56 protein-coding genes (2 of these 56 running past the window's edge) are annotated in these 57,671 nt (G+C 48.4%); 19 read left to right on the forward strand and 37 right to left on the reverse strand.

All coding sequences use genetic code 11. The features are described from left to right. On the reverse strand, positions 1-921 hold the 5' portion of the coding sequence (locus JIG40_RS16820; RefSeq protein WP_199465687.1) for an NnrS family protein. Its footprint begins 264 nt before the window's first position; only the first 921 of its 1,185 coding nucleotides appear in the window; it begins with the start codon at positions 919-921; the stop codon falls past the left edge of the window. A gap of 173 nt (positions 922-1,094) precedes the next feature. Further along, complete coding sequence (locus JIG40_RS16825) at positions 1,095-2,192, reverse strand: GNAT family N-acetyltransferase/peptidase C39 family protein (RefSeq protein ID WP_032081751.1); 1,098 nt, start codon at positions 2,190-2,192, stop codon at positions 1,095-1,097. A gap of 206 nt (positions 2,193-2,398) precedes the next feature. On the opposite strand from JIG40_RS16825, the gene JIG40_RS16830 reads away from it, so the two are divergent. The 3 genes from JIG40_RS16830 (at position 2,399) to JIG40_RS16840 (ending at position 5,497) form a co-directional block, all read left to right on the forward strand. Further along, positions 2,399-3,850: a RimK family protein gene (locus JIG40_RS16830; RefSeq protein ID WP_020330581.1), complete on the forward strand. Its 1,452-nt coding sequence runs from the start codon at positions 2,399-2,401 to the stop codon at positions 3,848-3,850. Positions 3,851-3,898: 48 nt separating this feature from the next. Beyond that, positions 3,899-4,840 (forward strand): zinc transporter ZntB, encoded by a 942-nt coding sequence (locus JIG40_RS16835; RefSeq protein WP_199465688.1) that lies wholly within the window; start codon positions 3,899-3,901, stop codon positions 4,838-4,840. 105 nt (positions 4,841-4,945) lie between these two features. Further along, entirely contained in the window at positions 4,946-5,497 is a 552-nt protein-coding gene (locus JIG40_RS16840; RefSeq protein WP_199465689.1) for a gamma-glutamylcyclotransferase family protein, read from the forward strand. Here the strand turns inward: JIG40_RS16840 and JIG40_RS16845 are convergent. Continuing rightward, positions 5,494-5,838, reverse strand: coding sequence for a tRNA-binding protein (locus JIG40_RS16845; protein WP_020429823.1), 345 nt, complete (start codon positions 5,836-5,838; stop codon positions 5,494-5,496). The genes JIG40_RS16840 and JIG40_RS16845 overlap by 4 nt on opposite strands. A gap of 150 nt (positions 5,839-5,988) precedes the next feature. After that, positions 5,989-7,035 (reverse strand): galactose-1-epimerase, encoded by a 1,047-nt coding sequence (galM, locus tag JIG40_RS16850; RefSeq protein ID WP_199465738.1) that lies wholly within the window; start codon positions 7,033-7,035, stop codon positions 5,989-5,991. A gap of 336 nt (positions 7,036-7,371) precedes the next feature. Here galM and JIG40_RS16855 point away from each other — a divergent pair, with 336 nt between their 5' ends. The 3 genes from JIG40_RS16855 (at position 7,372) to JIG40_RS16865 (ending at position 10,977) form a co-directional block, all read left to right on the forward strand. Further along, positions 7,372-8,463: a phosphatase PAP2 family protein gene (locus JIG40_RS16855; protein ID WP_199465690.1), complete on the forward strand. Its 1,092-nt coding sequence runs from the start codon at positions 7,372-7,374 to the stop codon at positions 8,461-8,463. Between the two features lie 103 nt (positions 8,464-8,566). Further along, positions 8,567-9,712, forward strand: a complete 1,146-nt coding sequence (gene chrA / locus JIG40_RS16860) for a chromate efflux transporter (RefSeq protein WP_199465691.1) — start codon at positions 8,567-8,569, stop codon at positions 9,710-9,712. A gap of 104 nt (positions 9,713-9,816) precedes the next feature. Next, positions 9,817-10,977, forward strand: coding sequence for an HD domain-containing phosphohydrolase (locus JIG40_RS16865; RefSeq protein ID WP_199465692.1), 1,161 nt, complete (start codon positions 9,817-9,819; stop codon positions 10,975-10,977). Here the strand turns inward: JIG40_RS16865 and JIG40_RS16870 are convergent. From JIG40_RS16870 to JIG40_RS16935, 14 genes are read right to left on the reverse strand one after another with little or no spacing between them, the layout of a single operon-like run. Further along, the gene (locus JIG40_RS16870; protein WP_199465693.1) at positions 10,971-11,993 is read right to left on the reverse strand and encodes a tetratricopeptide repeat protein; all 1,023 of its coding nucleotides are present in this window, start codon (positions 11,991-11,993) and stop codon (positions 10,971-10,973) included. The genes JIG40_RS16865 and JIG40_RS16870 overlap by 7 nt on opposite strands. A 7-nt stretch (positions 11,994-12,000) precedes the next feature. Continuing rightward, positions 12,001-12,957 (reverse strand): type II secretion system F family protein, encoded by a 957-nt coding sequence (locus JIG40_RS16875; protein WP_024373264.1) that lies wholly within the window; start codon positions 12,955-12,957, stop codon positions 12,001-12,003. 1 nt (position 12,958) lies between these two features. Beyond that, positions 12,959-13,924, reverse strand: a complete 966-nt coding sequence (locus tag JIG40_RS16880; RefSeq protein ID WP_047457804.1) for a type II secretion system F family protein — start codon at positions 13,922-13,924, stop codon at positions 12,959-12,961. Between the two features lie 9 nt (positions 13,925-13,933). Beyond that, the gene (locus tag JIG40_RS16885) at positions 13,934-15,394 is read right to left on the reverse strand and encodes a CpaF family protein (protein WP_024373265.1); all 1,461 of its coding nucleotides are present in this window, start codon (positions 15,392-15,394) and stop codon (positions 13,934-13,936) included. A 17-nt stretch (positions 15,395-15,411) separates the two neighbouring features. After that, on the reverse strand, positions 15,412-16,635 hold the full coding sequence (locus tag JIG40_RS16890; protein ID WP_195714784.1) for an AAA family ATPase: 1,224 nt from the start codon (positions 16,633-16,635) through the stop codon (positions 15,412-15,414). Between the two features lie 11 nt (positions 16,636-16,646). Beyond that, positions 16,647-17,135, reverse strand: coding sequence for a TadE family protein (locus JIG40_RS16895; RefSeq protein WP_024373267.1), 489 nt, complete (start codon positions 17,133-17,135; stop codon positions 16,647-16,649). Further along, positions 17,132-17,560, reverse strand: coding sequence for a TadE family protein (locus JIG40_RS16900; protein WP_024373268.1), 429 nt, complete (start codon positions 17,558-17,560; stop codon positions 17,132-17,134). Before JIG40_RS16900 ends, JIG40_RS16895 begins: the two co-directional genes overlap by 4 nt. 1 nt (position 17,561) lies before the next feature. Then, positions 17,562-18,785 (reverse strand): pilus assembly protein TadG-related protein, encoded by a 1,224-nt coding sequence (locus JIG40_RS16905; RefSeq protein ID WP_158151466.1) that lies wholly within the window; start codon positions 18,783-18,785, stop codon positions 17,562-17,564. A gap of 11 nt (positions 18,786-18,796) precedes the next feature. Further along, a complete protein-coding gene (locus JIG40_RS16910; RefSeq protein ID WP_154184716.1) occupies positions 18,797-19,072 on the reverse strand; it encodes a hypothetical protein in 276 nt (91 codons plus the stop codon). Positions 19,073-19,082: 10 nt separating this feature from the next. Continuing rightward, positions 19,083-20,537, reverse strand: a complete 1,455-nt coding sequence (locus JIG40_RS16915; RefSeq protein ID WP_047457811.1) for a type II and III secretion system protein family protein — start codon at positions 20,535-20,537, stop codon at positions 19,083-19,085. Positions 20,538-20,545: 8 nt separating this feature from the next. Then, positions 20,546-21,292 (reverse strand): Flp pilus assembly protein CpaB, encoded by a 747-nt coding sequence (gene cpaB, locus JIG40_RS16920; RefSeq protein ID WP_154184717.1) that lies wholly within the window; start codon positions 21,290-21,292, stop codon positions 20,546-20,548. Further along, positions 21,289-22,638: an AAA family ATPase gene (locus JIG40_RS16925; protein ID WP_199465694.1), complete on the reverse strand. Its 1,350-nt coding sequence runs from the start codon at positions 22,636-22,638 to the stop codon at positions 21,289-21,291. Before JIG40_RS16925 ends, cpaB begins: the two co-directional genes overlap by 4 nt. 25 nt (positions 22,639-22,663) lie before the next feature. After that, entirely contained in the window at positions 22,664-23,194 is a 531-nt protein-coding gene (locus JIG40_RS16930) for an A24 family peptidase (RefSeq protein ID WP_081987339.1), read from the reverse strand. A 30-nt stretch (positions 23,195-23,224) separates the two neighbouring features. Further along, complete coding sequence (locus tag JIG40_RS16935; RefSeq protein WP_104966092.1) at positions 23,225-23,389, reverse strand: fimbrial protein; 165 nt, start codon at positions 23,387-23,389, stop codon at positions 23,225-23,227. Between the two features lie 467 nt (positions 23,390-23,856). On the opposite strand from JIG40_RS16935, the gene JIG40_RS16940 reads away from it, so the two are divergent. Together JIG40_RS16940 and JIG40_RS16945 are read left to right on the forward strand one after the other, a co-directional pair. Continuing rightward, on the forward strand, positions 23,857-24,594 hold the full coding sequence (locus tag JIG40_RS16940; RefSeq protein ID WP_038128384.1) for an AraC family transcriptional regulator: 738 nt from the start codon (positions 23,857-23,859) through the stop codon (positions 24,592-24,594). Positions 24,595-24,709: 115 nt separating this feature from the next. Next, positions 24,710-26,395, forward strand: coding sequence for an AMP-binding protein (locus JIG40_RS16945; protein ID WP_199465695.1), 1,686 nt, complete (start codon positions 24,710-24,712; stop codon positions 26,393-26,395). Positions 26,396-26,431: 36 nt separating this feature from the next. On the opposite strand, the gene JIG40_RS16950 is transcribed toward JIG40_RS16945, so the two are convergent. Further along, positions 26,432-26,623 (reverse strand): hypothetical protein, encoded by a 192-nt coding sequence (locus JIG40_RS16950; protein ID WP_154184720.1) that lies wholly within the window; start codon positions 26,621-26,623, stop codon positions 26,432-26,434. Positions 26,624-26,722: 99 nt separating this feature from the next. Here JIG40_RS16950 and JIG40_RS16955 point away from each other — a divergent pair, with 99 nt between their 5' ends. After that, a complete protein-coding gene (locus JIG40_RS16955; protein ID WP_199465696.1) occupies positions 26,723-27,628 on the forward strand; it encodes a LysR substrate-binding domain-containing protein in 906 nt (301 codons plus the stop codon). Here JIG40_RS16955 and JIG40_RS16960 read toward each other — a convergent pair. Beyond that, positions 27,625-27,750, reverse strand: coding sequence for a DUF1127 domain-containing protein (locus JIG40_RS16960; RefSeq protein WP_020330551.1), 126 nt, complete (start codon positions 27,748-27,750; stop codon positions 27,625-27,627). The two genes, JIG40_RS16955 and JIG40_RS16960, sit on opposite strands and share 4 nt — an antisense overlap. A gap of 179 nt (positions 27,751-27,929) precedes the next feature. Here JIG40_RS16960 and JIG40_RS16965 point away from each other — a divergent pair, with 179 nt between their 5' ends. Then, complete coding sequence (locus JIG40_RS16965; RefSeq protein WP_199465697.1) at positions 27,930-28,862, forward strand: LysR substrate-binding domain-containing protein; 933 nt, start codon at positions 27,930-27,932, stop codon at positions 28,860-28,862. Positions 28,863-28,967: 105 nt separating this feature from the next. On the opposite strand, the gene fusA is transcribed toward JIG40_RS16965, so the two are convergent. Together fusA and radA are read right to left on the reverse strand one after the other, a co-directional pair. Further along, positions 28,968-31,055, reverse strand: coding sequence for an elongation factor G (gene fusA / locus JIG40_RS16970; protein ID WP_154184723.1), 2,088 nt, complete (start codon positions 31,053-31,055; stop codon positions 28,968-28,970). A gap of 191 nt (positions 31,056-31,246) precedes the next feature. Further along, the gene (radA, locus tag JIG40_RS16975) at positions 31,247-32,626 is read right to left on the reverse strand and encodes a DNA repair protein RadA (RefSeq protein WP_020330548.1); all 1,380 of its coding nucleotides are present in this window, start codon (positions 32,624-32,626) and stop codon (positions 31,247-31,249) included. A gap of 132 nt (positions 32,627-32,758) precedes the next feature. Here radA and JIG40_RS16980 point away from each other — a divergent pair, with 132 nt between their 5' ends. Further along, on the forward strand, positions 32,759-35,107 hold the full coding sequence (locus JIG40_RS16980; RefSeq protein WP_199465698.1) for a PilZ domain-containing protein: 2,349 nt from the start codon (positions 32,759-32,761) through the stop codon (positions 35,105-35,107). A 44-nt stretch (positions 35,108-35,151) separates the two neighbouring features. Here JIG40_RS16980 and serB read toward each other — a convergent pair whose 3' ends face one another. After that, positions 35,152-36,132 carry a phosphoserine phosphatase gene (gene serB, locus JIG40_RS16985; RefSeq protein WP_020429789.1) on the reverse strand — a complete coding sequence of 327 codons (981 nt, stop codon included), beginning with the start codon at positions 36,130-36,132 and terminating at the stop codon, positions 35,152-35,154. Positions 36,133-36,235: 103 nt separating this feature from the next. On the opposite strand from serB, the gene JIG40_RS16990 reads away from it, so the two are divergent. After that, positions 36,236-36,841 (forward strand): YtjB family periplasmic protein, encoded by a 606-nt coding sequence (locus JIG40_RS16990; protein WP_024373282.1) that lies wholly within the window; start codon positions 36,236-36,238, stop codon positions 36,839-36,841. 68 nt (positions 36,842-36,909) lie between these two features. On the opposite strand, the gene deoD is transcribed toward JIG40_RS16990, so the two are convergent. The 5 genes from deoD to JIG40_RS17015 all read right to left on the reverse strand — a co-directional run bounded on the left by deoD (position 36,910) and on the right by JIG40_RS17015 (position 43,134). Continuing rightward, positions 36,910-37,635 (reverse strand): purine-nucleoside phosphorylase, encoded by a 726-nt coding sequence (gene deoD, locus JIG40_RS16995; RefSeq protein WP_199465699.1) that lies wholly within the window; start codon positions 37,633-37,635, stop codon positions 36,910-36,912. Positions 37,636-37,780: 145 nt separating this feature from the next. After that, positions 37,781-39,001 (reverse strand): phosphopentomutase, encoded by a 1,221-nt coding sequence (deoB, locus tag JIG40_RS17000; RefSeq protein WP_199465700.1) that lies wholly within the window; start codon positions 38,999-39,001, stop codon positions 37,781-37,783. Positions 39,002-39,020: 19 nt separating this feature from the next. Then, entirely contained in the window at positions 39,021-40,349 is a 1,329-nt protein-coding gene (gene deoA / locus JIG40_RS17005) for a thymidine phosphorylase (protein WP_199465701.1), read from the reverse strand. A gap of 92 nt (positions 40,350-40,441) precedes the next feature. Continuing rightward, positions 40,442-41,221: a deoxyribose-phosphate aldolase gene (deoC, locus tag JIG40_RS17010; protein WP_020330541.1), complete on the reverse strand. Its 780-nt coding sequence runs from the start codon at positions 41,219-41,221 to the stop codon at positions 40,442-40,444. Between the two features lie 647 nt (positions 41,222-41,868). Next, positions 41,869-43,134 carry a NupC/NupG family nucleoside CNT transporter gene (locus JIG40_RS17015; protein ID WP_020330540.1) on the reverse strand — a complete coding sequence of 422 codons (1,266 nt, stop codon included), beginning with the start codon at positions 43,132-43,134 and terminating at the stop codon, positions 41,869-41,871. 808 nt (positions 43,135-43,942) lie between these two features. On the opposite strand from JIG40_RS17015, the gene JIG40_RS17020 reads away from it, so the two are divergent. The 4 genes from JIG40_RS17020 to JIG40_RS17035 all read left to right on the forward strand — a co-directional run bounded on the left by JIG40_RS17020 (position 43,943) and on the right by JIG40_RS17035 (position 48,749). Beyond that, complete coding sequence (locus JIG40_RS17020) at positions 43,943-44,938, forward strand: BMP family ABC transporter substrate-binding protein (RefSeq protein WP_199465702.1); 996 nt, start codon at positions 43,943-43,945, stop codon at positions 44,936-44,938. Between the two features lie 170 nt (positions 44,939-45,108). Further along, on the forward strand, positions 45,109-46,671 hold the full coding sequence (locus tag JIG40_RS17025) for an ABC transporter ATP-binding protein (protein ID WP_199465703.1): 1,563 nt from the start codon (positions 45,109-45,111) through the stop codon (positions 46,669-46,671). Further along, positions 46,668-47,780 carry an ABC transporter permease gene (locus JIG40_RS17030; RefSeq protein ID WP_199465704.1) on the forward strand — a complete coding sequence of 371 codons (1,113 nt, stop codon included), beginning with the start codon at positions 46,668-46,670 and terminating at the stop codon, positions 47,778-47,780. The genes JIG40_RS17025 and JIG40_RS17030 overlap by 4 nt, the downstream gene beginning before the upstream one ends. Positions 47,781-47,783: 3 nt before the next feature. Continuing rightward, positions 47,784-48,749 carry an ABC transporter permease gene (locus JIG40_RS17035; protein WP_158146835.1) on the forward strand — a complete coding sequence of 322 codons (966 nt, stop codon included), beginning with the start codon at positions 47,784-47,786 and terminating at the stop codon, positions 48,747-48,749. 63 nt (positions 48,750-48,812) lie between these two features. On the opposite strand, the gene JIG40_RS17040 is transcribed toward JIG40_RS17035, so the two are convergent. The 4 genes from JIG40_RS17040 to JIG40_RS17055 all read right to left on the reverse strand — a co-directional run bounded on the left by JIG40_RS17040 (position 48,813) and on the right by JIG40_RS17055 (position 52,063). Then, positions 48,813-49,610 carry a TatD family hydrolase gene (locus JIG40_RS17040; protein WP_199465705.1) on the reverse strand — a complete coding sequence of 266 codons (798 nt, stop codon included), beginning with the start codon at positions 49,608-49,610 and terminating at the stop codon, positions 48,813-48,815. Then, positions 49,594-49,731 (reverse strand): hypothetical protein, encoded by a 138-nt coding sequence (locus tag JIG40_RS17045; protein ID WP_020330534.1) that lies wholly within the window; start codon positions 49,729-49,731, stop codon positions 49,594-49,596. Before JIG40_RS17045 ends, JIG40_RS17040 begins: the two co-directional genes overlap by 17 nt. Positions 49,732-49,755: 24 nt before the next feature. After that, the gene (yaaA, locus tag JIG40_RS17050) at positions 49,756-50,529 is read right to left on the reverse strand and encodes a peroxide stress protein YaaA (protein WP_199465706.1); all 774 of its coding nucleotides are present in this window, start codon (positions 50,527-50,529) and stop codon (positions 49,756-49,758) included. A gap of 103 nt (positions 50,530-50,632) precedes the next feature. Further along, positions 50,633-52,063, reverse strand: a complete 1,431-nt coding sequence (locus tag JIG40_RS17055; protein ID WP_032081785.1) for a sodium:alanine symporter family protein — start codon at positions 52,061-52,063, stop codon at positions 50,633-50,635. A gap of 694 nt (positions 52,064-52,757) precedes the next feature. Here JIG40_RS17055 and JIG40_RS17060 point away from each other — a divergent pair. Next, positions 52,758-52,937 (forward strand): DUF3545 family protein, encoded by a 180-nt coding sequence (locus tag JIG40_RS17060; protein ID WP_020330530.1) that lies wholly within the window; start codon positions 52,758-52,760, stop codon positions 52,935-52,937. A gap of 50 nt (positions 52,938-52,987) precedes the next feature. Here the strand turns inward: JIG40_RS17060 and JIG40_RS17065 are convergent, their stop codons facing one another. Both JIG40_RS17065 and ung read right to left on the reverse strand, forming a co-directional pair. Beyond that, positions 52,988-53,539 carry a hemerythrin domain-containing protein gene (locus tag JIG40_RS17065; protein ID WP_020330529.1) on the reverse strand — a complete coding sequence of 184 codons (552 nt, stop codon included), beginning with the start codon at positions 53,537-53,539 and terminating at the stop codon, positions 52,988-52,990. A 91-nt stretch (positions 53,540-53,630) separates the two neighbouring features. Beyond that, complete coding sequence (gene ung / locus JIG40_RS17070; RefSeq protein WP_044362114.1) at positions 53,631-54,308, reverse strand: uracil-DNA glycosylase; 678 nt, start codon at positions 54,306-54,308, stop codon at positions 53,631-53,633. 16 nt (positions 54,309-54,324) lie between these two features. Between ung and JIG40_RS17075 the strand changes: the two genes are divergently transcribed. Continuing rightward, the gene (locus JIG40_RS17075; protein WP_020330527.1) at positions 54,325-54,513 is read left to right on the forward strand and encodes a hypothetical protein; all 189 of its coding nucleotides are present in this window, start codon (positions 54,325-54,327) and stop codon (positions 54,511-54,513) included. A 103-nt stretch (positions 54,514-54,616) separates the two neighbouring features. Here JIG40_RS17075 and nfo read toward each other — a convergent pair whose 3' ends face one another. Continuing rightward, positions 54,617-55,495, reverse strand: a complete 879-nt coding sequence (gene nfo / locus JIG40_RS17080) for a deoxyribonuclease IV (protein WP_199465707.1) — start codon at positions 55,493-55,495, stop codon at positions 54,617-54,619. 324 nt (positions 55,496-55,819) lie between these two features. Here nfo and grcA point away from each other — a divergent pair, with 324 nt between their 5' ends. Further along, a complete protein-coding gene (gene grcA, locus JIG40_RS17085) occupies positions 55,820-56,197 on the forward strand; it encodes an autonomous glycyl radical cofactor GrcA (protein ID WP_024373292.1) in 378 nt (125 codons plus the stop codon). A 113-nt stretch (positions 56,198-56,310) separates the two neighbouring features. Here the strand turns inward: grcA and thrC are convergent, their stop codons facing one another. Beyond that, positions 56,311-57,594 carry a threonine synthase gene (thrC, locus tag JIG40_RS17090; RefSeq protein ID WP_020330524.1) on the reverse strand — a complete coding sequence of 428 codons (1,284 nt, stop codon included), beginning with the start codon at positions 57,592-57,594 and terminating at the stop codon, positions 56,311-56,313. Next, positions 57,591-57,671: the 3' portion of a homoserine kinase gene (gene thrB / locus JIG40_RS17095; protein ID WP_199465739.1), read on the reverse strand. Its footprint extends 876 nt past the window's final position; only the last 81 of its 957 coding nucleotides appear in the window; its start codon lies off the right edge, out of view; it ends in the stop codon at positions 57,591-57,593. The genes thrC and thrB overlap by 4 nt, the downstream gene beginning before the upstream one ends.

The raw sequence follows: 57,671 nt of genomic DNA on the forward strand, positions 1-57,671 counted from the left end.
CAGCGCGCCAATCGCAAACAGATGCAGCATATTGTGCGAAACGAAATGATTGCTGACAAAGCCACGCACCAACAAGCTGAGCGGAATACAGGCGTAAGCTGTATGCAGTGACCACACTAAGGGTTCACTGAGCGTGCGCCACGGCTGCCAACGCAGCCAGCGAACCAGTTGCGCTACTCCTGCCAGCAGCATCAGCGGCTGGCCTAATTGCGCTTCAGCGAGCGGGAAGAAACTGATCACAAACAGCGCAACCAACGGGCCGTTGGCCAGCACATCCAACCACAATTTAGAGCCTGCTTTGTCAAACTGAAAACGGCGCGCAGTGAAAAAGGGAATCACCCGCCCGCCCATTACTGACAACAGCAATGTAAACCACCACAACATCGCCTGCCACACCGCAGAGGAAGAAAACGGCGGCATGCCTTTGATGGTGGCATAACTGGCAAAGTTGGCCGCAATCGCAAGAACAAACAGCGGGACAAAAAACAGATTACGCCAGCCTTTGGCTTTCACCACACGAATGCCAATTTCGTACGCCGTCAGCACCAGAAACAGCGCTTCAATGCTCGACGTCAGCCACAGAGGAATCGGCGTCCAAAACAGCACGCGTACCAGCAACCACAGCGCTACCAACAGTGCTAAGCGCGTGCTTTTGGTACCGGGAATGCCGGTCCAGTTTTGTACGGCCGTGAGCAGAAATCCGGCCACGATCGCCATAGCAAAACCAAACAGCATCTCATGTACGTGCCACCACAACGCGGGCACACGCAGCGCGTCCGGCTGACCATGTTGAAACATCCACACCCAGGCCACCACGGCTATCACCGCGTACACGCTGCCCAATAAAAAGAATGGCCGGAAACCCAAGCGCAACCAAGCTGGAATACGTTCTTCAACCCGCTTATCGACGATATTTAACACTCTGACTCCTTATCCCCAGTTCAGGTTGTTTTACTTACCTAGGCATAAACCGAGCCAGAAAATTAATCATTAAATATCAATAAATTAAAAACAATCCTTTCGTTTTCGAGTCAAATAAACACAACAAAAAAGGAGTCATTAAGACTCCTTTAGTTATTTATGACTCACTAGAACTATTGTGAATCACGACGGCTGATCACCACACAGGCAATTTGCTTTTGCTTGCCAAAACCGAGGATCTGCGACAGCGCTTTTTTGCCCACCGGCACATAGGCCGACGCCACCGCATGATCTTCCGATTCGGCGTGCGGATCATGGAAAAAGAAGAACTTGTCGCTCATACCGCTGAGTACGATCCAGTGCGGCTCTTTCTTGCCGTCAAAGCGGTAGGTACTGATCAGCAGCAGCACGCACGATCCCTGAGCGACCCACTCTTCGAGCTGAGCCTGACTTGGCGGCGCATCGATCATTTCTACATCTTCGTCGGTCAGTTGACGGCAAAAATCCTGATGCACCAGCTCAATGACCGCCTTTTTATTCGGATCGCGCACACTGTCGATAAACGGCGTACTGCGCGACTGGTTCCACAGCTCAACATGAAAACCCCGGCGTGCCGCAGCAAGCGCCAAGCCTTGACCACTGCAACCACCATGGCCGGCCGCCATGAAAATGGTGGTCGCTTCACGCCACAGTTGCAGCTCCTGCGTCCGGCTCGGTTCATAGCTTTCATCCAGATATGAAAAGCTCATCATCAGACACGCGGCACCACAGGTAAATGGTGTGGTTTGCACGTACAGCGGCATCGGTAGCTGAACTTTTTGACCATGGGGTGTTAAACGTTTCTGCATGCGACGGCCATCACATAAATCATCATAGTAATGGATGAGCAGCTTCAAAGTTTTATAGCCCATTTTTTCATATAAATTTATGGCTGCTATATTGTCTTCACGTACTTCTAGCCGTAATGTAGTAGAGCCTTGATCAAGAGCGGCACGCTCGCATTGCTCGACTAATGTCTGAGCAATCCTCCGTCCTCTGAAATCGGGTTTAACGGCAATCGAATACAACCTTGATAGCTGTGTACCTTGATGAAATAGTAGCAATGCATATCCAGCCAGTTCCTCACCGGCGTCTGCCACGAAAACAATCGCCTGGTTGGAGTGTAAAAAACGCTTCATTTGACGCGGGGAAATTTTATCCCCATCAAAAAGCTGTTGTTCTAACGCATTAAGCGCAGTGAGATCAGCACCTTTCGCAAGACGAAAGTCCATACGATGTCCTTACTGGGTTTACAGGATAGTGGTTGGCAAGATTGCGACTCAATTTACCCAAAGTACTTGGCGTTGCAGCCAGATGAACAGCGAGTGAGTTCCCATGAGCATAGCTCACTATGTGATGGGGCAGACAAGCGCAGTCGACAATGCGGCTTCAAGTCAGAGGGTTATAATACACCTATTGTGATAGGAAAAAATTAACTATGGCAAACCTTTTAATCGTGACAGACCAGGCCAGTGACTGGCAGCAATATTTCCCATCAGAACAAGTCATCAGTGTCGATCAGTACCTGGATGCCGATTGGAAAAACAATCACCGCAGTCTGCAAGTGGTGAACCTGTGTCGCGATTACGACTACATGAGTACCGGCTATTACTGTTCTTTAATGGCGGAAGCTCGTGGTCACCGTGTTATTCCTCGTGTGATGGCGATTAATGACATCAACCAGCCGTTTTTACTGTCCAGCGGTCTGGTTAAACTCAACAAACTGTGCAAACACACCGAGTCGATTCACTGCAAAATATACTTTGGCCGCACTCCGGAGCCAGGGCTGGAAAAACTCGCTCGTCGTCTGTTTGAACAGTTCATGGTGCCCGTGATTGAACTGGCGATGACCAAGTTCCAAGGTCACTGGCAGATCAGCAAAATCGCACCTTTCCCATTTCAGGATTTGGCCGATCAAGAACAGGATTTCTTCATCGAATCGCTGGAACAGTTCTCGAACAAAATCTGGCGTAAACCGAAGCAAGAGAAGAAATACCGTTACGACATCGCCATGCTGGTGGATGAAGAAGAGAAAATGCCGCCGTCAGATGCTTCTGCCCTGAAGCGTTTTCGCCGTGCAGCCAACCGCTTGGGTATGAACCTAGAAACCATCTCACCAGACGATTTGTCACGTTTGGGCGAATTCGATGGCTTGTTCATTCGTGCCACCACCAACATCAGTAACTTCACCTACCGTTTTGCCAAAACGGCCGAGAAGATGGGCCTGGTGGTGATGGATGATTCCGAGTCAATCATGAAGTGCACCAACAAAGTCTTTCTGACCGAGTTGTTGCAACGCAACAATGTTCCAGCGCCTAACAGCGTCATCGTACAAGGCTATGATCCCAACTGGAAAACGTACCTGATGGAACACCTCGAGTTTCCAATGGTGTTGAAGATTCCGGATGGCGCCTTCTCGCGCGGAGTGGTGAAAGTGCGCAACGAACAGGAGTTGGAAAAAGAAGCCACCGCGCTGTTTGAAAAAAGCGTGCTGATCCTGGCGCAAGCCTTTATGCCGACCGATTTCGACTGGCGTATTGGTGTACTCAACCACCAGCCGATTTTCGCCTGCAAGTACATGATGAGCCGTGGTCACTGGCAGATCTATCAGCACCACAGCAGTGGCCGGGTTTCCTCCGGTGGTTTCGAAACGCTGGATTTGAAACAGGTGCCGAAGCAAGTCGTCGATGTGGCGGTCAAAGCGGCCAACCTCATCGGAGGTGGTCTGTATGGTGTTGACTTAAAAGAGATTGACGGTCAAGTTTATGTTATCGAAGTCAATGATAACCCGAGCATTGACCACCATGTCGAAGACGCCTTCCTTGGCGATCTGCTTTACGACCGGGTGATGACCGAGTTTTTACGCCGCATTCAGATGCGTGGATTCTAAAATTAAAAGCCAGGGTAACCCCTGGCTTTTTAGCATAAGAGGATAGTTATGGATTTTCTCATCGATCACTGGCGTTTTAGTGAAGATCAAGCCGTTCAGCCTGAGGGTAAACCACAAAACATTGAGCCCGGCCACTGGTATCATTGCCAACGTGACGCCGCCGGTGTGCGCGAATGGCTGGTCAGTAACGCCATTCCGGCTTCGATTGTCGATAGCTTGCTGGCCGAAGATACTCGCCCGTTGTTTGAACAGTACGATGATCAGAACTTCTTGCTGATCCTGCGTGGCGTCAACCTGAACGAAAATGCCGACCCGGCCGACATGCTCAGTGTGCGTATTCTGTATTACAACGGCGCACTGATTTCGAGCCGCAAAATTCCATCCAAAACCATTAATACGCTACGCAATGCGCTACTCGAAGGCAACGGTCCTAAGAGTCTGGCGGAACTGGTACTGGGTATCGTCGATGGCCTCAACCGCAATATCGACAGCTATCTGGATCTGGTGGAAGACAAGATCACGGCATTCGATGACGAAACTGAGCTCAGCGAAGAGCTGATGAATACGCACAAAGCGCTGCTCAAAATCAAACGCTTCATTAAGCCGCAGCAATACGCCATCGATGATTACCAGAATTCCAGTGTGCCGCTGGCCAGCAACAAACATTTACGCCTGCGTCACAGCGTCAACACCATCACGCGCATCAACGAAACGCTGGACTTTTACCTAAGTGAGCTGGAGATCATCAAAGGCGAGCTGCGCCAGTATCATGCCGAGAAAATGAACCAGAACACCTATCTGTTCTCGGTCATTGCGGCGATTTTCCTGCCCACCAGCTTTTTAACCGGCCTGCTTGGTGTTAACGTGGGAGGCATTCCCGGCACAGAATCACCGGTCGCATTTGGCGTATTCTGTTTAGGCCTGGTGGCAATTTTTGGATTGGAATTCTGGATTCTGCGCCATTTGCAGTTTTTCAGCAAACAACCATAGCGAGAAAAGTGCGGCAAGCCTTTTATTTCGCGAACAAAGACACAAACAACCGCGCCATTTGCAGACTCAAACTGCAACTGGCGCACAAGAGGTAATGGAGTCAACATGTACATTTTTGGCTATGGAAGCCTGATGAATTCCGCATCCCGTCAGCTTACTGGTAACACGGGAAAAGCTCTGCCCGCCACCGTACACGGTTTGATACGCTACTGGGGCAAAATCGATGACAGCTATGTCATTTCACCGCTCGTGGTGAATCCGGGTGAGGGCCAGGTCAATGGTGTATTACTGGAAATTGATGAGGCCGCATTGGCAGAGTTTGACCGCCGCGAGCGCGGCTATCAACGCATCGCGCTGACAGCGGAACAAATTGAAACGGAAGCGGAATTTGACCGCGAGCGGGAGATCTGGGTTTACGTGACCGAGCAGCACCAACCGCCGTGCGAGCGTAGCCCGATAGTGCAAACATATGTCGATACGGTTCTGGCTGGCTGCCTGGAAGTGTCCGAAGCATTTGCTCGTCACTTTGTCGAACATACCGTCGGCTGGCATCATCCACTGGAAAACGATCGCCATGCGCCGAAATATGGCAATCTGGCTGGGGTTTCACCCGCGCACCATTCAGTCATTGATGACCTGATTGCCAACGTACGTTAAACAATACGAACCCCCGAGGCAATCGGACGCTCAGGGGTTAACAGCACACTCTCTTCACCATCAACAGTTTCTGCGCACAGCAGCATGCACTCAGAAATCTCACCGCGCATGGTCACTGGCTCCAAATTACACAACACAACAACCTGGCGATCCATCAGCTCTTCCGCACGATAATACGGCACCAGACTGGTCACGGTTTGCAATGTCTGCTCCCCGACTTCAATCTGCACAATATAAAGTTTGTCTGCGTTGTCGTGCCTTTTAACGTCCCGAATTATACCCACTCGCAAATCGAGCTTGGCAAATGCGTCGTAACCGACGGTGTGAAAGGTTGAGTCCATAGCTGAGTTCCGGAAAGCAAATAATCGCTCACACTAGCAAGCCCGCACAAAAGCACAAGCGCCTTTGAACGGAACTATGAAGACTCGCACGTCGTTGACGTGGTAAGACCTCCCCCATGACAGAGGCCAATCACGCTTTACCGTGTGGTCTTAGTGGCTCTCATCCGTCAGCAGAAACTGATACACCGTGGTATAGGCGTATTCTTGTTCAGGAAGCAGCATACAACTCTCCTGCTGCCATTCTGGATGGTTAGGTGAGTCGGGCAAGAACTGGGTTTCCAGCGCGAGTCCTTGGTAATCGCTATACTCTGTCCCGTTGCGTCCCGGCGTGCCCTGCAACCAGTTCCCGCTATACAGCTGCATCGCTGGTTTATCGGTAAAGACCTTGAGCGTGACCTTTTCGTCATCGGATACCAGTGTCGCTGCACAAGCCCCCAGCCGGCACTCTTCATTCAACCAGTAGCTGTGATCATAACCCTTGGCGAGAGCCTGCTGCTCGTCGCTCATCAGATCCTGGCCAACGGTTTTCATGTAGCGAAAATCAAATCCCGTATTCCTCACACTCTGCAACCCGCCAAGCGGAATCGCCGTTTCATCTGTCGGCAGGTAACACTCCGCATTGATGGACAGCTTATGCTCAAGCACATTCGCCCCTGACTCCGCCCCCATCAAGTTGAAATACGCATGATTGGTCAGGTTAATCGGGGTCGCTTTGTCGCTGTTCGCCAGATAGCGAATGCAGACTTCGTTAGCGTCAGTCAATTCATACGTCACTGACGCGGTCACATTGCCGGGGAAACCTTGTTCGCCATCTGCAGAATAAAGAGAAAACACCGCTGTCCGCTCTGACTTGCTGACCAGAGTCCAGCGGCGATGGCTCCAGCCCAATTTACCTCCGTGCAAGCAGTTGGCTCCTTGGCTGGCGACCAGTTGCACAGTTTGCCCGTCATACTCATATTGAGCCTGAGCGATTCGATTGGCGTAGCGTCCGACCGTCGCGCCAAGAAATGCACCTTGAGATTCAAACGCAGCCATGCTGTCCACGCCCAGCACGACTTCACGCTCTTGTTCGCCAAGCGGCAACCGACAACTTAACCACGTGGCACCGATATCCATCAAGACAATACGCATTCCATGCACATTGCTTAACTCAACGAGCTGGGCAACACGCCCATCTTGAAAACTCTCGCGAGTCATCGACTCAAACAACGGGTTAGCCACGATAAACCTCCGAATATTTGATCATCGATTTCACTCCCCTAACACAGACTTCCAACCGCCATTTCATGCGCCAACATCCAGAATCAACAAAGATTAATGAACGAAGTTTAGCAACTTGCCATAGCAATATGCTGTGACTCCCTTGGCATTAATGAAAACGTTTCACCGATATTATAACCATGTATAAACACGCGCCAGACTAAAGGCTAAACTTATAAGTGAGTGAGTTGACAATGAAAAATTAGCAAACTGAACAAAGCCGGTCGCAATCTGCACTAAACTGATATGACAAATGGATAGCAGAGTGGCTCAATGGAATTTCGAATCACAAGCCCAAATTGGCATGAAGAGTGGCAGAGCCTGAAACTGACTCTTGCCGAAGATAAGATCATCTATCTCTATGTGTTGATTCTGATTCTTTGCATCTATGGCGCAATCTCGTTCGGTGGTATTGAGACCAAACTGCATTACCGACTTACGACCTATCTGGGGTCGATGGTACACACAACCAGTATGACGTTTGTGCTCTGGTGTACATACTTCTATTGTCACATGCTCAAAAACCGTATCGCACACCCAACAGTTCATCTGCTTAAAACCGTACTTGCCTTCTTTTCACCACTCTCGCGCCCGTTGGCATGCCTGTTAACCCTGTTGTGTGTCAGTGTGGTGCTATCCAGTTATACCTACATGAAATCCATCATTCCGGATATTCAGTTTTATCAGTACGATGCGTTGTTTTATCAGTTGGACAAAGTACTGCACGCTGGCTTATCACCATGGGAAATCACCCACGCTATTTTTGCTCACCCGCTGGCGACCTTAATACTCAACTTTTTCTATAATCTGTGGTTTTTCGTGATTTGGGGGGTACTGGTGTTCTTCATTTTGTATCGACAAAATCAGGCGATAAGGTTACGTTTTTTTCTGTCCTTCATCACATGCTGGTTAGTGCTTGGTTGTGTGCTAGCCACCCTACTTTCGTCAGCAGGCCCTTGTTACACAGAACTCCTCAATTCCTCTTACAACTACTACACTCCGTTGATGCTGCGCCTTCAGGAGCAAAACCAGTGGCTACAGCAAAACCATCTTCCCGAGATCTGGGCATTGAACATTCAGGATGTGCTCTGGCATCAATTTGAAGCACGTGATCAAGGCATAGGTTCAGGTATATCTGCGATGCCCAGTATGCACGTGTCTATGGCGGTATTGCTCGCCCTTGCGGTTTCGGCATTGCATCGCAGATGGGGGTATCTGGCATGGGGCTATGCCTTGATGATCCAAATTGGTTCGGTTCATTTAGCTTGGCATTACGCTGTCGATGGTTATGTCAGCACATTGCTGACTGTCATAATTTGGCGTTCAATGGGCTGGCTGACTCAAAAGTCTGATATCCCACGCTAATGTCATAAAACTGCTGTATTTTCTTACAACTTTCTAGTTGAGCCTGAGAATCACACCTTCTACATTGCCGATCAGGATACAAGCGACATGCAAGCAGGATAAGATGTTAGACATATTCAGAACCTTTTTCACTTTAGGCTGGGTCAGCTTTGGCGGACCAGCCGCGCATATCGGCTACTTTCGCCAAGCGTTTGTTCAAAAGCGAGGCTGGCTCACTGATGACGAATACGCTCAGATTGTTGCGCTCAGTCAGTTTCTGCCGGGCCCAGGCTCAAGCCAGGTTGGATTTGCAATCGGATACCAGCGTGCGGGCCTGTTTGGTGCGTGTGCAGCCTTTTTAGGTTTTACTCTGCCATCCGTCATATTAATGCTGCTGATTGCGTTATTGAGCAGCCAGCTACTCAATCAGCCGCTGTTTTTGCATATTGTTCATGGTTTGAAATTGCTGGCCGTGCTGGTTGTCGCTGATGCGGCTTGGGGTATGTATCAGAACTTCTGCCGCCAGAAACTTACCATTTTGCTCTGCTTAGTGACCGCTATCGTATTGCTCTGCGTACCGACTCTCACCACCCAAATGCTGGTATTGATTGTTGCCGCACTGGTTGGTGCATCACAGCTCAAAGGAGCTCCCCCCAAAGAAGCGACCAAGGGCTATTCGCTTTCATGGGTGCCTCTGGCGCTGTTTGCGCTCCTCTTTTTCGGTCTGCCTCTCGTCAGCTCGTATTCTTCACTGCTCAGTGTGTTCGACCACTTTTATCAGGCTGGCAGCTTAGTATTTGGTGGTGGGCACGTTGTGCTTCCACTGTTGCAAAATACGCTGGGAGATCAAATAACTTCAGATATATTCTTAACGGGTTACGCCGCGGCTCAGGCGGTTCCCGGCCCCATGTTTACTTTTGCGACTTATTTGGGTTATGCGCTAGATCCAGACTCTCCAATCACTTCAGCTCTTATCGCGACAGTGGCTATTTTTCTACCCGGTTTTCTGTTGCTTCTGGGTGTGATTAAGCATTGGCGTGCTTTAGCTGCTATCCCTGCCATTAACGGAGCGCTGGCGGGGGTGAATGCTTCTGTTGTCGGCTTACTGATCGCTGCGTTATATCAACCGGTATTCAGCAGTGCTGTATCGACAACCTTTGATATTGCCGCCATTCTGCTTGGCTTTGTGCTGATGAAAATACTTCGTTTGCCCATTCTGTTGATGGTGATTTATTTTGCGCTTGCGGGTATTTCTTTGAGCTTAATTTAAGTCAAGTTTGGGTGGATTTTGTTGGTGTTCTGTTAGCCGTTTCATCTGTGCATGGCCTAAACTTAAGTACTGGGGAACGGAAGCGCAGGCATGGAGGCTAAAACATGAACACCCACAGCAAATCTGGTGATCACAGTTACTTTCCGACGGCGGGTACACTGAACAACCAACTGGCCGATATCCACCATCGATTGTTAGTCACTGAACCAGAAATTGATCGCATCTCTTTCGCTCTGTATGACAAAGAGAATGATTTGCTGAAAACCTATGCCGACAGTACCTTCCACGGTTTTGAACTGATGCATTACGAGTTCCCGTTAGCCGAATTGCCTGCGTTGAAATTATGCGCCCAATCTGGCGAATGTCGCTATGTGAATGACATCCCCTTGGAGTTAAAGCCCAACTACCCACACACCAAGTGGCTTATCGATCAGGGGTTTCGCTCATCGCTGGCAATCCCGGTTTATCACGATAGCGAGTTCATTGGTTTTATTTTCCTGAACTCCTGCCAAAGCCATTTCTTCAGCGAAGTGAAAAATTTCATGCTCAAACCCTATATTGAGATTTTGCGTTTCGTGGTCACTTCGGAATACGACCTTGTCCATACGTTATTGGAATCGGCCAATCATGTAAACGCCAATTCTCCCGAGCATTTACAAGAGTCTCGGGAGCACAGAGAGCGCATCAGTCGTTATGCAAAAGTCATCGCGCTGGAGGTCGCTCCAATCTACGATCTCGATGATGAGGCAATTGAGAATATCAGTCAGTTTTCCAAATGCCACGATATCGGCAAATTGGCTGTCCCCGCCAGTGTTCTGACCAAACCTTGTGAGTTAGAAGCCGATGAGCGTGAACAGTTAAACGGGCATGTGGAAAAAGGGGTGGAAATCATCAATCACATTATCGATGACATGGGAGCACCCAATCACCCTTGTGTGTCTGTGTTGAAGGAAATTGTGGCGTACCATCATGAGTTTCTTGATGGCAGCGGTTACCCGTATGGCCTGACTCAAGATCAGATTCCGGTATCCGCACGCATCATTGCGGTTGCCAATGTGTTTGATGCCTTAACCAGTCATCGCCCTTACAAACAAGCTTGGTCCGTCCCATTTGCATTGCTGGAACTGGAGAAGATGGTTTTGGCTGGCAAACTGGACAGACATTGTGTCAATGCCCTGCGCTACCATCAGGAATTTCTGAAGAAAGTCATCGAAGCCTATCCGGAGCCGGATCCTTCAGACAGGCTTACACCTCCGCATCACTGAACTGTGGTCGCAGTGCCTTTCTCAGCCGCGTTTGCCCGTACCTCTAACAACGCTCGCTCAAGGTTCTCATTCGCCACTTTGTAGTAAGATGGCTTTTTGTCGATCGCTTGCTGCAAGTAAGGAATCGCTCTTTCCGGTTTTCCTTGTAACATCAGGAAATAGCCCACGTTATTAAGCGCTTCCGGTGCGTCCATAAACTTCATAAACACATTCAGCGCACGCTGTTCTTCGCCACTGGCCAAGTAAATCAGAGCGAGATTATTCTGAGCCCGCTGGTTGTTTTGGTCCTGCTCAAGCGCAGACATCGTATAGCGCTTCGCATTGTCGTAATCCCCACTCATGTAGTAGGAATACCCCATGTTCATTAGTGCCTTGCTGGATTTCGGCTCGATTCTTAGTGCATGCTTGTAGAGAGCCTTCGCAACATCATGCTGGGCTTTAACATCATACAAAATGCCTAACCCCATATACGCCAATGCCGGAGACTGATTATCACTACTGAGTTTGTCGATGCTGGCAATGGAAATGCTATTGAGGGCAATGGTTTCACGGCTCGCTAAACGAAGTTGGTCTGCGTTAATCGCGCGAATAAAATAGCTCTCCCCTTGCTCCACATCCCCTTGTTTGGTGTAGTTTGAACCGAGTTGCTCAAGCACTTTGATGTTATTTGGATTGGCTTCCAACGCCATCAGGTACGCTTTCTCTGAAAGTGCTAAATTGCCTCTCGCCTGATGGATGCGTCCGATGGTGTACAGGGTTTTGTCTTTATATTGAGCGTTAGGGAAATCCAGCGAGCGCACATACTCATACAGCGCCAGATCGGTATTGTTACCTTTGAGGGCATAATCGCCGCGTTTAATCGCCTCCACTTCTGTCATTGGTGCCGCTTCAGCATCAAACGTTTCGACTGGCCGACCATCGTAAAGCTCGTTTTCAAAAGGTTTGGGAGTATTCTGGGAGGAAGCACACCCCACCAATATCATCAGCATGATGAAAATAGTACTGCGTCTTATCATAATCACCTCAGCGTCCAAAATGTGCAGTCAAAGACAGGATTGAAGGCCCCACTGCGACGATGAAAAAGCAAGGCCAGACGAACAATAGCAATGGAAAAATCATTTTAGTTGGAATTTTTGCCGCAATTTCTTCAACTTCTTGATTGCGTTTATCTCGAAAGTCTTCAGTGTAATCACGCAACGTTTGAGAAATACTGCCACCGATACGAGAAGCATGGGCGAGCATACTGACAAGGCCACTGATCTCTATCAGGCCAGTGCGTTCTACCAGTTGTGCCATCGCTTCTGACATTTCAACCCCAGCTTTAATTTTGGCACACACAGTATCAAGCTCATCAGCCAAATCTGGATGAGAAATCATCAATTCATCGGCGACGCGGCGCAGTGCAGCATTAAAACCTAAGCCAGATTCCGTACATACCACCAACAAATCCAGCGCGTCAGGAATGCCGCCTTTGATGCGGGATTTGCGTTTTTTCACCATTCTATCCAACAGAAAATTGGGCAAAAACAATCCCATCGCCACACTGAAAATCACAACCAACTTCAGATTTTTCATATCTGGATACAGGAAATACAGCAGAGCACTGAGCGCCACACCAGCTAAAGTCGACAACACTTTTAATGCGTAAAAGGTCGTGAGTGCGCTGGCATCGTGATAACCAGCATGCATCAGTCTATGACGAACACTCTCCCGTTCCTTAATATTCTTGGGCGACATAATGGGCGCGATAGATTCTAATGTGTTATGAATTCGGTCGCGTTTTTTTGCGAGATGACCACCTGATTTAACCGAACTCTCTTTGCGGATTTCTTCTAATTGACGTTTGATAGGCGCTTTGGTGCCAACAAAAATAAGGGCAACCGACATAATCAACAACACAGTGGCGATTAAAATTAATCCGAGAAAGACATTCTGTTCGGTCAGTTGAAATGAGGATAATGCAGTCAGTAAATCGTCCATATTACACCTCGAAATTTATAATTTTTCTCATCCATAACGAGCCAATAAATAGGCTCACAACCCCATAGCTAATCAGCCCCATGCCTCGAGGGTCTTCGTACAGGGGTGCCACGTAATCCGGACGCAGAAAGGACATCACCACAAACAGAACAAAAGGTGATAACACCAGAATCCAAGCAGACATACGACTTTCTGCGGAAATGGTTTTGATTTTTCGGGCCAATTTAAATCGGGCTCGTAAAACTTTAGACACTTTGTCGAGGTTCTCGGACAAGTTACCGCCAGTCTCCTTTTGCAACAAAACTGCACTTGAAAATGCCAGCATCGATACGGTAGGTGTTCGATCTGCCATCTGCATGATAGCCAGACGCATGTCATAGCCATAATTCAACAGGTTAAACGTATTTTTAAATTCGATACCAATCGGTGCAGGCATCTCATTACCGACTTCATTGAATGCCTGAGTGATTGGCTGGCCTGCCTGTAACATGCGACGAATAATATCCAGTGCATCTGGTAACTGCTCTTCAAATTTGGACAAGCGATCAGAGATTTTTTTTTGCAGTATCATGTGCAGACATACCCACACGAAAGCGACGGCAGCAAGACACAGATACCAAAGCTGTCCGAGAATGAGCAAAAGTAGCCCTACACCTAAGCTCAGAATCGTTGTTACACCCAGCGTTTGTGACAAAGACCAATCAAACCCCGACAGTTCAATTGTTTTTTTCAACGAAGCAAAGGCTTTAACCTGCACCAATCTGCGATCCAGTGGTGTCAGGCTTTTCAGATAGTGCTCTTGCAACAAAGAACGGCTTTCTTCGTCAAGATTGGATTGTGTTTCTTTGAGACGATTAGCCAGTTCTTTGTGCTTCGCCTTGCTCCCCGCAGCGGGCAGAATCAGTGCCTGAGAAATGAACACAACTGCAAAAAACAGCAACACAAAAAACATCGTGATATCTTGCATAGAGACCTCCTATTGGTACGTCTCATTAAAAATTTCGTACGGTAGATGGAAGCCCCGTTTAGATAGCGATTCATGGCATTGAGGAATAACACCTGTTGCCGTGTAGTAACCAACGACATTTCCTTCATCATCCATGCCCTGACGCTGGAATTTAAAAATTTCCGACATCGTAATGATGTCGCCTTCCATGCCGTTGATTTCAGATACGCTCACCATGCGGCGTTTACCGTCTTCCTGACGTTCCATCTGAACGACCAGATGAATGGCCGAAGCGATCTGCGCACGCAGGTTTTTGGTCGAGATATTCCAGCCCGCCATCGCGAACATATTCTCAACCCGGCTGAGCGCATCACGTGGAGTGTTGGCGTGAATGGTTGCTAATGAACCATCATGACCGGTGTTCATGGCCGCTAACATGTCGACTGCTTCACTGCCGCGCACCTCACCAAGAACGATTCGATCTGGTCGCATACGCAGTGAGTTTTTGACCAAATCACGCTGAGTAATTTCACCTTTGCCTTCGAGGTTTGCCGGACGCGTTTCCAAACGCACGACGTGAGGTTGTTGCAATTGCAACTCCGCCGAGTCTTCAATGGTGATAATGCGATCTTCTTTGGGGATAAAGCCAGAAAAGATATTGAGCGTGGTCGTTTTCCCTGAACCCGTCCCTCCGGAAATCAGTATGTTCAGCTCTCCCTTGACGGCAGCTTCTACAAATTTAGCCATTTGTTCAGATAATGAATTGAACGACAAAAGGTTATCCATCGTCAGTTTATCTACAGCAAATCGGCGAATCGACACTGAAGGCCCGTCAAGAGCCAACGGTGGAATGATGGCATTCACCCGTGAGCCATCGGCCAAGCGAGCATCTACCATCGGAGAGGCCTCATCAATACGTCGACCAACTTGGCTAACAATGCGGTCAATAATATTGCGTAGGTGGCGATCATCGAGGAATGTATAAGGCGTGCGTTCCAGTTTACCGCGGCGTTCCACGTAAACACTCTTAGGCCCATTAACCAGAATATCGGAAACCGTTGAATCGTGTAGCAGCGGTTCCAATGGCCCCAAACCAAACACTTCATCTTCGATCTGTTTGATCACACGCTTACGGCCTTCAGCACTCAACGCATGCGTTTGGTCATCAGCCATTAGTTGCACAATGGCATCATGCAGATCTTTTCTTGCGCGGTCTTTTTCCAGACTGGAAAGCAGTGCCAAGTCTAACGTTTCCAACAAGCGCTGGTGGTAATAATGTTTGACCGCCAGTTCTTGCTCCAACTGCTTACGAGCATCATCGATTTCTCGATTTTTGGTTTCAGACTCTCGTAATTTCTTCTCCAAAGGACTTTCATCCTGCTTGGGTCTGGACTCCGAAAATGCTGATTTAGACTCAACATTAGGAAGATCATCAACTTTTAGCACCTGGTCTTGAAACTCGGCATTGATGTTTTTTCTTTTGAAGAACATGCAACCCTCCTAATCCATCAGGAAAATAAACGCTTAATCCAACCTTTTTTCTCTTTCACTTCAGGCGCTAACGTTTGTGATAACTCAATTACCGATTTGGTAATTGAACTGTTTTTCTTTGATTCCACCACGGGTTTACCTAAATTGGCACTCTCAATGGCGGCTTTAAAATCATTGGGAATCATGTGAACTTGAACACCAGTAATTGTCTGCTCAATATCCTTCAGTTTGATTTGCTGGCGCTTTTCATATCGGTTCACAATGATTTCTATCTGTTCTTTAGAGATGCCGTATTCGAGCATCAACGACTTCGCTATACGCGATGTATTTTTAATGCCCACCAAGTTTTGTTGCGTAACAAGAAAAACCTTCGACGAATGAGATAAAACTGGCGAAAACATTCGATCGACACCTATCGAGAGATCTACAAAAATATAGGGGTAGTATTCCATCAATGTCGGTAACAATTTCCCTAGTTGCATGGCTTTATCAAAATTCTCATTGTGGTTTTCATGTTTAAAGCTTAGTACATGTAATCCCGATGAGTGCTTCGAAACCAAACTGTGCAGCGAAATTTCATCTAAGTCAGCGACATTCGCGATAGCGTCATTGATACTGTAGACCGGATTGATATTGAGATAATCCATGATCACTCCGAAATGAATATCAAGGTCAAGCAACAACACTTTATTTTTATGCTGCAGCGCGACTTCAACCGCGGTATTTAGCGCAATCGTCGTCGCTCCCGAGCCACCTTTGGTATTGAGAAATACAAACAATTGACCGAGTTTTCTGGCCGCAATTTTTTCTTCAGCAGCATTTTTCAACAGCGGAATAAGATCTTCTAACGAGGACCTGTCAGAAACGAAATCAGCGGCTCCGATTCTTAAAGCAATTTTTAATGCACCATTATCGCTTTCATCACCGAATACAATTAAAGAGGTATTCACGTCATCTTCTTCTACCTCGGGACTTTCATAATTCTGCAACTCAATCACTTTTTGCGCCCAATTTGGTCCAGTTTCAACAAAGATCAAATCTGGCGGCGAAAAATGTTTGAAGCTCTCAGACATCACACCGTGAAGAGAAATTACCTCATAACTAATACTGTGGCATTTCGATAACTCACTCATCATGTGAAGTTTAAATCGGTCACTAGAATAGAGTACCCACACCGATAAACTGGTTTTAAGTCTGATATTACTGCTGTCACCTCGCGATAACTTCACGGCTTCTCCCATATCAATCCCTCTCAGCAATCGGTTTTATCGTCAGGATCTGAAGAGTCTGGACGTAAAATACCTAACGACTCCGAAGGTAAAGTGGTCTCAAAATCCGGTACTGATACGACGCCACTGTTACCTAAAAAACTTAACAACCCAGAAAACTGGTAGCTGTATCCCGTCACTCGTGCCCTGACGTAATAAATATCTGCATAGTGAGATGCTGGTGGTTCAGCAACTTTTGCACCATCAGATCCCAAGTATTCAATAACCAAATTTGATGATGTAAAACCATCTGGCGCTCCATCATTAAGTGCAAGTGATGGTATGTCCGGATCTGACACCACGCATACTGTCGCGAAACGGGCCGCTTTTCTTGTAATGTTATTGATTGTCTGAATTGAGTACACATACATGCCTATTTCCATAATAGCGAACAGAATAAGCAACAATACAGACGCCAAAAAAGTAAACTCAACCAGGGTCATACCCCGCTGTATACGGCGAACAACTTTCATAATGTCGTCCTCATAACAGCCGATGCACTAAGTACAATATTATTCATAAGCGAAGCGGGCAGAATATTGACAAGGGGTACGTAGGTGTAGCTGGCCGATACAACCACGTACTTGTCTGCGTGAGTCACGGTAACGTTCGCAGTAGTCAGCGTCGTTAATAATGCAGTTCCCGTCCCGGCTTTATTTCCATACACCACCATATTCTTAATGTCCGCGACCTCAGCAATGGAGTCGGACGATGCTGTACCATAAATATCAGTCACCGCAAATCGACAACCATTCTGTACTAGCTTGCTCAGCGTGTTGTAACGCACGAAAGCATTGCCAAACTCTATAATTCCGCCGAGCAGAACGAGTAATAGCGGAACGGTGATGATGAATTCAACCGCAGCTAAGCCTTTTTGTTTTTTAACGAACCTTTTCATGTCACGATTCCTCACTATTCGGGTCCTTGTAGAGGACGATTCGATGAGGACCATTTGATGTATTGGTTCCATTATTGCGTGTGTTTTTCACCGTACAATCTTCGATGAATTCACCAAAGATAGAGGTATGCCCGCCATTCGAATTGGGCGCTTTTTGCAGTAAAAAGAAGCACCCTATTGCCGTTACGGAAAAACTATTGGTTCCCCCTGTTGCCCCGCTACAATCCACAATCGGGATAGCAAGAATTCGCCGTTCTGCATCACCATTAGCTTTACAATTTGTCGTATCCCCAGGACACACCCCACCAGCTAGATCGGATTGATAATCATCGTATCCCCATGCTGGTGTGCTGCCTACATCAGAGTCAGTTAACGTAGGAGAGGTTTGTTTAACATATAGGTCTGGCGGATAATCAGTGGCACTGAGACCGCCTCCAGAATAATCACCAAACCGAGTATTCAGCCCTTGCCCGACAGGACCGACAGTGTTGCCCGGTTTAGTATCAACTGTCTCTCCAGCATCCAAATCAACACAACCTTCGTATCCTCCAGCCAATGCATCACGTACGGTACTGGCACCTGAGCCAAAATCAAGCAATTGGAAGTTACCCGAGCCCATGGTGGGATCACTTTGATCAGCAATTTTCAGCGCATAAACTACGCCAGCGTCATACCCATTTGTCCCAGCATCATCCCCTTCACAAACGGCCATGGGAACAATATTACAAGCATTACCACCAGGGCTAGGTCCAGCCACGGCACTGGCCGACAAGCGCTTGGTCACTCCCATCACTTTTGCAAAGAAGAAACTCTCTAAGTCCAACTCATTAACAACCACTCGAACATAGCGATCAGCGTCAGGAGAACTTGAGTATGTTGACGCCGGAAATATGATCGGGTCATTCGAAAACTGAACTTGAATGTTTGCTGTATCAGATACGTCAAACACAAGTTCAGAGTTGCCTGCCGACGTAGACATTTTAGTTAATGTCGCTCGAGCCATTGCATCAGCCTGAGCTTCAGTACCATCTTTGTCCAACACGACAGCGGCAGCTAAAGCGGCTGCATCCACGCTATTTTGCAACTTGGTACGGTTCATCAGTGCGTGGTTGATATCAATAGCAAATGCAGCGACTGCAATCAGTAGCAACAATGCAATGGTAACAATCACAACAACCAGACCTCGCTGCTTACGTATTCCACGAAGTGGGCGTTGTGTTTTCATAACGACCTCGACTAGTTACTGCTGGTAGTACCACTACTAAAACCGTCTATAAACTGGCTCGTAGTGCCGCTCTCCAACGGAACTTCTTTTCCTGTGTAAGTTTTGTATACGCCTTCCATTCTTTCACCCGTACCAACGGGTATATAGCCCAGATTTTCTTGGGTGGCGTTGGGATTGTATGTTTGCTCTGAAGCCAACTGTGCAACGTAGTAGCCCAAACGGGGTTCATTGGCGCATCCGGTCAAGAGCACAACACTTATTAGAAAAATCACTGATGAAATTTTCATAATATTTTCCTTATAAATCATGACCAAATGAGCCTTCAGACCCACCTTTGGTGGTATCTTCCATCGCATCATATTTAGACGACTTGGTACGTTTCACATCTTTGGGTTTAGCAAGATATGCACCTTCGCCTAACAGGTAATATTTCAAGTCCGTAGGCTCAACAAATGCGTCTGTCGGTAAGGTGATTTTTGAGCGATCGATAGGTTTGGCGAGTCTTGGTGTCACCAGAATGACTAACTCGGTTTGGCCTGAAATGTATTCTTGGCTGTTGAAAAGTTGACCTAATACAGGAATATCACCAAGACCTGGCATTTTGTTGGCTGAATCACGAGTGTTCTCACTGAGAAGGCCAGCAATACCTATCGTTTGCCCATCAGCGAGTTCAATAGTGGAAGAAGCGCTGCGTCTTGTCACCGGTGGGATATAGTAGACCGCATTGGTACCAACCGCCGTGTAATTCAGAGCCGAAGAGGACGCCACTTCGCTGACATCGACAGCCAATTTTAGGTTGATTTTTTTGTCACTCAGAATCGTTGGTACAAATTTTAAGCCAACCCCGTACTCTTTATACTCAATGGTAATACCGTTATCGTTGGGTACAGGAATAGGGAATTCTCCCCCGGCCAGAAACTCTGCATTGGCACCACTTAACGCGGTTAAATTTGGCTCAGCCAGCACTTTAGCGACCCCGTTTTCTTTCGCGATATCTAAAGCAATGGAAAACAATGTATTACCATCCATAAAGGTTGACAGAAAACCCGTACTATCGATGCCTAAATCATTGAACACTGGTGTCACACCACTTATCCCACCGCCAGCGGATGTTCCGCCAATGGAAAAGTTACCGTTAGATTGCAGGAAATTAAAATTGGCACCAAAACGTCGGACTAAGCTGCGTTGCACTTCAGCCACTGTGACTTCAAGCATAACTTGCTGAGCACCACCGATGGTCATCAGGTTGACGACCCCCGTTGTACTTGCGTCCTCATTGCGAGAGCCTGTTGCTTTGTCGACGGCTTGTGCTGGCGCATAAGTCTCGGCCAATCGCAGGGCTAAGTTCATTTTCTCTTGTGAACTCACCAACCCACTCAGAATCAAGCGATTTTGCGAGCTCTGCACTTTGATACCTTCGTCCGGCATGTATTCGTAGAGCTTCGCTTTCAGGCTGTTTACATCGTGAATAACTTCAATATTAATCGATTCAATCAGTCTGCCTTGTCTGTCCCAGGCCATTAAGTTTGTCGAACCCAGCTTATTACCGATCAGAAATAGCTCATCTGATTTCAGCATAACAATATCTAACACTTGCGGATCACCAAGAGAGACTCGGCTGGCACTGCGTTGCAGTTTTACAAACGTAGACTTATGATGCGGCACCGTTATCGTTTCACCCGATTGGCTTGCAGAAACAGTCCAAACACTACATGCAAAGAATAATGCCAATGTTGTAATTATCGTTCTCATAACACACCTCAATTCTTCACACGAATGTTGGATGAATCGGTTCCTTTAATAATAGTCACACTTGGCGGTGGCACATATTTAACAACCTTTTCTTCCACTGCATGGGGATTACGCAGAACAAGTTGAATGTCTCCTTTACTTTTGGCACTCAACAGTTTTTCAGCTTCTCTAGGAGAAACTTCTAACGTTACAGCCCGCACAATAATCGGCTTATTTTCTTGAGTCTTGGCCGTCTGGTCGACAGCAAGAACACGGATGTCTTTTAAGATAGTGGTCGTATTGGCTGAGGTTTTGCTGTACTGAACCGTGCTTAAAACGTCAACTTTATTGCCGGGTAACAAAAAACCAGCCACACCAATAACATCGTTAACACGAATAGTAACCGCACGCTTATCTTCCGGAATCAGAGCAGCGAGGGTAGCCCCTTCTCCCGGTGTAGTTAGGCGCTGAGCAACAATAATTTCGTTGGTGTACATGTCCGAACCGGCTATTTTCCCAACAACACCTTCTGTACTCGAAAATTGGTTATCCTCTACCCAAGATTTTTCCAATAAACGAGTCGCTAAATGTTGCTCTTCAATGACTGTGCCTACCGGAATTTCACGAGAAGCCACAACCACAGGAACACGCTCCACGACTTCAACTTCAGTTTGAGGTTGAACTTGTCTATCCATCCATTGTTTCGCAAAGAAGACCGCTCCAAGACCAAATACAATAGATAACAGAAATAACAAAATCACTTGACTGCGACTCATCGAGCACCTCCTCCTTTGCCATCTGCTGTGAAGTAAACTTCCCACGCTCGCTCCATAATGACCGGAGTAATAAGGGGTTCGCTTTCTTCAAACGCTATGATGTCTCGACTGATTCCAATTAAGTCTTTCGGCAAGCAGGGATAAAAACCCACAGCATGTTGTCTGTGTAGGCTATGTAACACTTCGAAAGACGATGCATGGATCTGTAAATTTCGATTAGAAGCCATTTCTTCCCACAATGCGTGGTATTCAGATTGCTCCAGAGGATGAAACTGAACTTTGTAACCTAGCCGACGCAAAAATGCAGGGTCACTGATTTTTTCGGGATCTAAGTTCGTCGAAAAAGCCAGCGTCAATATGAAAGGAATAGTAATTTGTTGGCCATTTGGCAAAGACAAGTAGTCATAAAAATATTCCATGGGGACGATCCAACGGTTGAGCAAGGTTGCTACTGGCATTGGTTGCCGTCCCAGGTCATCAATAATGAAAATGCCATTGTTGGCCATCATTTGTAGTGGCGCCATCCAGACTCTGTTGTGTTCAGTGTGATTCACTTCCAACATATCCATGGTCAGTTCGCCGCCCACTTGAATACTGGGGCGTTCGCACAGAACCCAACGGCGATCATACTGATCTTTATACGATACCGATTGAGTCTGACCATTTGAGTCAACGGCACGATGGTGCTGTCTTGAGTACACCTTGATGATGTTACCCATGGCATACACGGAATAAGGTACGAACACAGATGTGTTCAAAGAATTGAGGATTCTTGTCGCAACGAACGTCTTACCCGTCCCTGCATCTCCATAAAGGAGCAAAGCTCTGCCAGAGTTAATAGCGGGACCAAGTACAGACACTAATCGTTCTGCACCATAGACATCCTTCAATGCAAACTCGACGTCAGGACGCGTAATAATTTTAGATCGAACGTCCTGAGCCTGGACCATCGCATTGTAGTCCTCAAGAGAGACAGGGGCTGGCCCCAAGTACGCATCTTTGGCAAATGCCGCATCAGCTTCTCGCATACCTGTTTCAGACAAGCCGTAACGGACATGCCCTGTAGAAGGGCTTAAATAAGAAGCCTGTTCTGCTTGAAAGACTTCTACCAGCGACTTTTGCCTCAGTGTTGCGATAATGTCTTCAATCATGTGGCTGTTAATTGCCATATGCCGAGTAAGCTGTAGAACATCCGATTTGGGGTAAGCGGCTAAATGCTTCAGCAGCAGATTTTCCAATACTGCTCTCGGGACTTTGAGATCTTCAAAAGATGTAGGAACCTTCGGCGCAGAAGCTTGAGGCGTCAGGGCGGATCGGTGAAGATCTTGGGATACCACTGTTGCCATAATGACTCCTTGTCATAGTAGCGCTTTAGAAAGAGCTCTGGGCATATTGTGCTAATGCAACACCGACAACGATGACAGGCGCCAATGGCATAACAAGATCATTACCCTTAGGACGTTTCAAACTTTTTCGACTTAGCTTTGTGTATAGCGGTCCAGACAAGTGAACTTTACTCACAATGTCTCCCGCACTGAGAGCTGATTTGTACTGAAGTAAATAATTCAGTACTCCGTACATGACACCGATAAAGACAGCACTGAGACCGATATATAAAAACGTATCAGCCAAATGACCGAAGCCGGTTAAGAATCCAACGACAGCCAACAACTTAACATCACCTGGTGCCATCCAACCCGCCAAATTGCATAGCAACGCGAGGAAAAACACCATCACCATTGCTCCAACTTGACCTGCGAATAAGCCATAAGACTCATTCACTAAGACGGTTTGAATCGTCCCCGCTAAAATCAGCAGAGCAAGCAGATAGTTGGGTATACGATGCTGTCTCGCATCATATACACCAACTACAAACAACATAGTCCAAACTATAAGGCTCATATGTAATTTTTATCTGTAATGATTGATTGTCTACGAGAAGATGGCATCCAGCTCAGATTGCAGGGTAGAGCCCCAACCCGAGAACACGACAGCCAACGCTGCAACCAAAAGACCCGCACCGACTACATACTCAACAACAGACAGGCCTTCTTCATCTTGCCAAAAGTCTTTAACGAACTTAGTGAACTTATTCATTTTCTGGTCTCCTTCCTGAATGGTTCCCTTTGAATCTAGATAGTTCTATCAATAGCTGTTAGGACTTTTTTGTCTTCTTTTGGTACTTTTTTATTCAAGATCTCATGTAAAAGTTTGCTTAACCATCACTGAAAGTAATGAGTTGACCCCGTTTATTTGGCACTAACCGTTGCGACACTTGAACTGAATGATTTGGCAGATAGGAGATCGTGACCTGAAACGCACATTTTTCTGCAAAGAATTTATCTCTCCGGGTATTTTTGCGAGCGATTTAATTCTCAATTGTGAAACTTAATTCACAGATTACATCCCTTTTTGTTGGGCTGTATGTTGAATAGCAAAGAAGCCTATCAATCGGACCTCATACTTAGGTAAGTCGACTTGCACTTTGCTGCCATGATTCTAGGCTTAACTACAAAACCCCTTATTCCAAAGGGTTAACGATAAGAACGATGCGAGCGCAAACTATGGCAGGAAAACTGGAAGGACACTGGTTGGGAAGCCCGGTAAACTTTTTACCTAAGCGAGTTCAGGATGTTTGCCGACACCATTTTGAGCTGGTGGAACACGGAAGCGACGTTTCAATCCTTAGTGAACCCAACATTCACTATGCATTGTTTTTCTATCAGAAGCCTCGCTGTCAGGAGTTACTCATGACAGCAATAAAGATGTGTGCCAATTTACATAAGTATCTGATTATTATTCACGATGGAAGCTACGAGAACTCTATCGGCCATCATGAGTCGATATTCGGGATTATGGATATTTCCGTTGATGACCCTTCAATTACCCTGATTGGATTATGTCAAAAGCTGCATATGAGTTTTGACAAACATATTTTTTCGCCCAAGTTGCAAGAAAGTCCTATTTCATCCGCAAGTATGAGCAAAGAAATGGTCGATATTCTGCGCTATATCGAACTCAACATTACCAAGGAAATTCGTGAAGAAGACATCGCAGCGTATTGCCACTACTCCGTTTCCTACTTCTCCAAATTATTCCACAAAGTCATCGGGATTAGTTTTCGTGATTACATTTGCAACAAGCGGATTGCCATGGCGAAAAGGCTATTGGTCGATGAGCGAAATGCCAAAATCGCCTTTATTGCCTACCAGTGTGGTTATCATGATGTTTCCTATTTTTCTCGAATTTTCAAAAAGAAAACGGGTATTAGCCCGGGAGTTTTCCGCCAGATCCACTCTTAATAAATTCTGTAACTGCGTGTGAGCAAAGCTTCCCCAGAGCAAAACAAACTGCTATATTTAACAACCAATTAACATAAAAATAACAACAGTTTTGCCAATAACATGGAGTTAGAGAATGATTCAGCCTAACGAGTTAAGCAAACCGACCAGTGCTCTCCCACCACCCAATGAGATGATTTTGAAATGGGCCAGGGAACGCCCTGATGAGGTTTATCTCAAGCAAATTATCAACCGACAATTCGTTGAATTTACTTATGCCGACGTTGCGGATCAAGCACTTCGTCTTGTCTCAGCACTGCGCGATCTGGGTGCAAAACCGGGCGATAAGATTGCTTTAATATCAAAAAACTGCGCCGAGTGGTTTATCTGCGATCTTGCGTTCATGCTGGGTGACTTCGTCAGTGTTCCCATCTTCCCCACAGCAGGGGCCGATACGATCGAATACTGTATTTCTCACAGTGAAAGTAAAATCTTGATCGCAGGTAAGCTTGATGATGCAAAAGCAACATCGCAAGTACTTACAGAAATACCCGATCTTATCACTGTCTCCCTGCCATACGATTCAGCACCAACGTGTCAGCATCGTTATCAGGATCTTATCGCGCACTATCCGCCAAGTGAAAGTCGTCCACAACACTACGATGACAAGTTGATGTCGCTGGTGTACACCTCGGGAACCTCGGGATTACCGAAAGGAGCGATGCTGACCTACGGCGCGTTCAGTTGGTCGGTTCAGCAATTGATTCGACACATCGGCATTCAGGAAAATGACCGTCTGTTCTCCTATTTGCCTTTAGCGCACATTACCGAACGAGTTTACATCTTTGGCAGCTCAATTCAGGGTGGCGTTCCGACGGCGTTTCCGGAATCACTCGATACCTTTATTGAAGATGTCAAAATGCAGCGCCCGACGTTGTTCATCTCAGTGCCGAGACTCTGGACCCTGTTCCAGCAACGTATTCAGGATAAGTTGCCGCAACGAAAACTTGATATCCTGCTTAAGATACCGTTCGTCAATACATTGATTAAACGCAAACTGGCTGATGGCCTTGGCCTCGATAAAGCGCGAGTGCTGGGTTGTGGCTCAGCACCGGTGTCCCCAGCACTGCTTTCCTGGTATCACAGTGTTGGTTTAAACATTACCGAAGCCTGGGGAATGACCGAGTCATTTGCTTACAGCACGATCAACTACCCATTCCGCGCCGATAAAATCGGAACGGTCGGGCAAGCCGGGCCGGGGATCAACCTTAAGATTGCCTCTGACGGAGAGATCATGGTTCAGGGCAAAGGCTTATTTTCCGGTTACTACAAAAATGATATTGCCACCCAAGAATCCTTTGATCGCGAAGGCTGGTTGCACACCGGAGACATTGGCTCGTTGGATGCTGAAGGCTATCTGACTATCCAAGGGCGTAAAAAGGATACCTTCAAAACAGCGAAAGGTAAGTTCGTTTCCCCCGTACCGATCGAGAAAAAGTTGTTTGAGTACAGTCGGGTAGAGATGATGTGCCTGATTGGTCTTGGGCTCCCCGCTCCTATTCTATTGGTCGTCCCTCATGATTTTCCTAACTTTGACCGGGCACGTTATGAACGCACAACTCGCAAAGTGATTGATAAAATGAACAACGAGTTGGAATCTCATGAACAAATTAAGGGCGTACTCATGATCAAAGAGCCATGGAGTATCGACAACGGTATTCTGACACCGACGCTTAAAATTAAGCGTCACGTGTTGGAACAAAAATACCATGAAGTCGGACAAAATTGGCCCAAAGGTCAGCTTGTCGTCTGGGAAGAATAATTGGAAAGGAGCCTGAGGGCTCCTTTTTCATTTTCACTATAAGTAACGCTGATAATCACGAGCGTTGTCACCGACTTCTTCTAACCCTATGTCTCGTCTAAGATGGGCATTTTCTGGTTCTGGTAATACTCGTCGGAGTTCCTTCTCCATGCCCAAAATCTGCCGAATCGCGTTATTTATCTTTCTAATAACAGAATATTGCTGCTTAACTTGAATAACCTTTTCCATACATATCTTCCTGTACCCACCACCGCATAGCCCGTATTATGAAAAGGACGCTGACGCGATACGAACGATCATTTAACACACCAACTATAAGCAGAGATTATGGACAGTCGCCTCAAACACCTTGCTGGCTTACGCTATTTTGAAGTCGCAGCACGCCTTCGAAGCTACAGCGCTGCCGCTACAGAGCTGTTTATTTCTCAAGCCGCCGTGAGTCAGAAAATCCGTCAACTGGAAGAAGGCCTGAGTTGCAAACTTTTCGTCCGACAGGGCCGAGAAATGCAACTGACCAAACAAGGTGAAACGCTCTACCAACAAGTCAGCAGTGGCTTTGAGAAAATCATCACTGGTCTTAATCAAATTCAAAGCGAACCGGTTGAAGGCGTACTGTGTGTGCGTACTCCACCTTCATTTGCTTCACGCTGGCTGATGCCAAGATTGTGGAAGTTCACGATGGAGCATCCGTATATTCCGATCCGCCTCATTACCGACTGCGATACACCCAATATTCGCCACACTTCGATTGATGTGGCGATATGGCAAGGGGATGAAGAGGTCAATGATCCTGGCTTGCACCAAGAGATGTTGTTTGAAGAGCCCGTCTATCCCTTTTGTTCACCTGAGCTGGCTAACTCAATGAAATTCTCCGAGCCGGAACAACTGCTGAACTGCTGGCTGATCCACTTCGACTCACAGAGTTTTTCCTGGTCTCAATGGTTCAGACAAGCGTCCGTCGTCATGGCCAAAGATACCGTTCAATGGATGGAAGTGAGTACCTTCGACATGGCTCTGAATGCCGTGATTGCAGGTCATGGAGCCTGTTTGGCGACCGACAGTCTGGCTGATGATTTTGTTGCCCGTGGCCTGTTAGTCAAACCGTTCTCTGTCGGATTAACACCCGGTGTGCGCTACAGCTTGATCAGCGATCCTTCTTCATCCCGCGCAGCCCGTATTGAAGCATTCAATGACTGGCTGCGACGGGAGCTGAGACAGCAAGCACCGCTTTAACGCCAGAAGCTTTTGTTAACTTCTGCCTCAATCTGCTCACGCTCAAGACCCAGGTCTTTCCACAGATGCGGCGGCAAGTCACGCAGCTGACGACGAGTGCGGTAGTTTTGTCGCCATTGCATTAACTGACTCAAGAAAGTATTAACTGAATAACTTGGTAATTGGTGCTGAGTATATGATTTTTCGATTTGAGTAACGTTCATAAGTCCCCCTTGAACCCTGATTTGTTATGACTAATAATCGTCATTAATCGTTATCCCGACAAACGATAGATCTTGCCATTCAGTTAAGGAAAACTAATGTGAGTGAACGTATCCCGCCTTTTCAAGGGCTGTTTTATTTTTATACAGCCGCCGAAACAGGCAGTTTCAAAGTCGCAGCGGAAAAGCTGTTTGTGACACCAGCGGCCATCAGCCAACAAATTCGCCTATTAGAAGAGTGGCTTGGGGCTGAACTGTTTGTTCGCCAACACCGAAAAATTCATCTGACCCATGAAGGCAGTGTGCTGTATCAACAGGCTCAGAAAGGCTTTGCTCACCTGCAGGAAGGTATTCGCTTGATCAACCAAGATCCTTCGCCGCATCAATTGTCGATTTCAACTCTGCCCTCTTTCGCTCAGCATTGGTTAGTGCCGCGCATCGGCGATTTTCGAACCCAACATCCCGAAATCTCACTATTAATTGAACCTACCAGCGATCTGGTGAATTTTCAGGACTCCAGTGTGGATGTCTGCATCCGCTATGGCCGCGGCGACTACAAGAACGTCCATTCCGAGTGGCTGATGGATGAAGTGCTCTACCCAGTCTGTCACCCGATTTATCAGCAGCAACACAATATATATCAATTGGATGATCTGGTGCGCGCTGATCTCATCGAGGATATATGGCCGGATATGGATTGGGGATTATGGTTGCGTAACTTGGGCTATCACAGTAGTAAGTCGACTCTGCAGTACAACGGTTCTCAATTTGTGCTGGAAGGCGCACTGGCCGTTCAGGGGGTAGCTTTGGTGAAACACGCGACAGCATGCCGATACATTGAAGAAGGTAAGCTGGTTCAGGTGGGAAACGTCGCTTTAAAACCGCGTTTTCAATTTTATCTGTGTGCGCCAAGTGGTTACTTCAAACGTCCAAAGATTCAGGCTTTTCATACCTGGCTGAAAGAAGAAATCGCACAGTTCCAGCAGCGCTATCCTTACATCGGTGAGATTCGGGAAACACAATTCGAACTTTAGACAGTGTCTCTCGTTTGCCGCGTAGAGAGCTTAAAGCTGAGCCAAAGAAAAAGCCCCGTCAGCTTTCACCAACGGGGCTTTGTTGTTAAATGCTTAACTCAAGAATTACTTCTTAGCGTTACGCTCTTTAACTTCAGCAATCACTTTCTCAGCAACGTTTGCTGGACATGGTGAGTATTTTTCGAACTCCATAGAGAACTGACCACGACCTGAAGTCATAGTACGTAGAGTACCGATGTAGCCGAACATTTCTGATAGAGGAACGTCTGCTTTAATACGAACACCAGTTGCACCAGCTTGTTGGTCTTTGATCATACCACGACGACGGTTCAGGTCACCGATTACGTCACCAACGTGATCTTCTGGAGTGAACACGTCAACTTTCATGATAGGTTCTAGAAGCTGAGCGCCTGCTTTTGGCATTGATTGACGGAATGCGCCTTTCGCTGCGATTTCAAATGCGATTGCAGATGAGTCAACTGCGTGGAAGCCACCGTCGAACAGTTCAACTTCAACGTCAAGCGTTGGGAAGCCTGCAAGAACACCGTGAGCCATCATGCCCTCAAAACCTTTCTCAACTGCTGGCCAGAATTCCTTAGGAACGTTACCACCAACTACAGTTGATTTGAAAGTGAAGCCTGAGTTTGGCTCACCTGGTTTGATACGGTAGTCGATCTTACCGAACTGACCTGAACCACCAGACTGTTTCTTGTGCGTGTAGCTGTCTTCGATTGCTTTAGTGATAGTTTCACGGTAAGCAACCTGAGGAGCACCTACTTCCAGTTCAACACCGTAAGTACGTTTCAGGATGTCCACTTTGATGTCCAGGTGAAGTTCGCCCATACCTTTAAGGATGGTTTCGCCTGAATCTTCGTCAGTTTCAACTTGGAACGATGGATCTTCTGCAACCATTTTACCGATCGCGATACCCATTTTCTCAGTTGAACCTTTGTCTTTAGGAGCAACAGCGATAGAGATTACTGGCTCTGGGAAGATCATTGGTTCAAGAGTACATTCGTGTTTTGGATCACACAGAGTGTGACCAGTTTGAACGTTCTTCATGCCAACAACTGCGATGATGTCACCAGCTTGCGCTTCAGTGATCTCAGTACGGTCGTTCGCTTGCATCTCAACCATACGGCCGATACGTTCAGTTTTGCCAGTCGCAGCGTTAAGGATGGTGTCACCCTTCTTCATGCGGCCAGAGTAGATACGGATGAACGTCAGAGCACCGAAGCGGTCATCCATGATCTTGAATGCTAGCGCTTTCAGTGGCAGCTCTGGATCAACGATCGCTTTTTCACCAGTTGGTTCACCAGTTTGTGGATCAGTCAGATCTTGAGGTTCAACTTCAGTTGGAGCTGGTAGGTAATCTACTACCGCGTCAAGAACAAGTTGCATACCTTTGTTTTTGAACGCAGAACCACAGAATGTTGGGAAGAACGCTAGATCGCGAGTACCTTTACGGATACATGCTTTGATTTGCTCAACAGTTGGTTCTTCACCTTCCATGTAAGCCATCATCAGCTCGTCGTCTTGCTCTACAGCAGATTCGATCAGAAGCTCACGGTACTCTTCTACTTGATCAACCATGTCCGCAGGAACTTCTTTGATTTCGTAGTTTTCTGGAAGACCTGAATCATCCCATACGTAAGCTTGACGGTTTAGTACGTCAACAACACCGATGAAGTCATCTTCACGACCGATCGGAAGAGTCATAACCAGTGGGTTAGCTGCCAGTACGTTCTTCACTTGTTCAACAACGTTGAAGAAGTCTGCACCCATACGGTCCAGTTTGTTTACGAAGATGATACGTGCAACTTCTGATTCGTTCGCGTAACGCCAGTTAGTTTCTGACTGAGGTTCAACACCGCCAGAACCACAGAATACACCGATACCGCCATCAAGAACTTTCAGTGAACGGTATACTTCTACTGTAAAGTCAACGTGTCCAGGAGTATCGATAACGTTTAGTCGGTGTTTTTTCCACTCACAAGTTACCGCAGCTGATTGGATAGTAATACCGCGCTCTGCTTCCTGCTCCATGAAGTCTGTAGTAGATTCACCATCGTGAACCTCACCAGTTTTATGGATTTTACCAGTAAGCTTAAGAATACGCTCAGTGGTAGTGGTTTTACCCGCGTCAACGTGCGCGAAAATACCAATGTTTCTGTATTTCGATAAATCTGCCATTGTCTTACTCTGTTAATAAGGTATAAAGTGCGCGCAGAGTATATCACAATCCGTCAAGACTGATACCCCTGCGTACACTTGCTGAAAAAAAATAGTTTACGTCCGCCTACTGCTGATGAAATATAGGCGATCCGGCACTAAGACGCGAGTCGATGAGCGAAATATTTAGCGAGCGTTTTGAATTCGCTTCCTCACAGTTCATCAAAAGCGGAGATAGCTTCAGACAGCTTGCGAACGCCGTGAATCTGCATTCCCGGAATGCCACCTTTGGGCATATTCGCAATCGGGACGATGGCTTTTTTAAAGCCATGTTTGAACGCTTCGTTCAATCTTTCTTGTCCACTCGGCACCGGACGGATCTCGCCCGCCAGCCCCACTTCACCAAACACCACCACATCTTTTGGTAGTGGTTTATCACGAAAACTCGAAAGCAGCGCCATCAACAGGGCCAGGTCGGCACTGGTTTCGGTGACTTTGACACCACCGACAACGTTGACGAACACATCCTGATCCGCCATTTGCAAACCGCCATGCTTGTGCAGCACGGCCAGCAGCAGTGACAATCGGTTCTGCTCTAAACCCACTGCAACGCGACGTGGGTTGGCCAGCTGCGAGTAATCCACCAGCGCCTGAATCTCAACTAAGAGTGGACGCGTGCCTTCCCACACCACCATCACCGAGCTGCCGGAGGTTGCTTCTTCACCACGTGACAGGAAAATCGCTGACGGGTTGCTCACCTCGCGCAACCCTTGTCCGGTCATGGCGAATACGCCCAGTTCATTCACTGCACCAAAGCGGTTTTTGTGACTGCGCAGCGTGCGAAAGCGGCTGTCTGAGCCACCATCCAGCAGTACCGAACAGTCGATGATGTGTTCGAGAACTTTCGGGCCAGCCAGTGTGCCATCTTTGGTCACATGACCGACGATAAACACTGCTACGTTATTCTGCTTGGCGTAACGGGTCAGAGCCGTGGCCGCTTCGCGCACCTGAGCCACACTGCCCGGCGAAGATTGCACATCGGCAACGTGCATGACCTGAATCGAGTCAATCACCATAATGCGCGGTTGTTCTTTTTCGGCAATCTGGCAAATACGATCGACGTTGGTTTCCGACAGCATTTTAAGATGCTCTTTCGGTAACCCAAGACGAGACGCGCGCATCGCCACTTGTTGCAGCGATTCTTCGCCCGTGACGTACAGGGTTTTCATTTGCGATGAAAGCAGACACATGGTTTGCAGCAACAGCGTCGATTTACCCGCCCCGGGGTTGCCACCGATCAAAATCGCCGCGCCCGGCACCACGCCGCCACCCAAAACACGGTCGAGTTCTTTGAAGCCACTGGTAAAACGCGGCACTTCCTGCAAATTAATGTCGGACAGGGTTTGTACTACCGCTTCCGTGGCACTGCCCGCGTAGCCACTTAAGCGTTCATTGCGCGCCACTTGTGGCGACGCTGCCAAGCGAACTTCAGAAATGGTATTCCAAGCTCCGCAGGCATTACATTGCCCCTGCCAACGCGGAAAATCCGCGCCACAGTCATTACAGACATACGCACGTTTTGCTTTAACCATGAATCCTCAAAAATCGTCTAAGTTGTGACTACACAGGTTTAATAAAATGTTGAATCACTGCAACATATCGCTAAAGATTTTACATCCAGAGCCGATGTATCATGAATGAGAACCACACTCTAACAGAAAAATATGCAGCAATCTGAAATTCTCTCTTTCGCTGAACAATTAATTCCGGTGTTTAACTCACCCGATTTCGAGCGCCTGCTGAACCAATTAACCAGCAGCCATCCACCGTCAGTCAAACTGTTGGTAAAGATGGAGCTCAACCGTGTGATGGCGCCGTGTAACAAAAGCATCGACCTGCGTGGTCGGGTGCAAGGTGAATGCCGAGAGTATGATCTGGATGGCCGCAAACACTGGCTCGATGATGTGGCCTTTAACGCCTATCACAAAGGGCTGAAGAAATACGGCAGCTACACCGAAGGGGTGTGGGATACACTGTATAACACGCGCAACAACTTCCGGGTCATGCAACAACGCGGTACCCTCAATCAATCAAAACTCACCAGCGCCGACAGTCCGTTTGAAGTTGAGCCGGTGAAATTGGGCTATGACCTCAAGCGTCAGGAAAACCGTTTAAAAATCGCATCGCAGGTCAAAATTCACCTGCGTACTCGCGAACAGGTTGTCCACGGCCTGAGTGTTGATCTGTCAGCCTCTGGCGCCAAGTTCAAAGTACCTTCCGCGTTTGATTACAAACTGGGAGACGTTATCTCGGTGCTGTTCACCGAACTTGAGCAGACCTCAGAGATTGGTGGCCTCAACAAACCTATCGAATACCGTATTCTGGCGATTGAAGAGTCTTACGACAACGATGCCGTGAAGTTTTTACGCACGCTTAAGCTTTCCGAGACCAACGTCGTTGAGCAAGTGATCCTTGAATCACTGCGTAACAACGCGCAAAAAGCCAAACACGATAACCAGGACAAAATCATCCGCGCCCGTACTCGAGGGTACGAACACAGTTATCTCAAACACACCGCCAACCTGCCGGTCTTTTTCAGTGGCAGCGAACTCAAACTGGTGTTGATGACAGAAAACAACCAGCCTATCTGGCAATACTGGCAGGATGAACGCAATCAGCAAGCGTTGGGCAGCCTGTTCAACAACAGCCGCATGGAGATGCTGACCAAACCCGGCATTCGTGGCAGCAACAACGTACTCTATGCCTTCAAGCACGATCACCAAGGCAAAACGCTGTTCTTTTCGATGATGATGCCAGAAGCGACTCGCGAACAACGTAAACTGTTCTGGCACATCGGTGCACGTAAAAACAGCTGGAAAGCGTTTCGCCTGTCGGTATTTGAGCTCTCTGAAGAGGAACGCGTTGAACTGGCGAAACATTCGCAAGAACTGGCCAATCACTCCAGCGAACTCACCCACTGCGGTATTTTGCAGGAAGTGAGTGATGTCAGCTCAGCGAAAGATTACCTGTTGGTGGACAAACCCGCCTTAGCAAGCAGCGAGCTCAACCCTTTCCGCCACCCGCGTAAAGTCGAAGGCATGCCGCTCAACATCTATTTCGATGCACGCACTCGCCGTAAAGAGCCACGTTATAAGTTCCGCACGCCGCTGCAACTTCACCTTAACGACCAAGTTTTGGCTGAGGGCTTTACGGTCGATCTGTCTAAACGCGGCCTGAGTCTGATCCTCAGTAGCCCTGTGGACCTCAAAGCCGGCGATATGGTGAATGTGAACTTCCAGGAACTGAAGCTATATGACAAAAAGCTGCCACTGGATGCGCTGCCTTATAAAGTGATACGCATCAGTCCGGAAGGCCGCCGCCTGCAAATGGTGATTGAAGAGAATACGCAAACCATTAAGAGTATTGCTTTCTTTAACAGCATCATCGAAAACAACCAGGACAAGCTGCTACGTAAAGAAGAGATTCTGCCTAGTCAGTCATTGCTGGAAGGGTTGCACAACATCCTGCTGGACAAAATGGTCAGCACACCGATTTTTGTCGAGAAATCGGGGGCCAACCTGAGACCACGCGTCATCGGCGTCAACTACCCGTTGCCACCCCATCTGGCGCTGCTGGCGAAACTCGGACACGAGAACCGAATTTCACTTGAGCCGATCTTCAAAGGACACACCAACTCTTTACTCGCCACCCCGATGCGGCGCATTGATGGTGCCGAGCCCCAATATAACGAGGTTTACATCGCGGCAATGAAGTTTGGTTCACGCATTCAGTCGATTGAATCAAGGCTGGTGAATGATTTTGCCAACACCAAAGAGCGAATGCAGTTTATTGCTCGTGCGCAGCACATGGGCGAAATTTACGTGCTGCGAGTCAGCGGTGTGCCGGTGTTTGACCCCATCACGATGTTAATGCGCAGCGACCTCAATGAACTGACCCAAATCAGCATGCCACACGCCAAATCGCTGGAGAAAGAACTCAGCGCAATCATCGGCTTTGGTGAAATCATTGATATCACCGAAGAAGTGTTGATTCGTCTGGAACTGACCCAATAAAAAACGAGGCATCACGCCTCGTTTTTTTCATCATTTCGCATCAATTACGGCTGCGCTTTCCAGCTCAGCTTCTGCTGCTTCACCAAACCAGCGGAGAGAATACACAATACGCCGCCCAACGCCGAGAAACGAACCGAGGTTTGCGCTTTCGCTTCGACTTTCGGTTTGGCATGATACGCCACGCCCAATCCCGCGGCGGACATCATCACCAAGTCGTTGGCACCATCGCCGACGGCAACCGTGTTGTGCATTTCGATATCGAACTGCTGCGCCAGTTCAACCAGAATATCGGCTTTGGTTTGCGCCGACACCACATCGCCCAACACCTGCCCCGTCAGTTTGCCATCGACAATTTCCAGCGTGTTGGACTGAGCATGATCCAGTGACAACATCTGTTTGAGATGATCCGAGAAATAGGTAAATCCGCCTGAGGCAATCGCTGTTTTCCAACCAAACGACTGCAATGTGTCAATCAGTTCCGGCAGTTCAGGCATCAATGGCAGTTCACTGCGCACCGCTTCCAGAATTGCAGCATCGGCATCTTTCAGTTTGCCCACTCGCTGGCGCAGGCTCTGTTCGAAATCCAGTTCTCCCTGCATCGCGCGTTCGGTCACTTCCGCCACTTCTTCCCCCACGCCGGCTAACTTAGCAATTTCATCGATACACTCGATTTGAATCGCCGTGGAGTCCATGTCCAATACGATCAGCCCCGGTTTGGACAGATCCGGCACTTCCGAGATGCGGGCGAAATCGAGTTCCAGACCTTTGAGGATGGTTTCATGCTCCGGCGTTAACTCACCCGCCATTAACGCGACGTCGTAATGACCCACTTTCCAGGTTTCCACGATGGTGTTGTACTGGCCAGTGAAAAAATCAATGTCATCAAATTGCTGTGGCGACAGAAACTCGCCAAAAATGATCCAGTTGGCTTTGGATTTATCTAACTGGCTAGCAAAACGGGTTTCTGGCAGACGGTTGAGCAAAGTCGTATGTTTTTTAATAGTTAAGGTTTTCAAAGCGTCCATGTCCACTTTCCTTTGTTGGGATTCCCTGACGTTACCCTATTGCAATTTAAAAACGCAAGTCTCAATATGAGCCCAGTCTTATTTTTCTTTGGGTTAACAGTGTATGGACGGCTCTTTATTTTCCTTCCGTATGGTGATTCGTATCCTGGCAGTCCTCCTGTTGGCGGCGATGTTTTTCACCACCATCAAAAACAGTGTTGTGATCAGTAAAGGCAACGAACGGATTCAGGCCAATCAGTTGGAAACCCTGACTAAAGTGCTGATCACGCAAGCATCGCTCTCTGCGAGCAGCATGATTGCCGATCAGGATCAAGAGCGTTTGTTAGCACTGACTAACCAGTTAGCCCAGGAACGTTTGGTATTTGATGCCACTATTTATGATTCTGAAGGGGTGAAACTGGCCGCCAGCGATTCAGCCCTGAGCGTGCGTGAAGTACTCGGCCTGGACACGCCACTGCAAACCGCCAGTATCGGCCGCCAGCAGTTAGTTGAACCAGTGATGCACGATGGCAGCCTGATTGGCTTTGTACGTATCACCTTTGAAACCGGTAAAGTGACCGCCATTTCCGATCATCACTACCGCAAGAGTGATCGCTACATGTACCTGATGCTGCTGATGAGCTTCATCAGTGGCGTGTTGTTAACGCTGCTATTGCGCCGTAAACCGAAAAATAAAGGTGAAAACCTGTTGTTGAAAAACGCCGGATAACCTGAAGATACGCATAAAAAAACCTCAGCACATGCTGAGGTTTTTACGTTTTATCTTACTGAGAAAAATCAGTAACCTTCTTGGTCACCAATCAGCACTGAATCCAGCGCAATCTCAATCATTTCGTTGAACGTGTTCTGACGCTCTTCTGAAGTAGTTTGCTCACCCGTCTTGATGTGATCTGAAACAGTACAGATAGCCAGTGCTTTTGCACCGTATTCAGCAGCCACACCGTAGATACCCGCAGCTTCCATCTCCACACCCACGATGCCGTATTTATCCATCACTTCGAACATTGATGGATCCGGCGTGTAGAACAATTCAGCCGAGAACAGGTTACCCACTTTAACCTCAATACCGCGAGCTTTGGCTGCTTCTTCCGCCGCTTTCACCATTTTGTAATCCGCAATCGCGGCAAAGTCGTGATCTTTGAAACGGATACGGTTCACTTTAGAGTCGGTACAAGCACCCATGCCAATCACGACATCGCGCACTTTGATGTCTTCATTAACGGCGCCGCAGCTACCAACACGGATGATTTTCTTCACGCCGTAATCTTTTACCAGCTCAGTCACGTAGATTGAGCACGATGGAATACCCATACCGTGGCCCATTACTGACACTTTGCGGCCTTTGTAAGTACCTGTGTAACCGAACATGTTGCGCACGTCGCAGACCTGAACCACATCGTCCAGGAAAGTTTCAGCAATGTATTTCGCGCGCAGCGGGTCACCCGGCATCAGTACTACATCAGCAAAATCGCCCATCTCAGCATTGATATGTGGAGTAGCCATGTGTGTTTTCCTTTATTGCGTTTACCCAGTCTCTGGATAAATTTTAATCGTTGAATTTGGTTTCTGCCCACAGGCAGTCAAATCTTTGCCCGCAGACGTGACAGGCCGATGACGTCGTCATCACGTGTTCGTCTGCGGCGCGCTATCACAGAAAGTTCTTTCCGTAGTCCATTGCTGAGGTACCGAAGTAGCTCGCCAGTGTCTGGCCGATGTCAGCAAAGGTTTCGCGCTGGCCCAGAGAGCCCGGCTTCACTTTCTTACCGTACACAATCACAGGAATGTGCTCACGCGTGTGGTCGGTGCCCGGCCAAGTCGGGTCACAGCCGTGATCGGCGGTCAGGATCAGCAGGTCATCGTCCTGCATCAGTTCCAGCACCTGTGGCAGACGGTTGTCGAAGTATTCCAGCGCCGCCGCATAACCGGCCACATCACGGCGGTGGCCGTAAGCGGAATCGAAATCGACGAAGTTGGTGAACACGATGGTGTTATCACCAGCAGCTGAGATTTGCTCCAGAGTGGCATCAAACAGCGCTGGAATGCCGGTCGCTTTGACTTTTTTGGTGATACCGCAGTTGGCGTAGATGTCAGCAATCTTACCGATCGATACAACCTGACCCTGTTTCTCATCCACCAGCTTTTGCAGCACAGTCGCTGAAGGCGGTTCTACCGACAGGTCACGACGGTTACCGGTACGCTCAAACTGACCTTTACCCGGGCCGATGAACGGACGCGCGATCACACGGCCAATGTTGTAATCTTCCAGCTCTTCACGAGCGATTTGGCACAGCTCCAGCAGACGATCGAGACCAAACGTCTCTTCGTGACACGCAATCTGGAACACCGAGTCTGCCGAGGTGTAGAAAATTGGCTGACCCGTTTTCATGTGCTCTTCACCCAGATCATCCAGCACTTGAGTGCCCGATGCGTGGCAGTTGCCCAGGAATCCGTCCAGGCCAGCGCGCGCCAGAATGCGGTCGGTCAGCGCTTTCGGGAAGCTGTTTTGTTTGTCGCTGAAGTAACCCCATTCAAACAGTACCGGCACACCAGCAATTTCCCAGTGGCCTGATGGCGTGTCTTTACCAGAAGACAGCTCGGCAGCGTGGCCGTAGGCGCCGATGATATCGGCACGTTCATCCAAACCCGGTGCAAAACGCCCCGTGGCTTCTTTATGTGCCATTGCCAGACCCAGTTTGGACAGGTTTGGCAGCGTTAATGGGCCTTTGCGGTTCGCGTTGTCGGCTTCACCGTTAGCACACTGATCCGCGATGTGGCCCAACGTATCTGCACCGACATCACCAAACGCTTCGGCATCTGGTGCCGCGCCAATACCGAAGGAATCTAAAACTAAAATAAATGCTCTTTTCATTGCTCACTCCTAGCCGAAACTACACGTCTTCTTCACGAATCTGACGGTACACTTCCGGAGTTGGTACATACTCTCCGCCCACTTTGATTGCACGTTGTAGTGCGTTGGCAGCGTCTTGCCACTGCGCTTCAGTGCGGGCGTGAATCATTGCTAAAGGTTTATTGCTGTCGGCCACTTCACCCAGACGGATAAACTGATCAAAGCCGACTGCGTAATCGATGCTATCGGTCGCCACACGGCGTCCGCCGCCCATACCGACCACCGCCATGCCAATAGCGCGGGTATCCATTGAGGAAACCACACCGCTTTGCTCGGCGTACACAGGTTTGATGATGTCGGCTTTATCAAGGTAGTTATCGTAGTTTTCCACGAAATCTGCCGGCCCACCAAGACCTGCCACCATCTTGCCAAAACGTTCCGCCGCCTCGCCGTTATCCAGCACGGTTTGCAGTTTGGCACGCGCTTCAGTGGTGTCTTTGGCCAACTTACCCAGCACCAGCATTTCGGCGCACGACGCCATGGTCACTTCAAACAAGCGTGGATTACGGTATTCACCGGTGAGGAAACGCACCGCTTCGCGCACTTCCACGGCATTACCCGCCGATGACGCCAGCACCTGATTCATGTCGGTCAGAATGGCCGTGGTTTTGGTACCGGCACCGTTGGCTACTGCCACGATGGATTTTGCCAGCTCTTCCGATGCTTCGTAGGTTGGCATAAACGCGCCCGAACCCACCTTGACGTCCATTACCAGCGATTCCAGACCTGCCGCCAGCTTCTTCGACAGAATGGACGCGGTAATGAGGGAAATGTTGTCTACCGTTGCGGTGATATCACGAGTCGCGTAGACACGCTTATCCGCGGGAGCCAAATCGCCAGTCTGGCCGATGATGGCCACGCCGGCTTCTTTGGTCACTTTGCCGAACACGTCATTGGTTGGCGTAATGTTGTAGCCCGGAATCGATTCCAGTTTGTCCAGCGTGCCGCCAGTGTGGCCAAGGCCACGGCCAGAGATCATTGGTACGTAACCGCCACACGCTGCCACCATTGGGCCAAGCATCAGTGAGGTTACGTCGCCCACACCACCGGTGGAATGTTTGTCGACGATCGGGCCATCAAAGTTCATGTGGCTCCAGTCGATCACCATGCCGGAATCGCGCATTGCACAGGTCAGCGCAATACGTTCAGGCATGGTCATTTCACGAAAGAATACCGCCATCGCAAACGCTGCGATCTGGCCTTCAGAAACCGTGTTGTTCGCAACCCCCTGAATAAAGAAGTTGATCTCTTCTGCGGTCAGGACTTCGCCATCACGTTTTCTGCGAATAATTTCTTGAGGTAAATACATGAGTGCCTCCCAAGCTCTGAATCAGAGCCATGGTCTATATCGTATAGAGAGAATATAGGTGGCGCAGCGCGCCACCTGAGACGCGAAACGAATTAGTACGCTGCAGGATCTGCAGTTTCGTTGGTCACTTCTAATGTATTTAGTAGATTGGTCAGCAGGCTTGATGCACCAAAACGGTAGTGACGACTGTCTACCCAGTTGTCACCTAGGATCTCATCTGCCATTGCTAAGTAAAGGGCTGCATCTTCTGCAGTACGAACGCCACCCGCTGGTTTGAAACCAACGCTTTTCGCTACGCCCATATCACGGATCACTTCCAGCATCATGCGTGCGTATTCAGGCGTCGCATTCACTGGCACTTTGCCCGTAGAAGTTTTGATGAAGTCTGCACCCGCTTCGATACAGATTTGAGAAGCTTTTTTGATCAGCGCTTCTTCTTTCAGTTCACCGGTTTCGATGATCACTTTCAGTAGCACTGTGTCACCACAAGCCGCTTTACATTGTTTCACCAGGTCAAAACCAACCTGTTCATTGCCTGCCATCAGAGCGCGATATGGGAACACCACGTCCACTTCATCTGCACCGTAAGCCACAGCGGCTTTGGTTTCAGCAACCGCAATATCCACATCGTCGTTACCGTGTGGGAAGTTGGTTACCGTTGCAATACGAACGTCTGGTGTACCTTGCTCACGAAGGGTCTTCTTAGCAATAGGAATAAAGCGAGGGTAGATGCAGATCGCAGCGGTGTTACCGACTGGGCTCTTCGCATCATGACAAAGCTGGATCACTTTCGCATCCGTGTCATCATCATTCAGCGTAGTCAGGTCCATCAGTTTAAGTGCACGTAGTGCTGCTGCTTTTAAATCGCTCATTTCTATCTCCGATCAATATATTCAAATAGTTCACTCCCCGGCCCGAAACGGATGTTTCATGGCGGGCAGCCACAAATGAACGGACTTGGTTCCTTGAAGACTCGGTGCTACGCACCAATTGCTATCCCTGTCACCGCACAGTACCAATTTGGTCTATGGCACAACAATCTGCGATTGTGGTGTCTAACGTATACCAGCAACATCGGTTGCCTCAGCGTGAATGATACTCCTTGTATCCACTCAAGCTAACTAAAAACTTCCCAATCATAAATTAAGAAGCAATCCCACCCGACGCATCTTTATCACTCCCGTGACTGAAGAGTGCGCAACAGATGGCTAAACACAGAACAGCCACTCCCGAACAGAAGAAATGGTCACCGTATTACTACGATTTATCCCATGCTCTTTAGTTTTATACAGTATAGATATTCGTCGCAAAACTGTAGCGCCGTTGCTAGAGCAAACGGTTTGTATCTCAAAATAACCAGCAATCGAAACGAGGTTCAGCCCTTGTCGGAGCTGGATTTAGCGTGCAATCCATTACACGTTGCCCTCATTTTCGATGGCCAGAAAACAAAAAAACCCCGCAGCAATCTCTTGCTACGGGGTGATGTTAAATGGCGTCTATATAATCTTTCTCTACAAACTTAGAAAGACAGGAAGAAGCCAGCAATGGTTGCTGCCATCAGGTTAGATAGCGTACCAGCAGCCACAGCTTTCATACCGAAACGGGCGATGTCGTGACGACGGTTAGGAGCAATACCACCCAGACCGCCCAGCAGGATCGCGATAGAAGACAGGTTCGCGAAACCACACAGAGCGAAGGAGATGATTGCAGCCGTCTTCTGAGACATTACCGCACCAGTTGCTGCTACTACTTGAGCGTTTTCGCCCACGTAAGGAACAAAGTTCAGGTATGCAACGAATTCGTTTACTACGATCTTCTGACCGATGAATGAACCGGCAAGAGTTGCTTCAGACCATGGCACACCGATGATGAATGCTAGTGGAGAGAATACCCAACCCAGCAGCAGTTCAAGAGTCAGTTGTGGCATACCGAACCAACCACCGATACCACCCAGAAGGCCGTTAATCAGAGCGATCAGACCGATGAACGCCAGCAGCATTGCGCCGATGTTCAGTGCCAGTTGCAGACCCATAGACGCACCGCCCGCCGCAGCGTCGATTACGTTTGCTGGTTTGTCGTCGCCACCGTCGATGTCTACTGTTCCCAGTTCTTCATCTGGAGCCTCAGTTTCAGGTTTGATGATTTTCGCGAACAGCAGACCACCAGGTGCCGCCATGAATGACGCTGCAACCAGGTACTCTAGAGGCACACCCATTGATGCGTAACCAGCTAGTACACCACCTGCTACAGAAGCCAGACCACCACACATTACTGCAAACAGCTCAGACTGAGTCATTTTTGGAACAAACGGGCGCACAACCAGAGGTGCTTCAGTTTGACCAACGAAAATGTTTGCTGCTGCAGACATAGATTCCGCGCGAGAAGTGCCTAGTGCTTTTTGCAGGCCACCACCCAGAATCTTGATAACCCACTGCATCACACCCAGGTAGTACAAAACTGAGATCAGTGCAGAGAAGAAGATTACTGTAGGCAGAACTTGGAAAGCAAAAATGAAACCGATACCGTCAACAGAGAAGTTAACCAGGCTGCCGAACAGGAAACCGATACCATCTTTACCGTAGTCGATTACGCTCTGAACACCAGCAGCAAAACCTGCCAGCAGATCACGACCCCAAGGGACGTAAAGAACGAAACCACCGAGTGCGAATTGGATAGCAAATGCGCCACCCACGGTTCTAAAGTTAATAGCTTTACGGTTATCAGACAGTAGTACTGCGATTGCAATTAGTACTGCCATACCGATTAGGCTCATAAACAGGCTCATAGTTTATGACTTCCTTATAAGTTAATTGTTGGCGTGTAAAACTTTGGTTTGTTTTCGCAGCGGATTATACGCACCCGCCAAAAAAAAAGTAACGCACGCATCACGCAATATTGATAAAACTCTTTTTGTTGCATTTATAATTGAGAAGCTAATCACAAATAATTGTGTAGATAGTGTTCAGAGTTGCTATTTGACCGGTTTGGTGTGCAAAAAATCCGACACGTCGAACTCACCTAACTGCAACCGTTTGCTCAATTTAAAACCCATAAAGATCGCAGCACGTTAACGACAAATTCACGTTTTTTATTTTCATTTCGCTGCGTTTTTTCTCATTATTGGCAAATAAAAACTTGTGTACTCAGTCACACCAATTTGAAACAGTTTTCACTGGTTTTTTCGGTTTATTTGGCTTTCTTTGTCTGACCTGTTTATTTATCCATAAATTTATTTTCTTTCTGATATTCAATTCTAGTCAGTGAAATTTCATTCCCGCTATTTTTTATATGAAATTATAAGCACTTCGTTATTACGCATGAATGAGTTAATCGATTACATTAATTTAGCGACGACACTCACACAAATCCTGCTATTCACCCGATCAATTGTTAATAAAAACAACAATTGATTAACAATTCAAAACCTAATATTTTGTTCTTCGAAAAAAAATGTGACTTGATGTGAACTATTGCACTTTTTTTTGCAGCGCAAACGATAAACTTATAATTGGTAGGCTCAATGAGTTGACCTATTGGTCAACATTTTATTATCAATTTAACAACAGTGGTTTTGTAACATAGGGATATATACAGTGAAAAAATCCATCCTAAAAATATCTACCCTTGCTCTCGCAATCTCCTCTTTCCACGTATTCGCAGAAGCAAAACCTGCCGTTATCTACGATACCGCAGGCAAATTCGACAAATCGTTCAATGAAGCGGTTTATCAGAACGGCGTAAAAGTCATGGAGGCCGAAGGCCTTGAAGTTCGTGAGTTTGAGCCTCAGAACGAAGCTCAACGTGAACAGGGGCTTCGTCGTCTGGCGAGCCGTGGTTTCTCACCAATTGTTGCGGTGGGTTTCAACATGGCGTCAGCGGTCGAGAAAGTCGCCACTGAGTTTCCAGACATCCACTTCACCATTCTCGACATGGTGGTTGATAAGCCCAACGTACAATCGATCGTCTTTAAAGAACACGAAGGTTCGTTCTTAGTTGGCGCACTGGCCGCGAAAGCCTCTAAATCAGGCGTTGTCGGTTTTGTCGGCGGTATGGACATTCCTCTGATCCGTAAATTCGAATGTGGTTACGAGCAAGGCGCGAAATACGCCAATCCACAGATCACCGTTCTGCAGAACATGACAGGCTCAACACCCGCAGCGTTTGCAGACCCGGCAAAAGGTTCAGAGCTGGCGAAATCTCAGTTTTCCAAAGGCGCTGACGTGATTTACGCCGCAGCAGGTGGCACTGGCTTGGGGGTTTACCAAGCAGCAGCCGATGCGGGCAAACTGGCCATTGGCGTGGACTCAAACCAAAACCATCTTCAACCAGGCACCATGCTGACCTCAATGGTGAAACTGGTCGGTGCGGCGGCTGTCGACAGCTGGAAAGAAGAAATCAACGGAACTTGGCAACCAGGCATCAAGGTACTGGGCCTGAAAGAAAACGCGGTTGACTGGGCGTACGACGAGTACAACAAGCCTCTGATTTCCGACGAAATGAAGTCCTACATGGAAAGCCTGAAAGCCGACATCATCGCCGGCAAGATTCAGGTCCATGACTACATGTCAGACAATAAATGTGATTACTAAAACACTCTGACTATCCATATAAGCCAGGCCTTGCGGGCAACACCGCAAGGCAAATGGCCAATGGATAACCTGATACGCCGCTGCTGATGTAGCGGCGTCTATTGATTTATATTGCGCCCCTTTTGGCGCAATAAAGGCAAGAAACTCATTTTCGTTCAGGAAGTTTTCGTGTGACTCAATCTCAACACTTTGCCATCGAACTTAAACAGATCGATAAGCGTTTTGGTGCTGTTCATGCCAACCGCGCAATCGATCTGCAAGTCCCGGCCGGAACCATTCACGGCATTATCGGTGAAAACGGTGCAGGCAAATCGACGCTCATGAGCATCATCTACGGCTTCTACACGCCTGATGCCGGAGAAATGCGCGTCAACAACACCCCATACTCCCCCAGCAATTCGCAAGATGCGATTGGTTCAGGGATCGGCATGGTTCACCAGCACTTCATGTTGGTGGATACCTTCACCGTTTTGGAAAACATTGTTCTGGGCGCGGAAAGCGGCTGGAAATTGAATGACAGCCTGAGTGCAGCGCGCAAAAAGCTTATCCAACTGGAAAAAGACTACGGTCTAGACGTCCCGCTCGACAGCCTGGTGGGCGATCTGCCGGTTGGCTTACAGCAGCGCGTCGAAATTCTGAAAGCGCTCTATCGCAACGCTAACGTACTCATTCTCGATGAACCCACTGGCGTGCTGACACCTCAGGAAGCGGATCACCTGTTTGCCATTCTCGATAAATTACGCAGTCAGGGAACCACCGTCATCATCATTACGCACAAACTGCGTGAAGTACTGGCGATTACCGACAACATCTCGGTGATGCGTCAGGGTCAGATGGTCGCCCATGTCAAAACCTCAGACACCAATCGTGAAGAACTGGCCGAACTGATGGTGGGGCGTAAAGTCCGCCTCAAAGTCGAAAAGTCTGAACCTCATCCGCAACAGGCGCTGTTGCAGGTTGAACACCTCAATTATGTCGACAGCAGTGGCGTTCCGCGTGTCAAAGACATCAGCTTCTCCGTTCGCGCTGGTGAACTGGTGGGTATCGCCGGCGTTTCCGGTAATGGTCAGTCTGAAATCCTGTCGCTGTTGTCCGGCATCCTCAAACCGACGTCCGGTACGATCCAGATGAATGGTCACACGATTTCTCCTCAACACCCTGCTGACCCACAGCAAGTACGTGCGATGGGTGTCGGCCATATTCCGGAAGATCGCCACAAACAGGGACTGATCAATAAGTTTGAAGCGCAAGAAGCTTACATTCTCGGCTACCACAACCTGCCGAAGTACAACAAAGGGTTGCTGCAAGATAAGCAGGCCATTGCGACGCTGTGTCAGGAAAGCATGAACAAATGGGATGTGCGGCCAAACGACATCCATCTGAAAACGGCCAATTTTTCCGGCGGCAACCAGCAGAAACTGGTGATCGCACGCGAAATGGAAGAAGAACCGGATGTGTTACTGATTGGTCAGCCGACGCGCGGGGTCGACATCGGCGCGATTGAATACATCCATCAACAGATCATCGCCTGCCGTGATGCGGGCAAAGCGATCCTGCTGGTATCGGTGGAACTCGACGAGATCCTCAGTCTGGCAGATCGCATTCTGGTGGTCTTTGACGGCGCGATCGTGGGTGAACTGGATGCCAAATTGGCAGACGAGAAAACCTTGGGCCTGATGATGGCCAACATCGTGCCGGATCATGTAACACAATCACAGGGGAACTTGGTATGAGTCAGACAAATGTCCCTGCCTGGGTCACGATAGGGTTGCTGCCTGCGATCAATGTTCTGGTTGCGTTTCTGGTCTCTGCCCTGCTGTTTATCTACATCGACATCAATCCGCTCGATGCGATCAAAGTCATGTGGACCGGCGCTTTTGGCTACGCGGAAGGCTTCGGTTACACCCTCTACTACACTACGGGCTTTATCTTCACTGGTCTTGCCGTTGCGGTGGCTTATCATGCTGGCCTGTTCAACATCGGGGTAGAAGGTCAGGCTTACATCGGTGGTCTTGGTGTCGGCTTAGTCTGTTTAACACTGGGCGAATACGCGCCTTGGTATGTGGTATTTCCGGTTGCGGTGCTCGCCGGCGGTGCCTTTGGTGCGGCCTGGGCGTTTATTCCAGCGTACCTGCAGGCGAAACGTGGTTCGCACATCGTGATCACCACGATCATGTTCAATTTCATCGCCTCTTCGCTGATGGCTTATCTGTTGGTTGATGTGCTGAAGCCAGAAAACACCATGGCGACCGAAAGCCGCGTGTTTTCGGTATCAAGCTGGTTACCGAAAATGCATGAACTGCTGGCTGTGTTTGGCGTAAAACTGGCCGCAAGCCCACTCAACATCAGCTTTTTGTTTGCGCTGCTGAGCTGTGTTTTCGTCTGGCTGTTTATCTGGCATACCCGTTGGGGCTATGAGATTCGCGCCATCGGCGCCAATGCGTCCGCGGCTTCTTACGCCGGGATTAACTACATCAAAGTGATTGTGATTACCATGCTGCTTTCTGGCATGTTGGCCGGTTTCTTTGGCATCAATGTTCTGCAAGGCGAGCTGCACCAAATCAAACTGAACTTCGTCGAAGGCTTTGGCTTTACCGGGATTGCCGTAGCACTGATGGGTCGTAACCACCCGGTCGGAGTCCTGCTGGCGAGTTTGCTGTTTGGCTTCCTCTATCAGGGCGGTGCAGAACTGAGTTTTGAATATGGGGTTGACCGCAATATCGTCGTCGTTTTGCAAGGTTTGGTGATTCTGTTCTCCGGCGCGTTGGAGCACATGTTCCGCCCATCGCTGGAACGCACCTACCGACGTCTGTTCGGCCAGTCAAAACAAGGAGTGGCATAAGCTATGTTTGAAACCTTTATTCTAATGGCCGATGCCACGGTCCGAGTCTCGACACCGCTGATTCTGGCCGCCTTGGCTGGCATGTTCAGTGAACGCTCCGGCGTCGTAAACATCGCGCTGGAAGGGAAACTGCTCGCCTCAGCATTTGCCGGTGCGGCGACCGCCTCTGTAACAGGCTCAGCCTGGCTTGGTTTGCTGGCGGGTGTCGGTGTTTCCATCCTGCTCGCGCTGCTGCACGGCTTTGCCTCTATTACCCACCGCGGCGAACAGGTCGTCAGCGGCATGGCCATCAACATTCTGGCGACAGGCTTGACCATTACCCTCGGCCGTTACTGGTTTGGACAGGGCGGCCAGACGCCCACGCTCTCAGGCGATGCGCGTTTTGCGCCGCTCACCCTGCCAGGTGCAGATGCCGTTCAGGATACGCCTGTGATTGGACTGCTGTACTCCGAGTTGGTCAGCGGCCACTCAATCATTGAATACATAGCCTTTCTGGCGGTACCAACCGCTTGGTATGTGCTGTTCAAGACCCGCTTTGGTCTGCGCTTGCGCGCGGTCGGTGAGTCCCCTGCTGCGGTCGATACCGCGGGGATTTCGGTTGTCGGCATGCGTTACAGCGCCATGGTGATCTGTGGCCTGTTGGTCGGTCTGGGCGGCGTGTATTTGTCGGTCGGCCAGACGGCGCAGTTCATTCCAAATATGAGTGCTGGTAAGGGCTATATGGCCCTCGCCGCGCTGATTTTCGGGAAATGGCGGCCTGTGACAGCGATGGCGGCCTGTTTGTTGTTCGGCTTTCTCGACGCACTGGCGATTCGCTTGCAAGGGGTCTCGATTGGTGATTTCCCCATTCCGGTCCAGGCAATCGAAGCTTCGCCTTATATACTGACCGTCTTCCTACTGGCTGGCTTTATTGGTAAAGCGGTAGCACCAAAAGCAATTGGTGTGCCTTACACCAAAGAACGCGAGTAACCACCAAATAGTAAAGGGCACATATCGTGCCCTTTACCTTATCCTTCAGATAAGAACTGTCACTCACGCTTCAGATATGCCAAACACGCGTAAACTGTTATCCCACAGCTGCTGCGCCAGTTGATGTGGGTCTTCATTGCGAAGCTGCGCTAAAGCATCAAGTACCTGCGGCAGATAACGCGGATGGTTGGGTTGTCCCTGCAAGCCTGACAACGGCATATCGGGAGCATCTGTTTCCAGCACCAACGACTCAATCGGCAACACCGCCACAGCCTGACGCGTTTTATTGGCACGTGGATAGGTGATGACACCACCGACACCGATGTGAAATCCCAAAGCAATAAACTGCTGCGCCTGTTGCACACTGCCGGAAAAAGCGTGCAACACCCCGCCGTATTGAAAACGGGTTTGTTTAAGCAATTGCAGCAAGCGATTGTGCGTTTTTCGGCTATGCAGAATAACGGGCAGTTGCGCACTCTGCGCGATTGCCAGTTGCCCAATTAATAACTGTTCCTGCAACTGGGCATCGACAGCAATCATGCCATCAAGCCCCATTTCACCGAGCGCGATACATGCCTCATTGCGCACACTGAGTTCACGTTCCAGTCTGGCTAGCAGATTGTGCCAATCTGATTGAAGAAAATAGGGATGAAAACCCAGTGCGTAATAAATCGCACCGGGAAACTGCTCAGCCAACTGCGCAACACGTTGCCAGTTCTGCGGCCCAATAGAGGGAATGAGAAAACGTTCAACCCCAGCTTGTTGTGCCAGCGATATCTCGGTCGGGAAATCACTGGCAAACGCATCAAAATCGAAATGACAATGGGTGTCGAACAGGCGGACCTCAGACTTTATCGCCATCTTGATCGTGCGCCGGGTCTTTACGGTATGGTACGCAGCAGCGTTTTTGGTCCGGCGTCAGCCCCATGGCCCGACACCAGGCATCGTAGCGTGCGATCATTGCCTTCATCCATGCCCACATAGCAAACTCTCCTGTGCGTAACGATTACTGTTCTTCGCGCTTGAACACCAGTTCAGTAGCGGTCGATTCTGCCGCCACAAAATAGTAGCCAGCGGTATCAAACGCTTCCAGCTGTTTTACCGACTCAATACGGTTTTCAATAATGTAACGAGCCATCATGCCGCGCGCCTTTTTGGCGTAGAAACTGATCACTTTGTACTGACCATTTTTGCAGTCTTTGAACACTGGCGTGATGACCTGCGCGTCCAGTTGTTTAGTATTGACCGCTTTGAAATATTCATTGGATGCCAGATTGACCAGCACGTTGTCGCCTTGAGCGGCAATCGCTTCATTGAGCTTGTCAGTAATGACATTGCCCCAGAACTGGTAAAGGTTACTGCCACGATCGTTCGCCAGCTTGGTGCCCATCTCCAAACGGTAAGGCTGCATCAGGTCCAGCGGCTTCAACAGACCATACAGGCCAGACAACATGCGTAGATGTGACTGTGCAAAGCTCAGATCATCATCGCTTAGCGTCTCAGCCTCAAGCCCGGTGTACACGTCCCCTTTGAAGGCAAAAATCGCCTGGCGGGCGTTTTCAAAGGTGAAAGTCTCACTCCACTCAGCAAAGCGAGCAACGTTGAGTCCGGCAATTTTATCGCTCACCTTCATCAGCGCGGAAATGTCCGCTGGTGTCAGTTTACTGCACACCTCAATCAGTGCTTTTGAGTGCTGGGTCAGTTCCGGTTGTGTGTGGCGCTCGCTTGGCAGCGGCGATTCATAATCCAGTGTTTTTGCAGGTGAAACCACAATCAGCATTGTCTTATCCTAATTCTTTGATTGGTTGAGCTTTCTATAGCCTACAAAAAAAGCCATGCATTGTCTGCATGGCTCTTCCAATCTCTGGTATTGATGCTGTCTATTAAGACTTTTTGTTGTTGTCCCAGATACCGTCTTCCAGCTGAGATTTTAGCTCAGGGTATTCATTGGCATCAAAAGTCGGCACTTTGCCCGCTTTCAACTGGCGGTTGTAGTCTTTCGCCAGCTTAATCACAATGCCAGACAGCAACAGAATCGCTACCAGGTTAACAATCGCCATCAGACCCATCGACACGTCAGCCATTGACCAAACGGTCGGCAGCGTTGCCAGAGAGCCGAACATCACCATGCTCAGGAAGATCAGGCGGAAGACCACCAAACCTTTCTTGTTGTTGTGCTCAAGGAAAATCAGGTTGGTTTCTGCATACGAATAGTTAGCAATGATCGAGGTGAACGCGAAGAAGAAGATCGCAAACGCCACGAAAATAGAGCCCCAGCTACCCACTTGTGAACTCAGCGCGCGCTGTGTCAGCTCGATACCGGTAATTTCACCATGTGGTACGTATTCACCCGACATCAGGATGATAGCAACGGTAGCCGAACAGATTACGATCGTATCGACAAACACACCCAGCATCTGCACGTAGCCCTGAGAAGCAGGGTGTGGTGGATATGGAGTTGCGGATGCCGCTGCGTTTGGCGCAGAACCCATACCGGCTTCGTTCGAGAACAGGCCACGTTTCACACCGTTAATCATCGCCTGGGCAATCGCGTAGCCCAGACCACCAGCAGCGGCTTGCTGGAAGCCAAACGCGCTCTTGATCACTAGGCTGAATACGGCCGGCAGTTTTTCAAGGTTCATGAACACGACGAACAGGGCAATCGCAATGTACGCCAGCGCCATGAACGGCACAATGATTTCCGCGGTGCGCGCGATCTTACGGATACCACCGAAGATAACGAACGCAGACAGCAGAACAATCGCAATACCAACGTAGAGCGGTTCGTAGCCAAATGCGGTGTTCATCGCGTTAGTGATGGAGTTCGCTTGTACAGCGTTGAACACCAGACCAAATGCAATGATCAGGAAGATAGAGAACAGCACGCCCATCCAGCGCATGCCCAGGCCTTTTTCCATGTAGTAAGCCGGACCACCGCGGTAGTTACCGTCTTTATCGCGGGTTTTGTACAGCTGCGCCAGCGTACTTTCCGCAAAAGAGGTCGCCATACCCAGGCAAGCCGTCATCCACATCCAGAAAATAGCACCCGGACCACCAGCGGTCAGAGCGACAGCCACACCGGCCATATTACCGGTACCCACACGGGCAGCCAGACTGGTACAAAGGGCTTGGAAAGAAGAAATACCAGCATTGTCCTCTTTTCGACTGTTCTTCAACACGCTGAACATGTGGCCGAAATGACGGAATTGGATGAAGCCTAAACGTAGAGTGAAGTAAATACCTACACCCACTAAAAGATAAACCAGAATCGATCCCCAAAGCAGATCGTTCATTAAATTGATTAAGTCTGTCACAAGTACCTCTCGTAGAGTGATTGCGCTGATCTGAGCTAAAGCCAGCACGGCAAATGCACTTTCGCGTCCCGCGAAATTATCAGAATTGTGGTTACATTTGATGTCGTTTTGCCAGTCAGAATGACCGTCAAAATAAACCAGCGTATTTTTGACGGGCGGATAATGCAACCTGAGGTAGTAAAAATCAATATGCAACAACATGCTTTTAATTGTTATTTTTTACTATAAAATCACCATTCATTAACACGCAATCAATCAAAAACAACACAAAATTAGAACAAAACACCACACACATCGCAACATTTTAGAGCAAAAAGCAACCATAAAAACCTTATTGCATAAACTTAATCTCATCCCCTGAGAATAAAGGGATGGGACGTTCAGGCCGGGAAATTTGTCAGCAAAAAGTCATATTTTGAAATCAAATGAACAAAAAACAACCACTCAATCATTCTGGCACGAACTCTTCAACACCTTGTTAACAACCTGCCGAACGCAATAAAAACGTTTGCGCAGTTCAATTGCTGATTTTTTACTCAAAATTTCCGTCAGAAAAGTGTGAATTCCAGTTGAAAAACTCATCAAAGCTTCATCAAAACGAAACAAATGAGAAACAAATCAAAGTTACGCTGCGGCTAACTGTGCTATTTAGACAGCACTCATGGAATGACAACAACGACAATGAGGCTAGATTATGGATGACTTGCACTTCGATGAACTGTTGGATAGGGAAATCACGAAAATCCGCGCCAACCGAGCGAAACCGGTAAAGCGCATGTGGAGAGAGATCGAAGCCATTCGAGACAAGAAGCGATTGGAGAAAGAGCTTCTCGATATGGATATCTGTCTGGAGATTGACGACATCAAATTATGAAATAAAAAGGCACCGCTCGGTGCCTTTTTATTATTTATCTCCTTGCGCTATCAGGTGCACTCGGATTCGCTTTTCCGCACTCGGCGGGCCAGCTGAGCAAAACGTTCGGCGATAGTCTCACCAAACACCGGATCATCTTCATTTTCGTTCCATTGCGACTCCACTTTCTGCCAATCGGCAACGGTAAACGTGCGATTGATCAGTGGCAGAATGGACTGCTCTTCCATTTCCAGATGGCGGCGCTGCGCACTGATAAAGCTTTCCAGTTTCTCGATAATCACCTCTTGCGGCACAACCGCATCCTGCAGAATCATCTCAATGATATTGAGGAAAGCATGTGTCTGCTCGGAAAGCACCATGTGCTCTTTCTCCAGATCGGCCACCGTGTGGTGTTCACCATAATGCTGCATATAGTAGCGGTAAATGATGTCCTCTTTCGGGTGATGGACGGTTTCAGAGTGACTGGCAAGGTAATCAACGATCTCTTTTACCAAGCTATAATTGATGGCTTGTTCGGCTTTAAGCAATTGCAGCTTGTCGCGCAGTATCGCCAATAGCCGAGTCATGTAGCCATGCTCGCGTCTGATTCTCTCAATCATCATCGTGTTTCTCCCTTACACATACTTTATGTAAGTGTATATAAGGATTCAAAAACACGCTTTGATTCTGGTCGAAAAAACACCAATTAACGCATTAGTCAAGCTGTGGCTGCCAGTTGATTGGCGCTTTACCTTGCTGCTCAAGCAACTGATTGGTTTGTGAAAAGTGACGACAACCCAAAAAACCGCGATGGGCAGAAAGTGGCGACGGGTGCGGAGCCATCAGCACATGGTGCCGCTGACGATCGATCATGCGGCCTTTCTTCTGAGCGTGCGAGCCCCACAGCAGAAACACAATCCCCTGGCCATTCTGATTGAGAGCATCAATCACGCGATCAGTGAAGGTTTCCCAGCCAGTATTGGCGTGCGAATGCGCTTGACCTTGTTCGACGGTCAGTACGGTGTTGAGAAGCAAAACGCCCTGCTCGGCCCAGCTTTTGAGATAGCCATGGTTCGGGATCTGAAAGCCAGGAATATCCTGTGCCAGTTCCTTATACATGTTGACCAACGAAGGGGGAGTTTTGATGCCGGGTTGCACGGAAAAACACAGCCCGTGAGCCTGATTAGGCCCGTGATAAGGGTCTTGGCCGAGAATCACCACTTTCACCTGGTTAAATTCCGTGAAGCGAAATGCGTTAAATACGTCTTTCGCCGGAGGGAAAATTACCTTGCCCGCCTGTCGTTGTTGTTCAACGAATGCGAGAGTCTGCTGAAAATAGTCTTGCTGCTTCTCGGCACCAATAACGTCATGCCAGGTCAGTGACTGAGTCATAAAAGATCCTTATTACTTGAAGAATAAGGGCGATTGTACCCTGATTTCTTCTCAGACGTCAGGCATCAGTGATGACTCAGTGCGCATTCCGGCCATGCTCATCAATGATGAGGACGACTACGTTGTGGAGAACGATGATGTCCCTGCCCATTCACATGACGATTGGGGACCGGCATGCGTGGCACAGAACGAGCGACTGAGTTAACGGCGAGCGATTTAGGTGCGTTCATATTGACATCCTTACTGACATGACACTTACATGAAAATGTAATGAAAGAAAGATGCCAATATTGTGAATTAAGTCGGAATTATAAATTCTGCAAATGAATTTCTCGCAACGCATTGATCTCATCGGCCCAAATATCAGGATCGATTGTCTCCAAAATCAATGGGATACCATTGAAACGGGGATCTTTTGCGATGTATTCAAAGCAGCTCCAGCCGATCTCCCCTTTACCCAATGAATGGTGGCGGTCAACGCGGCTGCCATGAACAGACTTTGAGTCATTGATATGCATTGCCCTTAAATAGTGCATGCCCACAATACGCTCGAACTCGGCAAACGTGGCTTCACATGCTTCAGGGGCGCGTAGATCGTAACCCGCAGCAAACGTGTGGCAGGTATCGAGACACACGCCGACACGCGCCTTATCTTCAACCTGATCAATAATTTCGGCCAGATGCTCAAAACGCCACCCGAGGTTGGTCCCCTGCCCGGCGGTGTTTTCAATCACCGCAATCACCTCAGGAACTGCCTGATGTGCGATATTGATCGATTCCGCAATCGTACGCAGACACTCCGCTTCACTCACCTGCTTTAGGTGGCTACCCGGATGGAAGTTGAGTAACGTTAGCCCCAATTGCTGACAGCGCTGCATTTCATCGATAAATGCTTCGCGTGACTTCTCCAGCTTGTCAGCTTCCGGAGCTCCAAGGTTAATCAGGTACGAGTCGTGCGGCAGAATGTGTTCTGCGGCAAATCCCAAACGCTGACAATTCGCTTTAAAGGCACGAATCGTGGCCGCTTCGAGCGGCTTCGCCACCCACTGGCGTTGATTCTTAGTAAACAGTGCAAACGCATTAGCACCAATCTCTTTGGCGCGCACTGGTGCCTGATCAACACCACCTGAGGCCGACACATGTGCGCCGATGAACTTCTTCCCAAAATCGATTTTACTGTTTGTCATTTAATCACTTTACACTTTCAGTTCTACCGCCTAACTGCCTGATCTTGCGTTATCCAAGTCAAGTTGACGATTATTTTTGTAGTAAAATTACAACAAAATACAGTTAAAATTTGTTTTAACATTTAAAATAAATTGTAATTAGTTTGTTTTTAAACAACTTATTGACCAAAATCAAATTATTCACCTTGATAAAAATAAGGTTTATTGTTGTTTTTTGACTTAAATCAATACTATCTTTAAGGATATTGGTTATATAATACGAAGCTCAACAAGATTTGAAAATTAACACCAATAATTGCCACGTTTGTGGACTAGGAGATAGTGATGATCCAAGGTATCCAAATTACTAAAGCCGCTAATGATGACCTACTTAACTCAATTTGGCTAATCGACAATGAAGCGAATGAAGCGCGTTGTGTTGCTGCAGTCGCTGGCTACGAAGCTGATCAGGTTGTCGCATTGAACGAACTGGGCGAATTCGAAAGCCGTGAAGTAGCGATTGAAACAGCGCCTCGTATCGAAGGTGGCCAACACCTGAACGTGAACGTACTAAAACGTGAAACTCTGGAAGATGCCGTAGCAAACCCAGAAAAATACCCACAGCTGACCATTCGCGTGTCAGGCTACGCGGTACGTTTCAACTCTCTGACTCCAGAACAGCAACGCGACGTTATCGCGCGTACTTTTACTGAGTCACTATAATCTCAGATGCATGAAAAAAGCGGTGCCTAAGGCGCCGCTTTTTTTATTCTCTCTGCTGGCAACGGTAACCAAAGCTCAAGTTAACCTTGGTTCCGCATGATTCATCAGGCCGATTAAGGCTGCACTTTTACCAACAAGGCTTTCAGAGCATCAAAGTCATTATCGAGATCGACTGACAACAGCTCCATCACCGCATGTTTGGCGAGCGGCGCGGGCAGTTCGATATCCGTACCTAAAATCTCATCGACGACTTCTTTGAATTTCGCGGGATGCGCTGTACACAAGAACAGACCGGTTTCGCCCGGTTGCAGTTGCTCGCTGAGTACCCGGTAAGCGATCGCGCCATGTGGTTCACACAAATAGCCCAGTTCATTGAGCTCTTGTACTGATTGCGCGCTCTCGTGATCAAGCACCGCACCTTTGCCCAATGTTTCCAGGCCCCAATCTTTCAGGCGGCACAGCTCTTCAATGCGTGGCCAGTTGTTTGGCTGGCTTACATCCATCGCATTCGATGTGGTTGCGACCGTCGGTTTTGGATCCCATTTACCAGTTTCCAGATAACGAGGCACAGTGTCGTTGGCGTTCGTTGCGGCAATGAAACGTTTGATCGGCAGACCCAGCGCTTTGGCCAGCAGGCCTGCAGTCAGATTACCAAAGTTACCACTCGGGACCGAAATCACCAGGTTCTCGCGCTCTGCCTTGCTCATCTGCGATGCCGCTTCAAAGTAGTAACAGATTTGCGCCATCAGGCGGCTGATGTTGATAGAGTTCGCGGAGTTGAGGCCGATCTGCTGACGCAGTTCAGCATCATCAAACGCTTTTTTCACTAACGCCTGACAAGCATCAAAGTCGCCATTGATGGCCACAGTATGAATGTTCTTACCCAGCGTACAGAACAGCTTCTCTTGCAATGGGCTGATCTTGCCTTTCGGATACAGAATCACCACGTTGATGTCTTCCATGCCGTAGAAGGCGTGGGCAACCGCCGCACCGGTATCACCCGATGTTGCGGTCAGAATGGTGATCTTACCGCCGTTAGAAACCGCTGCCAGAGATTGGGCCATAAAACGACCACCAAAATCTTTAAACGCCAGCGTTGGACCATGGAACAGCTCCAGCGCATAAACGCCGTCTTTAACTGACTTTATGGGCGCAGGGAATTGGAAGGCCGCATCCACCATCGCATTCACTTTTTCTTCCGGTAGCTCATCGCCAATCAGCGCAGACAGAATTTTGGTGCTGCGAGAGACGAAATCTTCCGCCAGCAGTGCATCAATGTCGTCAAACTTTGGCAATTCCGACGGGAAAAACAGGCCTTGGTTGCGGCCTAATCCTTGGCGCACGGCTTGGCCAAAGGAGACTTGTTCATCATTTTCTTTTATGTTGTAAAGCTTCATAGCTCACTTCCTGTAACTTTCGAACCGTTCTTGTCGAGGCGACAAATGTGTACGAATCCTTCTTCATTTTGGACGTA

It is taken from the genome of Vibrio sp. bablab_jr001 (genome assembly GCF_016464285.1).
Lineage (GTDB): Bacteria > Pseudomonadota > Gammaproteobacteria > Enterobacterales > Vibrionaceae > Vibrio > Vibrio fluvialis.

Bases quoted from the DNA above. Each gene is read 5' to 3' on its own strand.
- JIG40_RS16875 (WP_024373264.1), bottom strand. From the start codon at position 12,957: ATGGACGATTTACTGACTGCATTATCCTCATTTCAACTGACCGAACAG.
- JIG40_RS16960 (WP_020330551.1), bottom strand. From the start codon at position 27,750: ATGCAATGGCGACAAAACTACCGCACTCGTCGTCAGCTGCGTGACTTG.
- JIG40_RS16855 (WP_199465690.1), top strand. From the start codon at position 7,372: ATGGAATTTCGAATCACAAGCCCAAATTGGCATGAAGAGTGGCAGAGC.
- JIG40_RS16885 (WP_024373265.1), bottom strand. From the start codon at position 15,394: ATGTTCTTCAAAAGAAAAAACATCAATGCCGAGTTTCAAGACCAGGTG.
- JIG40_RS16890 (WP_195714784.1), bottom strand. From the start codon at position 16,635: ATGGGAGAAGCCGTGAAGTTATCGCGAGGTGACAGCAGTAATATCAGA.
- JIG40_RS16915 (WP_047457811.1), bottom strand. From the start codon at position 20,537: ATGAGAACGATAATTACAACATTGGCATTATTCTTTGCATGTAGTGTT.
- JIG40_RS16845 (WP_020429823.1), bottom strand. From the start codon at position 5,838: ATGGACTCAACCTTTCACACCGTCGGTTACGACGCATTTGCCAAGCTC.
- JIG40_RS16940 (WP_038128384.1), top strand. From the start codon at position 23,857: ATGGCAGGAAAACTGGAAGGACACTGGTTGGGAAGCCCGGTAAACTTT.
- yaaA (WP_199465706.1), bottom strand. From the start codon at position 50,529: ATGCTGATTGTGGTTTCACCTGCAAAAACACTGGATTATGAATCGCCG.
- JIG40_RS17035 (WP_158146835.1), top strand. From the start codon at position 47,784: ATGTTTGAAACCTTTATTCTAATGGCCGATGCCACGGTCCGAGTCTCG.
- serB (WP_020429789.1), bottom strand. From the start codon at position 36,132: ATGGACGCTTTGAAAACCTTAACTATTAAAAAACATACGACTTTGCTC.
- grcA (WP_024373292.1), top strand. From the start codon at position 55,820: ATGATCCAAGGTATCCAAATTACTAAAGCCGCTAATGATGACCTACTT.
- JIG40_RS16825 (WP_032081751.1), bottom strand. From the start codon at position 2,192: ATGGACTTTCGTCTTGCGAAAGGTGCTGATCTCACTGCGCTTAATGCG.
- JIG40_RS16925 (WP_199465694.1), bottom strand. From the start codon at position 22,638: ATGGCAACAGTGGTATCCCAAGATCTTCACCGATCCGCCCTGACGCCT.
- JIG40_RS17065 (WP_020330529.1), bottom strand. From the start codon at position 53,539: ATGATGATTGAGAGAATCAGACGCGAGCATGGCTACATGACTCGGCTA.
- JIG40_RS16950 (WP_154184720.1), bottom strand. From the start codon at position 26,623: ATGGAAAAGGTTATTCAAGTTAAGCAGCAATATTCTGTTATTAGAAAG.
- JIG40_RS16910 (WP_154184716.1), bottom strand. From the start codon at position 19,072: ATGAAAATTTCATCAGTGATTTTTCTAATAAGTGTTGTGCTCTTGACC.
- JIG40_RS16990 (WP_024373282.1), top strand. From the start codon at position 36,236: ATGGACGGCTCTTTATTTTCCTTCCGTATGGTGATTCGTATCCTGGCA.
- JIG40_RS16870 (WP_199465693.1), bottom strand. From the start codon at position 11,993: ATGATAAGACGCAGTACTATTTTCATCATGCTGATGATATTGGTGGGG.
- JIG40_RS16840 (WP_199465689.1), top strand. From the start codon at position 4,946: ATGTACATTTTTGGCTATGGAAGCCTGATGAATTCCGCATCCCGTCAG.
- fusA (WP_154184723.1), bottom strand. From the start codon at position 31,055: ATGGCAGATTTATCGAAATACAGAAACATTGGTATTTTCGCGCACGTT.
- deoA (WP_199465701.1), bottom strand. From the start codon at position 40,349: ATGTATTTACCTCAAGAAATTATTCGCAGAAAACGTGATGGCGAAGTC.
- chrA (WP_199465691.1), top strand. From the start codon at position 8,567: ATGTTAGACATATTCAGAACCTTTTTCACTTTAGGCTGGGTCAGCTTT.
- galM (WP_199465738.1), bottom strand. From the start codon at position 7,035: ATGACTCGCGAGAGTTTTCAAGATGGGCGTGTTGCCCAGCTCGTTGAG.
- JIG40_RS16945 (WP_199465695.1), top strand. From the start codon at position 24,710: ATGATTCAGCCTAACGAGTTAAGCAAACCGACCAGTGCTCTCCCACCA.
- JIG40_RS17040 (WP_199465705.1), bottom strand. From the start codon at position 49,610: ATGGCGATAAAGTCTGAGGTCCGCCTGTTCGACACCCATTGTCATTTC.
- ung (WP_044362114.1), bottom strand. From the start codon at position 54,308: ATGACTCAGTCACTGACCTGGCATGACGTTATTGGTGCCGAGAAGCAG.
- JIG40_RS16930 (WP_081987339.1), bottom strand. From the start codon at position 23,194: ATGAGCCTTATAGTTTGGACTATGTTGTTTGTAGTTGGTGTATATGAT.
- JIG40_RS16900 (WP_024373268.1), bottom strand. From the start codon at position 17,560: ATGAAAAGGTTCGTTAAAAAACAAAAAGGCTTAGCTGCGGTTGAATTC.
- nfo (WP_199465707.1), bottom strand. From the start codon at position 55,495: ATGACAAACAGTAAAATCGATTTTGGGAAGAAGTTCATCGGCGCACAT.
- JIG40_RS16980 (WP_199465698.1), top strand. From the start codon at position 32,759: ATGCAGCAATCTGAAATTCTCTCTTTCGCTGAACAATTAATTCCGGTG.
- JIG40_RS17060 (WP_020330530.1), top strand. From the start codon at position 52,758: ATGGATGACTTGCACTTCGATGAACTGTTGGATAGGGAAATCACGAAA.
- JIG40_RS17030 (WP_199465704.1), top strand. From the start codon at position 46,668: ATGAGTCAGACAAATGTCCCTGCCTGGGTCACGATAGGGTTGCTGCCT.
- JIG40_RS16880 (WP_047457804.1), bottom strand. From the start codon at position 13,924: ATGCAAGATATCACGATGTTTTTTGTGTTGCTGTTTTTTGCAGTTGTG.
- JIG40_RS16865 (WP_199465692.1), top strand. From the start codon at position 9,817: ATGAACACCCACAGCAAATCTGGTGATCACAGTTACTTTCCGACGGCG.
- JIG40_RS16835 (WP_199465688.1), top strand. From the start codon at position 3,899: ATGGATTTTCTCATCGATCACTGGCGTTTTAGTGAAGATCAAGCCGTT.
- thrC (WP_020330524.1), bottom strand. From the start codon at position 57,594: ATGAAGCTTTACAACATAAAAGAAAATGATGAACAAGTCTCCTTTGGC.
- deoB (WP_199465700.1), bottom strand. From the start codon at position 39,001: ATGAAAAGAGCATTTATTTTAGTTTTAGATTCCTTCGGTATTGGCGCG.
- radA (WP_020330548.1), bottom strand. From the start codon at position 32,626: ATGGTTAAAGCAAAACGTGCGTATGTCTGTAATGACTGTGGCGCGGAT.
- JIG40_RS17045 (WP_020330534.1), bottom strand. From the start codon at position 49,731: ATGTGGGCATGGATGAAGGCAATGATCGCACGCTACGATGCCTGGTGT.
- deoC (WP_020330541.1), bottom strand. From the start codon at position 41,221: ATGAGCGATTTAAAAGCAGCAGCACTACGTGCACTTAAACTGATGGAC.
- JIG40_RS17015 (WP_020330540.1), bottom strand. From the start codon at position 43,134: ATGAGCCTGTTTATGAGCCTAATCGGTATGGCAGTACTAATTGCAATC.
- JIG40_RS16935 (WP_104966092.1), bottom strand. From the start codon at position 23,389: ATGAATAAGTTCACTAAGTTCGTTAAAGACTTTTGGCAAGATGAAGAA.
- JIG40_RS16895 (WP_024373267.1), bottom strand. From the start codon at position 17,135: ATGAAAGTTGTTCGCCGTATACAGCGGGGTATGACCCTGGTTGAGTTT.
- JIG40_RS16830 (WP_020330581.1), top strand. From the start codon at position 2,399: ATGGCAAACCTTTTAATCGTGACAGACCAGGCCAGTGACTGGCAGCAA.
- JIG40_RS16955 (WP_199465696.1), top strand. From the start codon at position 26,723: ATGGACAGTCGCCTCAAACACCTTGCTGGCTTACGCTATTTTGAAGTC.
- deoD (WP_199465699.1), bottom strand. From the start codon at position 37,635: ATGGCTACTCCACATATCAATGCTGAGATGGGCGATTTTGCTGATGTA.
- JIG40_RS16905 (WP_158151466.1), bottom strand. From the start codon at position 18,785: ATGAAAACACAACGCCCACTTCGTGGAATACGTAAGCAGCGAGGTCTG.
- cpaB (WP_154184717.1), bottom strand. From the start codon at position 21,292: ATGAGTCGCAGTCAAGTGATTTTGTTATTTCTGTTATCTATTGTATTT.